51 protein-coding genes are annotated in these 57,671 nt (G+C 38.3%); 16 read left to right on the forward strand and 35 right to left on the reverse strand.

Features of this window, described 5'->3' with window-relative positions:
• Positions 1-72: 72 nt before the first annotated feature.
• Complete coding sequence (xerA, locus tag RM545_RS12565; protein ID WP_311495631.1) at positions 73-1,197, reverse strand: site-specific tyrosine recombinase/integron integrase; 1,125 nt, start codon at positions 1,195-1,197, stop codon at positions 73-75.
• A gap of 107 nt (positions 1,198-1,304) precedes the next feature.
• Here xerA and RM545_RS12570 point away from each other — a divergent pair, with 107 nt between their 5' ends.
• The gene (locus tag RM545_RS12570; RefSeq protein ID WP_311495632.1) at positions 1,305-1,697 is read left to right on the forward strand and encodes a hypothetical protein; all 393 of its coding nucleotides are present in this window, start codon (positions 1,305-1,307) and stop codon (positions 1,695-1,697) included.
• 443 nt (positions 1,698-2,140) lie between these two features.
• On the opposite strand, the gene RM545_RS12575 is transcribed toward RM545_RS12570, so the two are convergent.
• The 7 genes from RM545_RS12575 to RM545_RS12605 all read right to left on the reverse strand — a co-directional run bounded on the left by RM545_RS12575 (position 2,141) and on the right by RM545_RS12605 (position 8,417).
• On the reverse strand, positions 2,141-3,364 hold the full coding sequence (locus RM545_RS12575; RefSeq protein WP_311495633.1) for a DUF418 domain-containing protein: 1,224 nt from the start codon (positions 3,362-3,364) through the stop codon (positions 2,141-2,143).
• Positions 3,365-3,641: 277 nt separating this feature from the next.
• Complete coding sequence (locus RM545_RS12580; RefSeq protein ID WP_311495634.1) at positions 3,642-4,259, reverse strand: hypothetical protein; 618 nt, start codon at positions 4,257-4,259, stop codon at positions 3,642-3,644.
• A 132-nt stretch (positions 4,260-4,391) separates the two neighbouring features.
• Positions 4,392-5,414, reverse strand: coding sequence for an alpha/beta hydrolase (locus RM545_RS12585; RefSeq protein ID WP_311495635.1), 1,023 nt, complete (start codon positions 5,412-5,414; stop codon positions 4,392-4,394).
• A 317-nt stretch (positions 5,415-5,731) separates the two neighbouring features.
• Entirely contained in the window at positions 5,732-6,124 is a 393-nt protein-coding gene (locus RM545_RS12590) for a VOC family protein (protein ID WP_311495636.1), read from the reverse strand.
• Between the two features lie 166 nt (positions 6,125-6,290).
• Complete coding sequence (locus RM545_RS12595; protein WP_311495637.1) at positions 6,291-6,647, reverse strand: helix-turn-helix domain-containing protein; 357 nt, start codon at positions 6,645-6,647, stop codon at positions 6,291-6,293.
• 1 nt (position 6,648) lies between these two features.
• Positions 6,649-6,942, reverse strand: a complete 294-nt coding sequence (locus RM545_RS12600) for a type II toxin-antitoxin system HigB family toxin (protein WP_311495698.1) — start codon at positions 6,940-6,942, stop codon at positions 6,649-6,651.
• A gap of 194 nt (positions 6,943-7,136) precedes the next feature.
• Entirely contained in the window at positions 7,137-8,417 is a 1,281-nt protein-coding gene (locus RM545_RS12605) for an alginate export family protein (RefSeq protein ID WP_311495638.1), read from the reverse strand.
• 170 nt (positions 8,418-8,587) lie between these two features.
• Here RM545_RS12605 and cobA point away from each other — a divergent pair, with 170 nt between their 5' ends.
• Complete coding sequence (gene cobA / locus RM545_RS12610; protein ID WP_311495639.1) at positions 8,588-9,388, forward strand: uroporphyrinogen-III C-methyltransferase; 801 nt, start codon at positions 8,588-8,590, stop codon at positions 9,386-9,388.
• Positions 9,389-9,540: 152 nt separating this feature from the next.
• Complete coding sequence (moaA, locus tag RM545_RS12615; RefSeq protein WP_311495640.1) at positions 9,541-10,548, forward strand: GTP 3',8-cyclase MoaA; 1,008 nt, start codon at positions 9,541-9,543, stop codon at positions 10,546-10,548.
• 143 nt (positions 10,549-10,691) lie between these two features.
• Here moaA and RM545_RS12620 read toward each other — a convergent pair whose 3' ends face one another.
• From RM545_RS12620 to nirB, 10 genes are all read right to left on the reverse strand, one after another.
• A complete protein-coding gene (locus tag RM545_RS12620) occupies positions 10,692-10,955 on the reverse strand; it encodes a type II toxin-antitoxin system RelE/ParE family toxin (protein WP_311495641.1) in 264 nt (87 codons plus the stop codon).
• A 32-nt stretch (positions 10,956-10,987) separates the two neighbouring features.
• Positions 10,988-11,233, reverse strand: coding sequence for a type II toxin-antitoxin system ParD family antitoxin (locus RM545_RS12625; RefSeq protein ID WP_311495699.1), 246 nt, complete (start codon positions 11,231-11,233; stop codon positions 10,988-10,990).
• Positions 11,234-11,465: 232 nt separating this feature from the next.
• Complete coding sequence (locus RM545_RS12630; protein ID WP_311495642.1) at positions 11,466-12,908, reverse strand: rubredoxin; 1,443 nt, start codon at positions 12,906-12,908, stop codon at positions 11,466-11,468.
• Positions 12,905-16,426: a molybdopterin-dependent oxidoreductase gene (locus RM545_RS12635; protein WP_311495643.1), complete on the reverse strand. Its 3,522-nt coding sequence runs from the start codon at positions 16,424-16,426 to the stop codon at positions 12,905-12,907. Before RM545_RS12635 ends, RM545_RS12630 begins: the two co-directional genes overlap by 4 nt.
• A gap of 103 nt (positions 16,427-16,529) precedes the next feature.
• Positions 16,530-17,951 carry an MFS transporter gene (locus RM545_RS12640; RefSeq protein ID WP_311495644.1) on the reverse strand — a complete coding sequence of 474 codons (1,422 nt, stop codon included), beginning with the start codon at positions 17,949-17,951 and terminating at the stop codon, positions 16,530-16,532.
• Positions 17,952-18,133: 182 nt separating this feature from the next.
• Positions 18,134-18,796: a response regulator transcription factor gene (locus tag RM545_RS12645; protein WP_311495645.1), complete on the reverse strand. Its 663-nt coding sequence runs from the start codon at positions 18,794-18,796 to the stop codon at positions 18,134-18,136.
• A gap of 51 nt (positions 18,797-18,847) precedes the next feature.
• Positions 18,848-20,665, reverse strand: coding sequence for a sensor histidine kinase (locus tag RM545_RS12650; protein WP_311495646.1), 1,818 nt, complete (start codon positions 20,663-20,665; stop codon positions 18,848-18,850).
• A gap of 9 nt (positions 20,666-20,674) precedes the next feature.
• Positions 20,675-21,265, reverse strand: a complete 591-nt coding sequence (locus RM545_RS12655; protein ID WP_311495647.1) for a DUF4202 domain-containing protein — start codon at positions 21,263-21,265, stop codon at positions 20,675-20,677.
• Positions 21,266-21,280: 15 nt separating this feature from the next.
• The gene (gene nirD, locus RM545_RS12660; protein WP_432264586.1) at positions 21,281-21,661 is read right to left on the reverse strand and encodes a nitrite reductase small subunit NirD; all 381 of its coding nucleotides are present in this window, start codon (positions 21,659-21,661) and stop codon (positions 21,281-21,283) included.
• Positions 21,662-21,679: 18 nt separating this feature from the next.
• Entirely contained in the window at positions 21,680-24,184 is a 2,505-nt protein-coding gene (nirB, locus tag RM545_RS12665; protein WP_311495648.1) for a nitrite reductase large subunit NirB, read from the reverse strand.
• A 282-nt stretch (positions 24,185-24,466) separates the two neighbouring features.
• Here nirB and RM545_RS12670 point away from each other — a divergent pair, with 282 nt between their 5' ends.
• Complete coding sequence (locus tag RM545_RS12670; protein WP_311495649.1) at positions 24,467-25,663, forward strand: GAF domain-containing sensor histidine kinase; 1,197 nt, start codon at positions 24,467-24,469, stop codon at positions 25,661-25,663.
• A 7-nt stretch (positions 25,664-25,670) separates the two neighbouring features.
• Here the strand turns inward: RM545_RS12670 and RM545_RS12675 are convergent, their stop codons facing one another.
• Positions 25,671-26,240, reverse strand: a complete 570-nt coding sequence (locus RM545_RS12675; protein WP_311495650.1) for a hypothetical protein — start codon at positions 26,238-26,240, stop codon at positions 25,671-25,673.
• Positions 26,241-26,417: 177 nt separating this feature from the next.
• Between RM545_RS12675 and RM545_RS12680 the strand changes: the two genes are divergently transcribed.
• Entirely contained in the window at positions 26,418-27,371 is a 954-nt protein-coding gene (locus RM545_RS12680; RefSeq protein WP_311495651.1) for an aldo/keto reductase, read from the forward strand.
• Positions 27,372-27,839: 468 nt separating this feature from the next.
• Here RM545_RS12680 and hisS read toward each other — a convergent pair whose 3' ends face one another.
• Entirely contained in the window at positions 27,840-29,216 is a 1,377-nt protein-coding gene (gene hisS / locus RM545_RS12685; protein WP_311495652.1) for a histidine--tRNA ligase, read from the reverse strand.
• Positions 29,217-29,388: 172 nt separating this feature from the next.
• On the opposite strand from hisS, the gene RM545_RS12690 reads away from it, so the two are divergent.
• A complete protein-coding gene (locus tag RM545_RS12690; RefSeq protein ID WP_311495653.1) occupies positions 29,389-30,630 on the forward strand; it encodes an ABC transporter permease in 1,242 nt (413 codons plus the stop codon).
• A 188-nt stretch (positions 30,631-30,818) separates the two neighbouring features.
• On the opposite strand, the gene RM545_RS12695 is transcribed toward RM545_RS12690, so the two are convergent.
• The 4 genes from RM545_RS12695 to rpsF form a co-directional block, all read right to left on the reverse strand.
• The gene (locus RM545_RS12695; protein ID WP_311495654.1) at positions 30,819-31,292 is read right to left on the reverse strand and encodes a DUF6495 family protein; all 474 of its coding nucleotides are present in this window, start codon (positions 31,290-31,292) and stop codon (positions 30,819-30,821) included.
• Between the two features lie 69 nt (positions 31,293-31,361).
• The gene (gene rplI / locus RM545_RS12700) at positions 31,362-31,811 is read right to left on the reverse strand and encodes a 50S ribosomal protein L9 (RefSeq protein WP_311495655.1); all 450 of its coding nucleotides are present in this window, start codon (positions 31,809-31,811) and stop codon (positions 31,362-31,364) included.
• A 12-nt stretch (positions 31,812-31,823) separates the two neighbouring features.
• The gene (rpsR, locus tag RM545_RS12705) at positions 31,824-32,123 is read right to left on the reverse strand and encodes a 30S ribosomal protein S18 (protein ID WP_311484368.1); all 300 of its coding nucleotides are present in this window, start codon (positions 32,121-32,123) and stop codon (positions 31,824-31,826) included.
• A 2-nt stretch (positions 32,124-32,125) separates the two neighbouring features.
• Complete coding sequence (gene rpsF / locus RM545_RS12710) at positions 32,126-32,464, reverse strand: 30S ribosomal protein S6 (protein ID WP_311484367.1); 339 nt, start codon at positions 32,462-32,464, stop codon at positions 32,126-32,128.
• Between the two features lie 172 nt (positions 32,465-32,636).
• Here rpsF and RM545_RS12715 point away from each other — a divergent pair, with 172 nt between their 5' ends.
• Positions 32,637-33,347, forward strand: coding sequence for a LytR/AlgR family response regulator transcription factor (locus RM545_RS12715; protein WP_311495656.1), 711 nt, complete (start codon positions 32,637-32,639; stop codon positions 33,345-33,347).
• A gap of 97 nt (positions 33,348-33,444) precedes the next feature.
• Here RM545_RS12715 and priA read toward each other — a convergent pair whose 3' ends face one another.
• The 5 genes from priA to nadC form a co-directional block, all read right to left on the reverse strand.
• Positions 33,445-35,898 carry a replication restart helicase PriA gene (gene priA / locus RM545_RS12720; protein ID WP_311495657.1) on the reverse strand — a complete coding sequence of 818 codons (2,454 nt, stop codon included), beginning with the start codon at positions 35,896-35,898 and terminating at the stop codon, positions 33,445-33,447.
• A gap of 93 nt (positions 35,899-35,991) precedes the next feature.
• Positions 35,992-36,426: a DUF2147 domain-containing protein gene (locus tag RM545_RS12725; protein ID WP_311495658.1), complete on the reverse strand. Its 435-nt coding sequence runs from the start codon at positions 36,424-36,426 to the stop codon at positions 35,992-35,994.
• Positions 36,427-36,448: 22 nt separating this feature from the next.
• Positions 36,449-37,009, reverse strand: coding sequence for a chalcone isomerase family protein (locus RM545_RS12730; RefSeq protein ID WP_311495659.1), 561 nt, complete (start codon positions 37,007-37,009; stop codon positions 36,449-36,451).
• Between the two features lie 29 nt (positions 37,010-37,038).
• Positions 37,039-37,959 (reverse strand): YihY/virulence factor BrkB family protein, encoded by a 921-nt coding sequence (locus RM545_RS12735; RefSeq protein WP_311495660.1) that lies wholly within the window; start codon positions 37,957-37,959, stop codon positions 37,039-37,041.
• A gap of 4 nt (positions 37,960-37,963) precedes the next feature.
• Positions 37,964-38,821 carry a carboxylating nicotinate-nucleotide diphosphorylase gene (gene nadC / locus RM545_RS12740; RefSeq protein WP_311495701.1) on the reverse strand — a complete coding sequence of 286 codons (858 nt, stop codon included), beginning with the start codon at positions 38,819-38,821 and terminating at the stop codon, positions 37,964-37,966.
• Between the two features lie 51 nt (positions 38,822-38,872).
• Here nadC and rlmH point away from each other — a divergent pair, with 51 nt between their 5' ends.
• The 4 genes from rlmH to RM545_RS12760 all read left to right on the forward strand — a co-directional run bounded on the left by rlmH (position 38,873) and on the right by RM545_RS12760 (position 42,604).
• Positions 38,873-39,346, forward strand: coding sequence for a 23S rRNA (pseudouridine(1915)-N(3))-methyltransferase RlmH (rlmH, locus tag RM545_RS12745; protein WP_311495661.1), 474 nt, complete (start codon positions 38,873-38,875; stop codon positions 39,344-39,346).
• Between the two features lie 3 nt (positions 39,347-39,349).
• Complete coding sequence (locus RM545_RS12750; protein WP_311495662.1) at positions 39,350-39,922, forward strand: non-canonical purine NTP diphosphatase; 573 nt, start codon at positions 39,350-39,352, stop codon at positions 39,920-39,922.
• A gap of 67 nt (positions 39,923-39,989) precedes the next feature.
• Positions 39,990-41,786 (forward strand): DEAD/DEAH box helicase, encoded by a 1,797-nt coding sequence (locus RM545_RS12755; protein ID WP_311495663.1) that lies wholly within the window; start codon positions 39,990-39,992, stop codon positions 41,784-41,786.
• 65 nt (positions 41,787-41,851) lie between these two features.
• Positions 41,852-42,604 (forward strand): carboxypeptidase-like regulatory domain-containing protein, encoded by a 753-nt coding sequence (locus tag RM545_RS12760; protein WP_311495664.1) that lies wholly within the window; start codon positions 41,852-41,854, stop codon positions 42,602-42,604.
• A gap of 2 nt (positions 42,605-42,606) precedes the next feature.
• On the opposite strand, the gene RM545_RS12765 is transcribed toward RM545_RS12760, so the two are convergent.
• Both RM545_RS12765 and RM545_RS12770 read right to left on the reverse strand, forming a co-directional pair.
• Positions 42,607-43,137: an SRPBCC family protein gene (locus tag RM545_RS12765; protein ID WP_311495665.1), complete on the reverse strand. Its 531-nt coding sequence runs from the start codon at positions 43,135-43,137 to the stop codon at positions 42,607-42,609.
• 37 nt (positions 43,138-43,174) lie between these two features.
• Positions 43,175-43,825 (reverse strand): TrmH family RNA methyltransferase, encoded by a 651-nt coding sequence (locus RM545_RS12770; RefSeq protein WP_311495666.1) that lies wholly within the window; start codon positions 43,823-43,825, stop codon positions 43,175-43,177.
• A 233-nt stretch (positions 43,826-44,058) separates the two neighbouring features.
• Here RM545_RS12770 and RM545_RS12775 point away from each other — a divergent pair, with 233 nt between their 5' ends.
• Together RM545_RS12775 and purB are read left to right on the forward strand one after the other, a co-directional pair.
• Positions 44,059-44,745 carry an SIR2 family NAD-dependent protein deacylase gene (locus RM545_RS12775; protein WP_311495667.1) on the forward strand — a complete coding sequence of 229 codons (687 nt, stop codon included), beginning with the start codon at positions 44,059-44,061 and terminating at the stop codon, positions 44,743-44,745.
• An 83-nt stretch (positions 44,746-44,828) separates the two neighbouring features.
• Complete coding sequence (purB, locus tag RM545_RS12780) at positions 44,829-46,166, forward strand: adenylosuccinate lyase (protein WP_311495668.1); 1,338 nt, start codon at positions 44,829-44,831, stop codon at positions 46,164-46,166.
• 57 nt (positions 46,167-46,223) lie between these two features.
• Here purB and RM545_RS12785 read toward each other — a convergent pair whose 3' ends face one another.
• The 4 genes from RM545_RS12785 to RM545_RS12800 are packed head-to-tail and all read right to left on the reverse strand — an operon-like array spanning position 46,224 to position 53,238.
• On the reverse strand, positions 46,224-46,781 hold the full coding sequence (locus RM545_RS12785; RefSeq protein ID WP_311495669.1) for a biliverdin-producing heme oxygenase: 558 nt from the start codon (positions 46,779-46,781) through the stop codon (positions 46,224-46,226).
• Positions 46,771-47,328, reverse strand: a complete 558-nt coding sequence (locus RM545_RS12790) for a response regulator (protein WP_311495670.1) — start codon at positions 47,326-47,328, stop codon at positions 46,771-46,773. Before RM545_RS12790 ends, RM545_RS12785 begins: the two co-directional genes overlap by 11 nt.
• Before the next feature lie 45 nt (positions 47,329-47,373).
• The gene (locus RM545_RS12795) at positions 47,374-49,596 is read right to left on the reverse strand and encodes an ATP-binding protein (protein WP_311495671.1); all 2,223 of its coding nucleotides are present in this window, start codon (positions 49,594-49,596) and stop codon (positions 47,374-47,376) included.
• A 3-nt stretch (positions 49,597-49,599) separates the two neighbouring features.
• Positions 49,600-53,238 carry a CheR family methyltransferase gene (locus RM545_RS12800; RefSeq protein WP_311495672.1) on the reverse strand — a complete coding sequence of 1,213 codons (3,639 nt, stop codon included), beginning with the start codon at positions 53,236-53,238 and terminating at the stop codon, positions 49,600-49,602.
• 767 nt (positions 53,239-54,005) lie between these two features.
• Between RM545_RS12800 and proC the strand changes: the two genes are divergently transcribed.
• The 3 genes from proC to RM545_RS12815 are packed head-to-tail and all read left to right on the forward strand — an operon-like array spanning position 54,006 to position 56,846.
• Complete coding sequence (gene proC, locus RM545_RS12805) at positions 54,006-54,815, forward strand: pyrroline-5-carboxylate reductase (protein WP_311495673.1); 810 nt, start codon at positions 54,006-54,008, stop codon at positions 54,813-54,815.
• 28 nt (positions 54,816-54,843) lie between these two features.
• Complete coding sequence (gene proB / locus RM545_RS12810) at positions 54,844-55,614, forward strand: glutamate 5-kinase (protein WP_311495674.1); 771 nt, start codon at positions 54,844-54,846, stop codon at positions 55,612-55,614.
• A 32-nt stretch (positions 55,615-55,646) separates the two neighbouring features.
• Positions 55,647-56,846, forward strand: coding sequence for a glutamate-5-semialdehyde dehydrogenase (locus RM545_RS12815; protein ID WP_311495675.1), 1,200 nt, complete (start codon positions 55,647-55,649; stop codon positions 56,844-56,846).
• Positions 56,847-57,671: the final 825 nt, after the last annotated feature.

A 57,671-nucleotide genomic window follows, 5' to 3' on the forward strand; every position in this document is an offset into this window, starting at 1 on the left:
TCAATAAATGCACTAGTGCATTTTATTCTTGTAGTAAAATGCACTGGTACCTTTATATCTACTTTGTCTTTACTAATCTAAAGGGTTTTTTATTGTAAAAAAAATATTTGTGGCCACATGGGTATAGATTTCTGTTGTCTTTGTGCTTTTATGTCCCAAAAGCACCTGGATATACCTTAAATCTGTGCCACTCTCCAGCAAATGCGTGGCGAAGGAGTGTCGTAACATATGCGGTGTTACCCGTTTTCTTATTCCCGCCCTCCTGGCTGCTTCCCTTACAATTTTTGCTATACTCTCAGCCGAATAATGGTCTCCGGTAGGGCTTTCAAATAGAAAATTCTTTGGCCTCCATTCTAAATAGTAAGTTCTTAGATCTTTAAGAAGTTTTTCAGAAAGAATAGTATATCTGTCCCTATTGCCTTTTCCAGATCTCACTTTAATAAGCATTCTTTTGCCATCAATATCATTCAATTTAAGACACAATACTTCATTCCTCCTAAGGCCGGCAGAGTATAGTAAACTTACAATACAACGGTGTTTGATATTCCGGGTCTTATTTATAATAGAAAGCACATCTTCTTTGACCAGTACTTCAGGCAACTTTTCTTCTCTCCTGGGCCTTTCTATGGCATAAAACCTATTAGGCATTCCCATGACCACTTCGTAATAAAACTTTATAGCGTTAATGGCCTGATTAATATAGGAATGGGATTTATTGTCTGCTATGAGCTTCTGCAAATAAAGTCTCACATCATTTTCATCAAGATCAGACAGCTCCCGCTCTCCAAAATAATTCATAAAAGCTTCAAAACAGGATACATAGGTTCTTACTGTATTGTTCGCATAACGTTTAAGTTCCAGTTTAGCGAGATAATTTTCGGGACAGGCTTTTAAACCTTCAGATATCTCCCTTTTCCTAAACCATTCTACATCAAAAGAATCGTTTTCTCTTCCAAAATCACTCTTTGGAAAAAAGTAGTTGGAATTAACCCAGGCTACACCTTTAAATTGTTTGTAGATAAGATCCAGGTTGCCAGTGGTGTTTTTAACGTAAACCATCCTAAAGTCTTCGCTCCACTGCACACCCGGCAGGTTTCCCGCCAACGCTTCTATAACTTTGTCTGCATAAAACTGTAATCCAATGCACTTCTGCCTATCGATAAGCAAATGTTTAAGGGTGATAAATTTCTTATCCATGGATCCAGGTCTTCATTAATACTTATAAAAGTAATAACCCCGTGTTCCATATCTGTAGATTAGACGTATATTATACGTCTAATAAAACGTCTATACATCTAAAAATCATGAAGCCTTATCAATTTTGCCTGTCCTGCAATAAAGAGCTCGAAGGAAGGAGTGACAAAAAATTTTGTGATGCCTATTGTAAAAGTGCGTTTCATTACAACAAATCGCGCGATGATACGGGAAGCTTTTATTTAAAAGTAGACCGGCAGTTAAAGCTTAACCGTAAGATCCTCAAAAAATTTAATAAAGCAGGTAAAGCTACTGTCATATCTCAGGTATTATTGAGCCAGGGCTTCAATCCAAATTTCTTTTCTCATTACTGGAAAAACAGCAGCGGCGATGTTTATCTTTTCGTTTATGAATATGGCTTCTTATCCCGTCTTGAAAATGGTAAAGAGAAGTATATTCTGGTTACCTGGCAACCTTATATGGAAAAATCTCTTCTCCTATAAATTAGAAGCTAAGCCTGCAACAACTTCCATAGAAATTAAATTTCGGGTAGTCCTTCGGTTGCTGAGTTCCATATTCTTTTCAGCCAATGCGGCTAATATATGTTAAAAAATAAAAAATTGAAAGGCAAAACTTACTTTTTATCTCTTACTTCCTTACCAATTTCCTGGATTCAGCAAGACTCCTTTTTACTATTCCAGTCTCAACTATTGCGTTTGTTTTTCTTAGATTATTTTACCGGAGAATCTTTAAGCTAAACAATCTTTTTTTCTGAACGGAAAAAATTAGCCATTGTAAGTATATGAGGTGTTGTGAAAATTCAATATAAGTAACTCTTATTCAGATTGTACTATAGCCGGTGCTCCAAAATAACAATTTTCGCAATATAAGTAAGGATTTTACTGCTGAAGGTTTTCAGCTTAAATATTTTTCATTCTGAAGATCCTCAACTGCCGGAATGCTTTTTTCTTATAGAAGAAAACCTGAAATAAGTAAGTCCTTTCCACAACCACTCCACCGGGCCCTGCTTAAAATATTTTAACCAATATTCACTGAATTTCAGCTGTAAAAAAAAGATAAACACTGCGAAAACCACATTTATGGCGGGCGATGTAGTATCGAACAATCCTAATCCAAACTGATAAAAAAGTAGCAAACCAAACACTGTTTGCATCAAATAATTTGTTAAAGCCATCCTGCCCATTGCTCCTAAGGGTTTTAGTAGCCCATAAAAATAGTTGCTCCTCAATAGGAGCGTAATTCCTGTGATATAAAATATCGTGAGACAGGCATTATAGATACTAAACAGAAAACTTGCCAGCCATTTTAATTCCGGTACAACCGTAATGCCCGGAATAGTGACCAGGTTAAAAATATACATCAGCAATCCCGTAAACAGCAGGAAAAGAACAGCTTTTTCCGAAGATTTATTCCAAGTCATAAATTTCGAAACGTTCTGTTCTATAGCAGAAAACAGTCTTGTACAGCCGGCATAAAAACCTAACATAAAATATCCAAAGGTCATTAGAAGCCTTCCGCTTTCCAGCTGATACTTAATTTTTGCAGGCCAGGAATTCCAATTGCTTTTAAGAACAGAGAAAAAATCTTCATTTTGAACGAGAGCATAATATCTCCCTGCCTCCTCTTCCATAGGTAAACTGACTTCAGCATCTGGATTTTCTGTATTAAAAGCGTCAAAAATATGTGTGGGAAGGTTAATAATGAGCAGCAAAGAAAAAATTAGAAGCAGCTTAGGCGAAAGATTTCGAAAAAATAATAGTACCATTCCCAGTACTGCATAGATCGCCAGAATATCACCGCGCCACAAGATATGATGAACAACCCCAATAAAAAACAGCAGAAATAAGCGCCAGCTGTAAATCGTAAAAAAACGGATATTTGAGTTATTTTTGCGAAAATGCAGGTAAAAACTCAGCCCAAACAAGAAGGAAAAAACGGAGAAAAATTTTCCGAATACCAGGGCACCAAAGATCCCCATAGCTATTCCATCTGGTGTACTATCGTATTTTGAATAAACCTCTGCCGGCAATGCAGCACCGGTATACCAGATGATCATATGGGCGTACAAGATGCCTGCCAATGCAAATCCTCTTAATACATCTATAGTCTCAATCCTCTTTTTAGAGGTTGTAAAAAAACTTTCACCCATAGGAAACTATCGCACATATCCAAAAATCAGGTTTATACAAATACCTGTCCATCTCACAAAAAAATATCTCATCCTGCTTAACTCTCGCTCATTTATTTTTAAATACATGCCAAAAACAACAATCATAAAGAGGCTGCGGAAAAGAAGTTACAAGTGTTATTAGTTTCCGCAGTTTAATGAACGCCCGAAAATAGCAATTTTCGGCTTAAAAAGCTTTGGATTTCCATCAAACCGAATGAGAAATTTTTATAATGAATGCTTTTTAAAAATAAATGAATCAATATTCTTTATGCCATCCAAAGCCATAGGTCATGGCAACTCCCAAGTAACTGTGTTCTGAAATATTTCCTGTTAATTTAAATCCGAAACTTCTTCCGAAACTTGTAGGCTTTGTTACGGGTATAATGGCATATATGCGGTATGGTTTTTTTTTCGCTTTAAACCACTTGACATTCAGCTCATATGCAAACCCATAATGATCAGCTACTACTTTAAGTGACTGATCATTTTCATCCCTGAATTTTGCCTCGAATTCATTTTTAGATATTCCGCCTGAAAAGCTTAATGATCGACCGTTTTTAACGTAGCGCCTACCATACAGCAGTGCAAGTTCAGTATTCTTAAATTTTGATTTGACTATTGGAATACCAATTAACCCAATGGCAACAGCTCCATACTGAAATTGTGGATTTTCAATATGTCTTATAGTAAAGAAATGTTTTTCATACTGAATATTCCCACTCCCACCATACGCAAAACCACCAAATTCGCCAAAACTTCCACCATAGCCTAAAATGATTTCACCAAATAAGACGGGGTTCGTTTTTTTAATAGTGTCTTGTGAATAACATGAACTGAATAATATAACTGAAATTAAAACTAACAATATTCTCATAGTCTATTCTTAAATGATACTCAGCTCAAAATTAAGTTTACGAAATCTTACCTCAATTGCTACAGGTGGGAAAAACCCTGTTTTCTAAATTTGAATTTCTGAACTTTCTAAACACCTATTCTCAATCTAATGCTAATCCTCCCAAACTTCAGGTTCAGGTTGTAAAAATACATCCAGTGTTTCCTGTAGAAAATTTACTATTGCTTTCAGGACAGCATCTGTGTTTCTTGATTTCAAATTGCTTCCCATGAAATGCGTCTTTGGAGTTTCCAGTTGAACGAGTTCTTTCTGATCCTCTGGAGTAGAAATCATGCTGTGAACAGCAGGAAAAACTTCGACTTCCACATGTTCATCTTCCTCGAGGAAGTTTTCATAGTAGTAAAGTGTCAACACCGGGCAGTGCACGTTTTTAAAAGTTTCCTTTTTCATGGTGGTTTCCAGCAAAACCTGTAAATCCACCAGGGCTTTTGAAGGATATATTGTATCAAAATATTGTGTAGCTGCCTTAGATTCCAGCTCAATTTCCCTGTGTTCCCCAAAAGATACCAGGTTTGCCAGTTCGTAACCCCAGCGTGTGCTTAGCAACAAAGTTCCATTAACATCATCCTCAATATTCGGGGAAATATTAATGAGAGCATGAACAGAATTTGGATATGTGGCGGCCAGTTTTAAGGCTAATGTCCCTCCCGTAGAAGTACTAATGATGATTATCTTTTTTCCAATTTTTTGACCTATTACCAGAGCCTCTTTAGCCGATGCCCAGGCAGCTTCCGGAGAAAATGTTTCTAAAGCCTCTTCAGGTTTTAATCCGTGGCCGGCCCAGCGGGATAAATAGATGTTTGCTCCCAAAGTATCAGCCACCTGAACATTTACGGGATAACCATCCCGGTAACTTCCGGCGAATCCGTGCAGATAAACGATACTATATTCGTTTACATCCGGACTTCCATTTGCCCATAATATTCTCGCCTGGTTGTCTTCCCGAACAGGCTTTTTGGCTTCTGTGGCAATTATCAGGCTGTCGAGTGTTCTTAAATCATCCGGAAGCTCAGGAAGTTCTTCAGAATATACAGGTGTCGGAATCTTAGGCCCGGTGAAGTAAGTAATAATGAGGCCAATCATTATTATGAGAAGAATCCAATATCTTTTTTTCATGTTTTAGAAAGCACGACTGATGAGCTCAAAAATAATAAAAATTAAATCCCGGTTCTTTTAGTTTCGTATAAAAAGTGGTTTAACGATTGAGGTTTCCAAGAGGTCAGAGCAGGTACTGGGGTTTGTCGGCTTAAACATTTTTTAAGAAAATCCGTTTTCTTTTTTTCTTATAAATTGCTGCAACAGTTAGTATATGAAAAGTAGCGATTTCGAAGCAGGAAACATGCGGTTAAGCAGAAAGTTTGACACGAGCCAAAAGCCTTGAATTTATTACTATTTCGCCTATTTGTTATACCATTGTTGGCGGTTCGTTATTTTTATTCGGCTAATTGAGTTCCAATCGACCACACGTTTCCTGCAAAGTCCCTAAAACTTCCTCTTCGGTCTGGGTCGCCTTCCCTTTCCTTTGGTTTTTCAAGAGGTTCACAGCCCAAATCAATCGCCTTTTGGAATACATTATCAACATTCGGAACATAGATATGAGTCAATAATTTATTCGGTGGAAACTTGTCCGATGAATTTCCAAACATTAGCACAGAATCGTCAATTTTAATTTCAGCGTGCATTATTGTTCCGTCTGGCATATCATATTCCCTCAATTTCTCCGCATCAAAGATTTTGACTAACAGGTCAATCAGCTTTTGTGCTCCGTCCACAACGAAATACGGTGAGACAGAATTGTATCCGTTCGGTTTAAATGTTTTTTTCATAACTCCATCAATTTTGATTTATATTCTCATTTTGTTTTTTAATGACCGCCAACCTTTTATATAAAAACTGTGCGCGGGCGGGCGTGATTTTCCGATTTAAAACCGGTTGAAGCATTATTTTTTATCTCAGTTCTTTGGTTGCCCTTTGTGCGTTCCGTAATGTTGCTCAATAATCCTGGATCAAAACCTCGGTTGGGATATGCAATTTGGCGTTCAGTTTTCTAATCATTTCCAAAGTCAGTTTGCGCTTTTTGTTCATTATTTCGCTGACACGGCTTTTAAAGCCAATCATCTCGACCAAATCTTTTTGCTTTAAGCCCATTTGCTCCATTCTAAAATTGATTGCCGAAATTGGGTCGGGCATTCCAATCGGGAAATTCTCATTTTCATAATTGTCAATAACGATTGCTAAAATTTCCAGTTCGTCGCCTTCATCAGTTCCTCTTTTTGCATCAAAAATAACTTCCAAACGCTCAAGTGCTTTTCGGTAATCCGCTTCGTTTCTAATTGGTTTTATTTTCATCTTAAATTTCGTTTGCGTTAATCTTATCATATTCAGGGTGCGTCCCAATAAACCTTATCCAGGCAAGTTGATATTCAAAATTAAATTTGACAATCAGCCGGTAATCATTTCCTTTGATGTTGAAAACAATCCGGTTATCTTTTAAAATACTTGCGCTTGGATATTCATTCTTAAGTTCGTTAATAGATGACCAATTGGATTTTTCGGTTTCACGATACCAGGTTTTTAGCTGAAGTTCGCAATCGCCGTGCTTTTCCCAAAAATCCCTTATTGTATCCCTCGAAAATATTTTCACGTTAAATAGTTTGTCGCTAATATACAATAAAGTTACCAAAATGATAACTTTTTTCCGCATTTAAGGGCAACATACAAATAAATGCAGTATCCCGCATATTCTACTAATCTAAAGTAAATGCATTAAATAAGCTATCCACGCAAATCTTTTTACTTAAGTCATACCTGCAATTTCAACCACAAACTATCTCCACCCTAATCTTCGGCATTAAACTGAAACTGAAAAATACGCGGATTAATGATTAACTGTGCCCATCCCCAGTTATTGGTGTTTTCATTAGTGGTTCCTCCCTTTATCAGGCTCATACTTTCTGAAGCGAACATATGGGAATATCCGAGATTAAGAACCACGTTTTTTACCACGGGTCGGGTAAAAACCACATCAATTTCAGTTCCCAGGTAGTTGTCTGCATCTCCTGCTAAATCAGCATTCGAGCTAAAATAGTGCGCTTTTAGAAGTAAAGAAGACGTTGCTCCTGTCTTAAAAACAGTTTTTGCATAAAAGTCGTTTAACCCGACATTATTGGCGTGGTTACCTACGTAGAAGTAATCCATAAATCCGTTGAATTTATGGTTGGTCCCATACAACGGAAAAAATGAATTATTATCTCCTGTACTTCCCTGGTCTGTACCGCTAAGAAATTCGGCTCCCAGTCCAAAAAGCGTGCTTCCGGGTTTGTAAATTCCTTCCAGTGAAACCTGGTAAGCGCTCAGGTCCTGAGACGGAGTCGCCTGCCCAAACTGATAATACGCACTTCCTGAGAATTTTAGCGAAGACAGCGGAAATTGGAAGTAGGATCCGGCAGTTTGCCTGTTATAAACGCCATCTGCAACATTGCCGTCTGGGCCGGTAAATTTCTGGAAGCCATTATTCAGAAATAAAAGGCTCACCGCACTATTGGTCCACGTTTTTTTCAGATGGGCATACTGCATTGTTTTATAAGTAAAAAAGCCGGAAATCATATAAGGCGAGCCAAACAGCCGCTGTTCTTCCTGCCCATAAGCAAATCCCATATCCATAGCGAAGCTTCCTTTATTATACTGAAGAAGTGCCGCATCGTGAAATCGTCCCTGCATTGCCCAGTCAAGTCCGCCAAAAATCCGCTGGTCATCATAAGAAATTACCTGCCGGCCGACTTTCGCAGCCCAGTTATCACTCAGCTGCATCCTTGCCCAAGCCTGGAACAGGGAAAAAGAATCGTTGCCATCGTTAATCAAAATCTGCCGCGTATCGCCCCAGGTACTCACATCCTGAACACTCACCATAACCTGCAGCCTGTCTGCTGCATATCCAAAGTTCAACCGGGAACGCTGCGTAACAAAAGCAGCAGGATCTGTATTATCGGGAAAAAGATTTCCAAATCCATGGCGGTATTCAAATCTTGGCCTGATGTCTGCATCCAACGTAAAAGTCTGTGAAAAAGCCGAAGCTGTAAAAATGAAAAAGATCAAAAAAGTGTAGTAGTGGTTTTTCATAATGAGAAGTATTGGTTGACTTCAAAAATAAGAATGAAATTTTAAATTTACGTATAAATACGTATTTTTATTTCTATACTACGTATTTTCATTGTATATTTGTAAAACGAAAATAACCCCGGCGGAAAGAAGAATGAAGCTCCGGGCGTTATAAATAATCAGTTGAAACCATGGAAACCTTAAAAGATATCAACCCCAAAGTTACTTTAGTTGGCGCCGGACCCGGCGATCCCGATTTGTTAACTCTAAAAGCGGTTAAGGCACTGCAAAATGCCGACGCTGTACTTTACGATGCTTTGGTAAACGAAGAAATTTTAAAGTACGCACCAAATGCCGTTAAACTTTTCGTCGGAAAAAGAAAAGGTTGCCACTCTTATATGCAGGACCAGATCAACGATTTACTGGTCGCTTATGCCTTGAGATACGGACATGTAGTGCGGCTAAAAGGCGGAGATCCGTTTGTATTTGGACGTGGCCGTGAGGAAATGAACCATCTTTCTGAAGCAGGAATACCTTCTGAAGTTGTTCCGGGGATATCTTCGGCGCTTTCGGTTCCTGCGAGCAACGGAATTCCGGTTACGCACAGGAAAGTTGCTCAGAGTTTTTGGGTTTTAACGGGAACTACTACAAATCACAATTTGTCTGAAGACGTAGAACTTTCAGCACAATCCAAAGCCACTGTTGTGATCCTGATGGGGATGAGCAAACTTTCAGAAATTGTTTCCATCTTTAAAAAGCACGGAAAAGCTGAAATTCCTGTTGCAATTATTCAGAATGGGACAAAAGAAAATGAACGTCGCGCCATAGGAAAAATTTCAACTATTGAAAAAAAGGTCGCCGAACAAAATCTTTCTTCACCTGCAATTATAGTGATTGGAGAGGTTGTGGAAGTGGGCAACAGTCAATTGTCTGCCCTTGTGGAGGATGATTTTATTTATCAAAATCTGGACATTGAACCTCTTTCTGCATAATTTTTTCTTCGGAAGAAAACTCTGTTTGTTGGATAACCTGATAAAGCTGAAATTTTAATATGTCAGGCCGGGCGCAGTAAGGACTCTTTCTTTTGACCCTCTGAAATAATCATCTTAAAATATAAATTCTGCGGAAGCAAAATCCATACTAAATGATTAAAACAACCAATGTGCTTAATGATTCTTTTGGTCGGAAGCACAATTATCTCCGGATTTCCCTGATAGAAAAATGCAATCTTAGATGTGACTATTGCATGCCAGCGGCCGGCATTCCTTTAAGTCCAAAAAAGGAACTGATGAATGCAGATGAAATCCTGAAGATGGCCAAAATCTTTGTTTCACAGGGTGTGGACAAAATCAGGCTTACCGGCGGAGAGCCTCTGGTGCGTAAAGATTTTGCCGATATTGTAAAGAAACTGGCTACGCTTCCTGTCCGGCTTTCCATCACCACAAACGCCATACTTGCAGATAGGTTTATTGAAACTTTTCATCAATACGGACTAACAGATATTAATGTGAGCCTTGACACGCTCGAAACTGATAAATTTAAGATGATCACGCGTCGCGATCAGTTTAAAAAGGCTTACCAAAACATCCAGTTATTGATAAACGAAGGTTTTAATGTAAAAATTAATGCTGTTTTAATGCAGGATTTCAATAAGGACGAAATTGTGGATTTTGTGATGCTCACCAGGAATTCCCCAATTACGGTCCGTTTTATTGAATTTATGCCTTTTGACGGTAATCGCTGGAACAAATCCAAGTTAGTCACCGAAAAGGAAATTTTGGAAGAGGTAACGGACTTTTTTGGTGACAAATACCTTCATAAATTGGAAGATGAGCAGCATTTCACTTCAAGAAACTACCAAATTGAAGGTTTTGAAGGCAAATTCGGAATTATTAGTTCTGTGACCAATCCTTTTTGTTCCGGGTGTAACAGGATTCGGCTTACCGCCAACGGAAAGATCAAAAATTGCCTGTTTTCAAATCACGAATTAGATCTTCTTACAGCTTTAAGAGAAGGACGGGACGTAAAAGAACTTATTCTGAAGTCTCTGGGTGAGAAAAAGAAGGTTCGTGCAGGAATGGATGATTTTGAGAAGCTAAACGACCCGGAAAAGCATAACAAAAACAGAAGCATGATCTCTATTGGAGGCTGAAAATTGCCATTTTTGAGCAGTGACTTTTTATTGGAATTTCCTTCAGCTGAATTCTGAAAAAGTGTCTTCAGTCTTCAGAAATACAGTTTTTAAATGAGATCGTGAAAATGCCAATTATCGACCATCAGCAGATTTCTATTTTCTTACTTCAGTTGCTTTTTAATGTCCATTCGTTGGTGCAAAATCCTAACGATTTCCACAACGTCATTTTCTACTTTTCTGTAAAAAATCAGGTGTGATTTTATTTTAGTTACACGATAGTTTTCTCGTGTCTGTTCTGCTGATTTTCCAGCAAGAAAATTATCAGCAATGAACTCTATTTCTTCTATTACCAATTGGAAATAACTATCCGCTTGTCCTTTTGACCACTTTTTTAAAAGTATAAGTCCAGATTTTATCGAGATCATCAATCGCCTGCTGACTTATGCGATACTTACTTTTAGGCATTTTGTTGGCGATGTAACTCTTTTAAGTGTTGCTGTGGGTCAAAGTTTTCAACAAATCCACTTTTCTCTCCAATTTCAAGTGCTTTTATGAGTTCTCTTTCTTTTTTCTCCTCATGTTCTAATAATCGCAAAGCAGAACGTATTACTTCACTTACTGAACTATATCTGCCAGATCTGACTTCCTCCTTTATAAAATCCTCAAAATAACTTCCGAGTGAAATTGACGTGTTTTTTCCCATGGCAATAAGTATTTGCTCAAAAATACCAAAACTTGGTAATGAAACCAAATCTTCCCGCAACTGAAGTATATCTATAAAGAATCAAGAACGCGAGTTTTTTTAACGGAAGCCTGGAAAATGTCAATTATCGATCTTTGGTAGATTCAGGATTAATTTTTTTAATTATTTGCTTTTCTTTTTAATACCTACAAGGTTTTAAAAACCTTGCAGGAAGACGAAAATCCGTCAAAACCTAATCTACCTGCTTTACAAATACCTTCATTTTAAAAGCAGCTTTAGGAGCTTCACAAACCGGACAGGTATAGTCATCTTCCAGCTCTTTAAACGCTGTTCCCTTTGGAATTCCCTGCGTCTCATCGCCATAAGCTTTGTCATAGACCGTAAAACACTCCTGACACTGAAAAACCTCAGCTTCTATCACATCTTTTCTCGGTCCTTTTGCTTTTTCCTCTTCCTTTTTGTTCCCCAGCTGCTCAAAATACATCTGGCTCAACTCCATGAGCAGGCTTGGCAATTCCACTTTATCCACATCCTGAACATGCGTTATATATTCGCGGGTATTGGGGTCAAAATCCCGTGCATAAAGTAAATTAAACGTATCCCGAATGTCAAAATCGGATAAATCCTGCGGAGTTTTGTTCTTTTCGATCACTATGGAAGTGAAATAATAAACCCTTCTTGTATAATTGGCAATCCCAAAGGTAAGCCCGTAAGTACTAATATCGTTCTGGTCAAAATTAGCCACGAGGTACTTTTTAAGTCTTAATGCTTCCTCATTGGCTACCGGCAAATGCCAGTTGAGTTCCAGCATAGAATGGCGCACATTTATTCCGAATTTTCCCAACAACTTCTCCCATTGTAGTTTTGTCTCTTCGGGAATTCCCTTTACAATAAAGGATTTCCAGGGTGTGATGCAAATTCTTCCAATTTTCGACTCGGCACAAAGGTCACACATCGCCTTCAGAAATTCCAGGTCGTATTTATTGTTTCTCCAGTATAAACCCAGCCAGTATTTTCCGGTTCCCGTGCGGTTCATCCCTTCATAATACGGAAAAGGATAGAACGGCACTTCCAGTGGCTTGTCTACTGTTCGGTTTTCTGTATCGACAGCATCGTTCACCAGGTCAAAAATCATTTCTATGGTTTCCGGCTCCTCCTGAAGGATATTCTCCACTGCCTGCCCGATTTTACCAATATCCCAGCTGTAAATTAATGCCGGATACATTTCAACTTTTTCCCATTCCGGTAACCTGATGTACAAATACCAGTAATCTTCATGTTCTGAAGCGATAAAATTTAAATGTCCTGTAAACAACGGAACCAGTCTTTGCCTTGGCTCTGTAATGTTAATTTTTAATAACGGATCAAATCTAATTTGTTCCAGAATGTACAGGTAACGATCGCCGGTGAGCCAAGGCGTAGTGGGAAAAATATTTGTTGAAACATATGATGAAACGATGTTCTCTATAGTGTCTGAATTCGGCTTTACAATGGATAAGCTATCAAATTTCTCCAGGTTTGTCTCGTCTGTCGCTTCCGGAAGTAAAATGTCCTGCCGGGAACCAAAAGAGATGGTTTTAAGTCCGGCACCTTCAGCAGTTTCTGCTATAGATTTTAATTCCGCAGGTGAAAGTACGCCGCCCTTTACAATTATTCTTAAAAGATTTTTTCTCATGCCAGTTCTTTTGATGTGTTCAGTATTTCACGGACTTCGGTTTTACAACTTCCGCAGCCAAGACCCGCCCCGGTTTGTTTACAAAGTTCTTCGAAGTTGGTACAGCCTTTACTTACAGCTTCCTCAAGATTACCGGCACCTACCTGGCTACAGGAACACACGAGCCTTCCTAAAACAGGCTTCTCTTTACCGGCACCACGCAGGAGTTTGTCCCGCTTATCTGATAATTCTATCTTGCTTTCTATAAGGTTCTTAAATTCGGCAAATTCGTCTTTATTTCCCATTAAAACAGCACCAATAAGAAGATCGTCCTTTACAATGCATTTCTTATAATAACGCTTCCTGACATCAGTAAAAATGATTTCTTCATAACTGTCGTCATTTTCAGGGATATTGATGTCGCCAATGCTGCAAACATCCAGATCATTGAATTTTAGGATATTCATTAAAACTGAACCTTTGTAGGTACTACTAATATCACCGGCCATGAAATTGGCTAGAATAGCCGCCTGCTCCTCTGCCGCAGATGTTATTCCGAATAATTTATTTTCAAATTCCGCAATCTCACCCAAAGCAAAAATGTCGGGATTGGAAGACTGCATATGTTGATTTACTTTCACACCGCGGCCACAAACGATACCGCTTTCCTTAGCGATTTCAATATTTGGCCGCGTACCAATTGCGTAAACGATGGAATGTGCAGTGATTATTTTACCACTTTTTAGAGTAACATTCAGCTCCCTGGTATCTTCATCATCAAAAACAGTACTTACTTCATTATCGAAATAAATCTGAATACCACGCTCGGTAACATCCTGTGCCAGCAGTTTGCTGGAAGTGAGATCCAGCTGCCGCTCCATTAATCTTGAAGAACGCTGAACAATAGTTATTTTAAGATTTTTGTGTTTTAAAGCCGCGGCAAGTTCCAGACCTAAAAGTCCGCCACCAACGATCACGACATGTTGCTGCTCCGGCGGAAGTTTTGTTGCTTCCATATAAGCCTTAAAGCTATCGGCATCTTCTTTACTCCGCATCGTAAACCTTCCGGGAAGTTGCAGTTGTGCGTCTTTTGGAGTAAACGCGCGGCTACCGGTGGCGAGGATCAGTTTGTCGAAAGTATGCGAAATTCCCTTATTATCGACCACCAACTTTTCTTTGGGATCAATTTTGACTATATAAGTTTCTGCGTGGAGGCTTATTCTTAGCTTTTGCAGTTCCTTCTCCTTAATTTTTAAAAGCTGCTCCCAGGTAAGTTCTTCAGTAATATACTCCGGAAGTAAAACGCGGTTATAAAAAGGATGTGCTTCTTTGGAAAAGACGTGCAATTCGTCTTCCCCGTTATGCTCCCTGTAATTCTGAATAAACCTGAAAGAGGCCGCCCCTGCTCCTATTACCAGTATTTTCTCCTTTGTTTTTCTAAATCTGGAAACGGAAACCGCAGTATATTTAAAATCTGGCTCTTTGGAAATAGGATCTACTTTTGTGTGGGTTAAATTGTTAGCACGATTAAGATCGTTCTTTAGCTTTTTACCCCAATGCATCGGAAGAAATACAACTCCTTCCCGTACATTTTCGCTAACCTTTGCACGGACTCTCACTGTCCCGTTCGGACTTTTAATTTCGGTAACATCACCATCTTTTATATGATTCAGATACGCATCAACGAGATTAATTTCCAGGATAGGATCTGGATAATGTGTTTTTAACCTCGCAACTTTTCCTGTACGGGTCATCGTATGCCATTGATCACGGATTCTTCCAGTGGTGAGAATCAGCGGATATTCTTCATTTGGCTTCGCAGAAGTATTCTCCACACTTTGCGGAACATTGAAAATTGCCTTTTCTGAAGGTGTGTAAAACTTTTTGTCTTCAAACAGTCTTGGAGTTCCCGGATGACGATACTCCGGCACGGGCCATTGAAAAGTGCCTTCGTTTTTGAGCCTGTCATAATTAAGGTAAGAGATATCGATCTTTGTACCTTTGGTCATCGCAGCATATTCTTTGTAAATCTCTTCGGTACTATTGTAATTGAATCCGCGGAAGCCCATTTTTTTTGCAAAATCACATAGAATTTCAACATCTGGCCTTGCTTCTCCGGGAGGATGAATTTCTTTGTTCAGATAAGAAATCCTTCTTTCTGAATTGGTCATTGTACCTTCTTTTTCCAGCCATCCAGCCGCCGGAAGCACCAGATCTGCATAAGAAACAGTATCAGATTTATGGGAAATATCCTGAACGACCACAAATTTGGCATTTTTGAGCGCCCGCTCTGCCTGCCTCGCGTTGGGCATACTCACCACTGGATTGGTACAGATAATCCAAACTGCCTTCAGCTTTCCTTCTTCCAGCGCATCAAACATTTCTGTAGCTGTATATCCCGGTTTAGCAGAAATTTCTTCCACGCCCCAGTATTGCGCCACTTCTTTCCTGTGTTCTTCGTTAGCGAGATCTTTATGCACCGCCAGCAGGTTCGCCATACCTCCCACTTCGCGTCCTCCCATTGCATTTGGCTGCCCGGTTAATGAAAAAGGACCTGAACCCGGCTTTCCTACATGGCCGGTCACCAAACTGAGGTTCAGCAAAGAAAAATTTTTATCAGAACCAACTGCACTTTGATTAAGGCCCATTGCCCACATACTTATAAAGCCTTTGGAACGGCCAATAATAGTGGCTGCTTTTTTAATGTCAGCAGCCGGAACTCCGCATAATTTCGCCGACTGATTTAAAGATAAGGACATCACCTTGTCCCTGTATTCCTTAAAACCCTCAGTGTGCTTAGTGACAAAGTTTTTGTCTACGTACCCTCTTTTTATCAATTGCCGACCTATTGCATGATATAGAATCACATCTGTACCCGGAATTAGCTGAAGGTGCAGGTCTGCAAAATTTGCGGAATCTGTCTTTCGTGGATCTGCAACGATAATTTTCACATCCGGATTTTCCTCTTTATGCTTTTCCAGTCTTCTGAAAAGGATAGGATGACACCAGGCGGGATTTGCTCCGGCTATAAGAAAACAATCTGCCAACTCAATATCTTCGTAACTTACGGGAACAGAATCTTCGCCGAAAGTTTTTTTATAGCCCACCACGGCAGAACTCATACATAACCGGGAATTTGTATCAATATTGTTTGTTCCCAGGAAGCCTTTGGTAAGTTTGTTGGCGATATAATATTCTTCAGTAAGGCACTGCCCGGAGACGTAAATCCCCACGCTGTCCGGCCCATGCTTTCGTATAATGGATTTAAAAACACCTGCAGCCCTTTCCATAGCATCGTCCCAGCTCACCCGTTCCCGGGGATGAGACCTGCTCCAGCGCATTTCGGGATATAAAATTCTGTCTGAAGTATCGTTAACTACATAGTCCAGATTCATTCCTTTTGAACAAAGCATACCCTTGTTCACAGGGTGATTTTTATCTCCCTCCACTTCTATGCGGTTTCGTGCGTCTTTTTTTACAACAACACCACATCCTACTCCGCAATATGAACATGTACTTTTTACTTCCTTTTCGAGCATGTGCCGAATATTTTTCAATTTAAGCTCTTCTAAAGACATTACTTTTTCAAATAATTGTTCCTTCAGAAAAGCTTTTACTATTTAAATTTTTCAGTGCTTAAAATTAAGCATTTGCAGGTGCAGTATTACCATAAGATTCCTGAAGTTCTTCCTGTGCAATCTTTTCATCTTTTACTGAAAAACGTATTCCGAGTGCCACAATTCCTGTGGTTACCACTATTAACCCAATTAACAGATAGCCTTCGGAAACCGCCTGGGATGCAGCCGCAGCCTGTGCAGATCGTATTGCTTCTTCGCCGAGTCCCTCAGTAGCTGCAATTGCTGCCCTTTCTGAAGCAGCTGATTTAAATTTTAACAACATCGCAGCAAGGAAAGCACCTACATTCCCTCCTGCTCCAACAATTCCCGAAATGGATCCAATTGCTTTTTTATTTATAAAAGGTACAACAGAAAACGTAGCACCCTCTGCCATTTGTACAGAAAGACTAAATAAAATTAGAAACCCGAAAGCAAGATAAATTGTTGAAATACTGGAAAAGGATGCCAGCATTACCCCCTGGACCACCATTATAAAAGACAAAAATACCACTCTTCCTTTTAATCCTCTCGATTTTCCAAACCTGTCCCCGAAAAAACCTCCGAGGGTACGTGCAAAAATGTTCATTAAAGCAAAGGAAAGGACGATGTTACCGGCGGTAATTCTTTCAAGCTGAAAGGTGTTTTGCAAATAATCATCCATTGTTCCATAAACCGTAAGTTCTATCCCAAAACAGGCTGCGTATACTACAAATAGAATCCAGACCCTGTAATCTTTTATAGCTGTAAGAAATCCTTCCTGGTCTTTTTTGATTTTTGGAACATCACCGGTTTCAGCAAGATCTTTGAAATTTCCTTCCGGGGTATCCTGGGTAAAGAAGTAATAAACCACACCCATGGTAAAACATAAAATTCCGGCAACAATAAGAGAATATCTCCATGCTTCTGTTTCAGCAGCACCAAAGCCAATAACAATAGCGGCTATAATTGGCATTCCCAGTCTGTTTGCTCCACCACCAAGATTTCCCCAGCCTGCAGAAGTTGCATTGGCCGTTCCCACAACGTTTGTGGAAAACATCAATGAAGTATGCACCTGTGTAATTACAAAAGACGCTCCTATAAATCCTGTTAATAACCGACAAAGAAGAAACTGAAAAGGTGTTTGAACAAATCCCGTAAGGATAACCGGAATTGCCCCCAGAACCAGAAGCCAGGTATAACAAAGCCTTGGACCATACTTGTCGCAAAGTTTACCTATTAATAAACGGGCAAACACAGTTCCCGTTACCGCAAGAACTACGGAATTCCACTTTTGTCCAGGAGTCATTCCCAAATCCCTCACCACGTCTGGCATAAAGGGAACCACCCCAAACCATGCAAAGAAACATAGAAAGAATGCCAGTGAAGTAATCCAAAAGGTACGAATTGGTACACTTTTGATGTTTCGTAAATCGAATTTTGTTGCTTTTGTTGAAGTTGAATTTTTCATGACGTAAGATTTATAAATGCTAAATTAAGTAATTATACTTATCTAATACTTATAAAAATACGTATTTCTTGAAAAAATATGTACTCAGTAATTTATTCCATATTTTTCTATAATTCTCTAAAACAAGGTTCTAAAAATTACCAAGAAAGTAAAATCTGCTTAGTCTGGACATCTTCTTTTTACTACACAAGATCATATTCCCTGGCTTTATTCGTAAGTTCAATTAGATTTTTTACATCTAACTTTTTCATCAGGTTAAAACGGTGTACCTCAGCAGTTCTCTTACTTATATTAAGCTCCTCTCCTATCTCCTTATTACTTTTTCCATCCATCACAAGGGTGAGTATCTGGGTTTCTCTTTTTGTAAGGTTAAAAGGATCTTCAACTGTTTTGTTAGACTTTTGAGTTGAAGCTGCTTTTCCATTTGAAAAATTATCAACCAGGATCGAAGAAATATCCCCGGAAAAATACTTACCTCCTTCGGCTACCCTGTGCAGGGCTTTTAAAAATTCATCTTTACTTGCTCCTTTTAACAGGTAACCATCTGCACCTACCTGTACAGATTGCAAGACATATTCTTCTGAATCGTGCATAGAAAGAACAAGAGTTTTTAGCGGTAAGTTTTCTTCTCTTATCTTCTTTACCACCTCTATACCTGTTAGACCTGGCATACGTATATCTACAACCAAAACATCGGGTTGAGATGATTTAACAGCCTCTAAAGCTTTAAGCCCATCAGAAGCTTCATCTACTATATCGATATCGGATTCGTCTTCAAGTAAGGCTTTTATTCCATCTCTTACCAGAACATGATCATCGGCGAGAACTATACGTATTTTGCTCATTTTTGATTTTTTTTTAAACGTCTAAATTAATGAATTTATAGTAAAGAGGAGTTATTTCGATAATGGAAGGTTCAAGGTGATTTTTGTGCCCTTACCTACTTCTGAAGTAACGAAAAGACGCCCCTGGATATACTTTATTCGCTCTTTCATAAACGTCATTCCCATACCACCGGAATCTGCTCTGTCAGATTTAGTTTCCTGTTTTTCAAAGCCTTTTCCATTGTCATCTATGGTTACACTTAAAATAGTATTGCTGTGGGAAACAGAAACGATAATATGCGTTGAATCTGCATACTTTATGGCATTATTAATTGCTTCCTGTGTAATCCTGTAAATATTTATTTCTGCCAGGGAATCCAGACGCTGATTAAAACCTGTTTTATCGTACAGAATAATATTCTTTCCCGTTAGTCTGGAAAGTTCCTGTGTAAGTTTGGTCAACGCAGGAACAATTCCGTAATCTGATAATTCCGGAGGCATAAGGTTAAAAGTAGCTGTTCGCACTCCTTTTATAATTTCCCCAGTCAACTGTTTTAAATTTTCAATCTTCTTAGCTGCCTTTTCTGTTTGTTTAACATCAATACTCTCAAGGTTAAAATTTAAGCCGGTAAGCATTTGCCCAATTCCGTCATGTATATCTTTGGCAATACGATTTTGCTCATTTTCCTGGTTTTCAATAATCTTACTGGAAACCAGTTTCTGCTGATTTATTTTTTCCTGAAATCTCTTTTGCCTTAAATCTTCAATCTCTATCTGTGCTTCCTTACGCGTGGTAATATCTGAAGCGATCACTAAAATTTCCCAATTATCGGCAGTAGCACTAAATGGTATCAGTGCCATTTCCAGCCAGACCGTTCTGCCGTCTTCTGTCGTTGCTTTTACCTCTCCCTGCCATTCTTTTCTGAAGTTTTCTTCCAGCAGGTGCTCTATATGCTTTCTCTCCTCTTCTTTAGCCGAAAGTAAATCTGAAAACTTATTGTATTCTCCGTATTTCCTTAATTTGAAAAGTCTCGAGAACTTTTCTCCCATTTCCAGAATATTCCCGTCTACATCTAACCTCGCAAAAAGTAAAGTCCTGTTCATTGCCTGGTTTAGAACCCGCAATTCCTTTACAGACTTTTCCTTGGCACGACTTAATTCATCGGCATCTTTTGCCATCTTTTTGGCATCCTTTTCCGCCTGAAGCAATTTGTAAATGGTTCCCCTCACCCCCTTTGCAGCTGGAAGAAATATAAAAAGTAGTTCACTTAAAAGTATAATGAGCGTAATGGCCATTAGGAGCCATTCCAGATTTTGCAGTCTCCGAACTTTTTCCCCGGCCTCTTCTTCAAACTGATTTACAATTTGATCCATCACATGAAGAAATCCGGCTTCATTTTTTGCAACTGTAGCGATTTCATCACGCATCTTTTCCACAGAAGTCTGCGGATTCTCTTCAAGTTGCCGTATAATAGCTTCAGAAGCATTAGTGATTTGCACAAAGTAAGGATCTACTTTCCTAAACATTGCTGTGATTTCCGCACTATTATTTCCCGGAAGTTCCAGACTGTCATTTCCCTCCCTCAATGCCCGATGGGAAAATTGCCATATCTCCAGAGTAGCCTCAATACTGTCTTTTATGTTTATTCTCCCGTCCTGCTTATCTGTAACTAAAAGCTTAAGGGTTTCTTTGGACAGTTTCTGACTCAACATCCTTTGCCGACCCGCAATATTCACGACCGTGGAATCATTTTCCTGGTCATTAAGATATCTATGAATAAGAATTTGGCTTACAATTACTGAAAAAGCAATTGCACTTAAGGCAAGAATATAAAGTCTGCTTAACTTTTTAAAAGTTTTTTGATCTAGGGAAAATCCTTCACCTGGCATGGAAGTAAATTAAGAAAGAGCCCTTGTTACCAGAGCTGCGGTTTCGTCAGGAAGTGCTAACTTTAAAGCTTCCTCATGACCTTTTGTAGACATTTTTGCCCAGGTCTTTTTAATAATATCGACCATCTTATCATCCTTACTGTCGTCTTTAAGTTTCGCTTCAAAATCAGCTAAATAATACTCAAGAAACACAAGACAGATAACGTCTTCCAGAGTCTGACTTTCTTCGTCTTTCTTGATCTTTTTCTTCTGAACCAAAAAAGAAACCCTGTCTATAAAATCCTGATTGTAACCTACTTCTTCAAGAATTTCCCCAGTAATTGAGGCGTGCTTTTTTTTAAGATCATTCCGCCAGTTTAGATATCCTATTCGTGTCATGGGATACTCGTCCCGCGGAGTTTGCCAGCGACAAATATGTTGAGCTCTTGCCGCAATCTGAAGCTCCTCTGAAGCTCCCGGTTCAAACTCCAGGAGTTGCTTTGTCATTCTTTCAGAATACAAAAGTTCTTTGGGATATGTTTTTCCCTCATAAACTTCTGTATGTGGGTCTTTGGAATTTTTTTTATCTATGCGCTCTATAGCCTCATCAAATTTGCTCATATGTTTCCCGGAATTTTAATCTGAGAATCCAATATAAACATTTTCCTCTTCAATTTTCACAGGATATACAGCAATTTTAAATTCATCACCATTTAGGTTAGATCCATCCTCCAGGGAAAATGTTTTTTTGTGCAATGGACAGGCAACTTTCGGGGTGCCTTTTGCATCTCCAATCATTCCGCGGGATAAAACCATCTCTAATTTGTGCGGACAAAGATTTTGACATGCATACCATTTGGATCTTCGGGAGAAATTGAAAACGGCAATTTGTTTCATACCATATTTTACACATCCACCGCCATCCTCAGGAAAGTCTGAAGTTTTTCCAGCATGAAACCAGTTTTTAACTTCTGCTTCATTTACGGTTTTATAGTTCTGAATTAAATTATCTATCATATCTTAAGATTTAATCGCCTACCAGGCTTTTGGCATTTTTTGATCACGCATAGGTACAAACTCCAGGTTGTCATCGGAATCCTCTGAATTCACGAAGTGTTTAAACCTTTTCATCATTTCGGGATTTTCAATAGCTTCCTTCCACTCACAGGCATAGTTATCTACCAGTTCCTGCATTTCCTTTTCGAGCTCTTCAGCTATACCAAGAGAGTCTTCAATAACCACTTCTTTAAGATAATCTATTCCGCCGTCAAGTTTTTCCAGCCAGGGAGCGGTTCTCATAAGTGGCGGCGCAGTACGAATGTAGTACATAAGGAATCGGTCCAGATATTTTATACAGGTTTCATCATCCAGTTGCTCTGCTAAAAGGATAGCGTGTTTTGGAGTTGCACCGCCATTACCGCAGACGTATAAATTCCAACCGCTTTCTACTGCAATAATTCCGAAATCTTTTCCCCGGGCTTCTGCACATTCTCTAATGCACCCGGAAACGCCTCCTTTTAGTTTGTGTGGAGATCGTAATCCTTTGTATCGTTCTTCTATTCTTATGGCGTAACTCACGCTTTCGTGCATTCCATATCTGCACCAGCTGGATCCAACACAACTTTTTACAGTTCTAAGGGATTTACCATATGCATGTCCGCTTTCAAATCCTGCGTCTATTAATTCTTTCCAGATGTGCGGTAGTTGATGCAGCTCTGCTCCAAAAAGATCAATGCGTTGTCCTCCTGTAATCTTAGAATATAAATCATATTTTTTTGCAACAGCACCCAAAACCATCAGTTTTTCGGGAGTAATTTCTCCTCCGGGAACCCGTGGCACTACAGAGTACGTTCCATTTCGCTGAATGTTGGCCAGAAACCTGTCATTAGAATCCTGAATGGTCACCTGCCTGTTGGCCGTTTCCATATAAATGCTCGCAAAAATAGAAGAAAGAGCAGGTTTACAAATTTCACAACCGTCCCCTTTTCCGAAGAGATTGAGTGCCTCATTATAATCCTTGATTTTATTGATCTTGATAAGGTCGTAAAGCTCCTGCCTGCTAAACTGAAAATGTTCGCAAAGGACTTCCTTTACCTCTTTTCCCATTGCTTTTAGAGAGCCGTTTACCAGGTCCACCACCATGGGCTTACAACCGCCGCAACCTGTGGTAGCTTTGCTTGACTTAATCACATCGGCCAGATCGCTACACTCACCACTTTCTATAGACTTACAAATAGCACCTTTGGTAACACTTTCACAAGAGCAAATTTGTGCAGAATCGGGAAAATCCATAGCACTGCCGACAGCACCACTACCATCTTTGGATGGGATAATTAAATCTTCAGGATTTTTTGGGAGTTTCATGCCGTTTATAAAAATCTGAAACAGATTATTATAATCTGAAGAGTCACCTATAAGAATCCCTCCAAGTAATTTATCGCCTTCTTTACTTATATTAATTCGCTTGTAAATACCAGAACGTTTATTTTCATAAACAATCGTAGCGACATCATCATTATCTATAAAAGGATCTCCAAAACTGGCAACCTCTGTTCCTATAAGTTTCAATTGCGTAGACATATCGATAACATCTACCATCAATTTGTCGCCTCCGGTAATCTGCTCAACAGCTACCTGGGCCATATCATAACCGGGAGCCACGAGGCCGTAGACTCCTGCATTATACAGCGCAACTTCCCCTATAGCATAAATGTTTTCTTCTGAAGTTCTCATTCTGTTATCGACCCAGATTCCTCCTTTATTTCCGGTCTTAATTCCGGCTTTTACAGCAAGTTCATCACGAGGTCGAATTCCTGCAGAAATAATCAGCATATCTGTTGGAAGGGAAGTACCATCAGAAAAATCCATCCGTTCCACTCCGTCCTCTCCAACAATTTCTATAGTAGCTTTTTCCAGATGTACACCTATACCCATGCTCTGGATTTTTGCCTTTAGCATTTCACTTGCAGATTTATCCAGTTGCCGTGGCATAAGCCGGGGAGCAAATTCTATGACATCCGTTTTTAAGCCAAGTTCCTTAGCTGCATTTGCAGCTTCCAGTCCTAACAGTCCACCACCGAGTACGGCTGCTTTATTTTTTCCCTGCTCCTTAATTTTTGAAGCATAGGCCTTCATAGCATCCAGGTCTTCTATAGTTCTATAAACAAAAACACCAGGCTTATCTGAGCCCTCCACGGGAGGAACAAAAGGATAAGATCCCGTTGCCAGAACAAGATAGTCGTAATCAAATACATGATTTTTATACGTAACTACCTGCTTCTGCCCGGGATTAATTTCACTAATCAATTCTGATGTACGTAACTCTATATTATTTTCACTGTACCAGCTCAAAGGAGCTAATAGAAGATCATCTGGTGACTCATTAGAAAAATATTCACTTAGGTGAACCCTATCATATGCTGAACGTGGTTCTTCCCCAAAGACCGTTACCTCGAATTCCTCCCGCTTATGACTGGCCATTAATTTTTCACAAAATTTATATCCAACCATACCATTTCCAACAACTATAATTTTTTTCATATCTAAGTATTTACAAAACAAATATAGATAAAAATACTTAGTACCTATACTTAGTTTGTGAAATTATCAGTTAAATCCTATAATCGTAATTTATGGTGCGATAATAAATAGAAAAGACATTCAGGCATATGGAAAATTGTAAATCTTTAATTTTAACTAAAAATATTCAGTGCTAGAAAATAATAATACTGTATGTACTCATTCATTGTAGCAACAGTACCTTATGCATATAATTTTTATTTATTATTTTAGCATCAACTATTCTAAATACTTACCATTTTTATGGGTTCTATAACTGAGAAGCCACATGAATTTCAGGCTGATATCGACGCGGTAAACCGCATTTCTATTGTTCCATCTATTCTTGACGTAATATGCCAGACAACCGGTATGGGGTTTGCCGTAATTGCCCGGGTAACCGAGGATCGATGGCTGGCCTGTAGCACTAAAGATGAACTTTCTTTCGGATTAAAGGCAGGTGACGAATTAAAAATTGAAACCACTTTTTGCCACGAGGTACGGCAGAGTTACAAACCGGTCGTCATAGACCACGTAGATGAAGACGACACCTTCTGTAATCATCCAACTCCATCACTATATGGCTTCCAGAGTTATATTTCAATTCCTATATATAAGAAGGACAAATCTTTTTTCGGAACCTTATGCGCCCTGGATCCTAAACCTGCTAAGGTAAATAACTCCAAGATTATAGAAATGTTTAAGCTGTTCGCAGATCTACTTTCTTTCCATCTAGATGCTGTGGAAAATCTTGAACAAAAAACTGCCGAACTCAAAGAAGAACGCGAAGTTGCTGAATTACGGGAAAAATTTATTGCAATTTTAGGACATGATCTTCGAAATCCGTTAGGGACAATCAGAATGTGTTCAGATCTTCTATTACATCTTTCCACAGATGAAAAAGCACTAAAGTACGCATCCACCATAAAATCTACCTCCTACCGCATGCAGGCCTTAATAGACAACATGCTGGATTTTGCACGTGGACATTTAGGAGATGGTATTAAATTAACAAAAGTAAAAGACTGCGATTCGCTCAAAAATACACTAGAGCAGGTACTGGTAGAAATTGCTGCCGTGGCACCAGATCAGGAAATAAAGTCCACCATAGATTTAAAAAAATCCTTTTTATGTGATGAAGACCGTATAGCACAGTTATTTTCAAATTTGCTGGGCAATGCTATAAAACATGGTGATGATAATCAGCCTGTAGAAGTAAAGGCATATAATGAAAATGGCTATTTTAAGCTTGCCGTAAGCAATGCAGGAGATAAAATCGCCCCGGAAGTAAAAAAGCATCTGTTTGATCCTTTCTACAGGCAAGACTCCAAATCCAGTAGTGGCGGTCTGGGCCTTGGACTTTACATTTCCTCAGAAATTGCCAAAGCTCATGGAGGAGAAATTCTTGTAGATTCTACAGAAGAGAAAACCACTTTTACATTTATTATGCCTTGTAATTAAAAACCGATTATTCCTCTGATTCTTCAGCAGGTATGGTGGCATCCCGGTTGACATAAGCCGAGACAGAGCGTATAATATTATTGGCTATTGAGTTTATCTGTTCCTGTGCCTCTTTATTAAAAGAACGGGTTTTTCCATCGTTGTCGAAAAATGACCATTCATTAGGGTCTCCTTCAAGAGCAAAAGTAGGCGCATCTGGACTACTTACTTCCACAAGACCAATATCGTAACGAATCTCCTGATCTCTTAACCGGAAGCCAACATCCATCATCACATCCCATTGGTAGATTTCCCCATTATCTTCCAGGACAATTCCCTGAGGTACAAACATCCGGAACTCTAAATATTCATAAGGAACATCCCTCACAAGGGCTTCTTCATAATTATCTATGGTATATTTTGCCCATAGAAAAATAGATTCATGCAAATCTGAATCTGTTTTCCCGCTATATTCACGAATTACCGACTGCGTAAACCCTTCAGGAGTAATGGAGAATTTATCTCCGGTATTTGTGATTTGAGAAACTGAAATAAATGGGACTAATAATAAGGTTAAACCTGCTATTAAGTTTTTCATTTTTAACTGTTTTTGAATTCCTTTCAAGATAACAAAAACTCCGGCAGATCTATTTTAAAAAAATCTCAAGAAGTATCTCCGAAGTGCAAAATCAGGTTAAAAATTTGCTAATTATCGTGATCATACTTGCTTTACCTTAAAGAGTTGTTATTTTAAAATGCACAAAAAATTAGTCTCATGAAATACAAAATGCTCGGAAATACAGATCTTAGAACTGCTCCCATCGTCTTTGGCGGAAACGTGTTTGGTTGGACGCTGGATGAAAAAAAATCATTTAAGATGCTGGACGAACTTTTAGAAAAAGGGCTAACAACTATAGATACAGCAGATGTTTATTCCCGTTGGGCAGAAGGAAATGATGGAGGAGAATCTGAGCGTATTATAGGCAAATGGATGAAGGAGCGCGGTGTACGCGATAAGATAAACCTTGCCACCAAGGTTGGCTCAAGTATGCAGCAGGGAGGAGACAAAGACATCTCCCGCTCTCATATTTTAAAAGCTTCAGAAGATTCTCTAAAGCGCCTGCAGACCGATTATATTGACCTATACTACACACATTGGGATGATAATAAAACCCCGGTAGAAGAAACTCTGGAAACCTATCAGCAATTGATAAAAGAGGGAAAGGTGAGATACATAGGAGCTTCCAATCTCTCTCCGGAAAGACTTCAGGCTTCTTTAGATGCTGCTAAAAATGAGAACCTGCCCAAATATGAAGTTTTTCAACCGGAATACAGTCTGATGGAAAGAGGAAAATTTGAAGGAAAAATCAGAGATATTTGTAAAGAGAACAACTTATCAGTTTTAAGCTATTTCTCACTGGCAAGTGGATTTCTCACGGGGAAATATCAGAATAAAGAAGACATTAAAGGCAAAGAAAGGGAAATGTTTCTTAAAGACTATTTCGATGAGAGAGGCAAAATTGTTCTGAAAGTAATTCATGAAATTTCTAATGAGCACATGGTTTCTGAAGCTGCCATAGCACTGGCCTGGCTTATAGAAAGACCCGGCATAACTGCTCCTATTGCCAGCGCTACAAAGAAATCCCACTTAAAAGCTTTTTTCGAGGCTATGGATATAAATTTATCTGAAGAGCAAATGCAACGGCTGAATAATGCAAGTGCATATTAAGGTTTCAAGTTTGGAGTTTGGAGTTCGGAGTTCGGAGTTCGGAGTTCGGAGTTCGGAGTTTAAAAAAAATAAAAACTTTATATTGCTCCCCTCCTTAAAAAAGGGGGTGGCCGTAGGACAATTGATTCTCTCATTAGCAATCCTGTAGCCCGATAATTAACATTTTGGAGGATCCCATTTCAGCAACAAGCTTTATGCTCCCCTACTTAAAAAAGGGGGTGGCCGTAGGCCGAGTGCTTCTCTCATTAGCATTCCTGTAGGCCGATAATTGACATTTTTGAGGACACCCTTGCAGCAACAAGCTTTATGCTCCCCTACTTAAAAAAGGGGGTGGCCGTAAGCCGAGTGCTTCTCTCATTAGCATTCCTGTAGGCCGATAATTAACATTTTGGAGGATCCCATTGCAGCAACAAGCTTTATGCTCCCCTCCTTTTTTAAGGAGGGGTGGCCGTAGGCCGGGGTGGTAAATTATTGCGCAGCAAGTATTACCTTCAATTCTTCCGCGTTTACTGTTCGCTGTTCCCCGGATTTCATATTCTTGAGGGTAAATTTTTCCTGAGCCATTTCTTCTTCTCCTGCCAATACCACAAACGGGATATTCCGTTTATTGGCATGGTTCATTTGTTTCTTCATTTTAGCCGAATCGGGAAAAAGTTCTGCAGTCACGTCTTCTTCACGGAGTTTTCGCACAGCTTTAAGGGCATATAGAGCTTCTTTTTCACCAAAATTGATGAAAAGTACTCTCGTGTTTTCAGTAACGGTTGGAGGAAAGAGATCCAGCTCTTCCAGAACAAGAAAAATCCTGTCCAAGCCGAAGGAAATTCCAACGCCGCTCATATTTTTTAGTCCGAATATTCCGGTAAGGTCGTCATAACGGCCGCCGCCGCCAATAGATCCCATTTTCACTTCCTGTGGCGCACCAACTTCAAAAATTGCCCCGGTGTAATAATTAAGGCCACGTGCCAGCGTGACATCAAGGTCGATAATTGCCGTTTTAAGGGGCATGCTTAAAATTGCCTTCTGAATAAATTCCAGCTCTTCAATTCCCGCTTTTCCAATTTCTGAAGTAGCCAGAATCTGCCTTAAAACCTCGATTTTTTCTGAAAAATCACCTTTTAAACTAAAAATTGGCTGAATTTTCTCCAGGGCAGCCTCAGAAATCCCTTTTTCGAGCATTTCTTTCTTTACACCTTCCTCCCCCACCTTGTCGAGCTTGTCCAAAGCAACTGTAAAATCTATTAATTTGTCTTTTTCACCAATAACTTCAGCAAAACCAGACAAAATTTTACGATTGTTGATTTTTATGGTTACTCCTTGCAGGTTAAGTGCGGCAAAAACAGCATCGTAAAGCTGTACAAATTCTACTTCCTGCCATAAACTGTCACTCCCAACCACATCTGCATCGCACTGAAAGAATTCTCTAAACCTTCCTTTTTGCGGCCTGTCTGCTCTCCAAACCGGCTGAATCTGATACCTTTTAAAAGGAAATTCTATCTCATTTTGATGTTGTACCACATAACGCGCAAAAGGAACGGTAAGGTCGTAACGCAGGGCTTTTTCACTGATTGAAGAGGTTATTTGAAGACTGTTCTTTTCCGAATAAGCCTTTTCGTCTGCCTTCCGAAGAAAATCTCCGGAATTCAGAATTTTAAAAATGAGCCTGTCCCCTTCTTCGCCATACTTTCCCATAAGCGTATCAGAATTTTCAAAACTCGGGGTTTCTATAGGCTGAAATCCAAATTTTTTGAACTGATCCTGAATTTTTTCTATAATATAATTCCGCTTTGCCACCTCTGCCGGTGAAAAATCTCTTGTGCCTTTTGGAATAGAAGGTTTTTGTGCCATAAAAAATAATGACGGCTCATGCCGCTGTTTTAATTTGGTTATCTTAGACTGATGCATCAGCCTAACAGGAGTGCAAATATCTTAATTTTTGTACGAACCTGAACAAATTTTAAATTTTAAGTAACATTACCCAATTTTCATAGTCTAACCTTTAAGTTCGAAATAATTTTACATGTTTTCACTATTAAAAGAAAATATACGCATCGCCATAACCTCTATTAGGAGTCAAGCCCTGAGAACCATCCTGACGGTACTTATTATTGCTATTGGAATTACTGCCTTGGTAGGAATTTTAAGTGCTGTTGCAGCTTTAGAGAACACCATAGGGAACAATTTCGCATCTATGGGGGCTAATACCTTTAATATTCAGCGTTACGATCTTACTTTTCAGAGAAGCGGCGGTGGTGAAAGGCAAAAGGTGAATCCTGTGATTACTTACCAGGAAGTAAAAAAGTTCGAAGAAAATTTTGCCTATCCTTTTTCCCAGACCGCAGTTTCTTTTACCGGAACCAATGCTGCGGAAATAAAACATGCCAATGAAAAAACAGATCCTGAAGTGGCTGTGATAGGTGCAAACGAAAATTTTCTCGACAACTCCGGACTTAAAGTTGAAGAAGGGCGGGATTTCAACGTATTTGATCTTCAGAACAATAATAATGTTGCCATATTGGGTGCCGACTTTAAAGAAGGTTTGTTTAATGGCCAAAATCCGGTAGATAAAATTATCAGTGTTCGGGGAGCAAAATTCCGGGTCATAGGCATTTTAGAATCCAAAGGTTCTACTTTCGGGAATAATCAGGATTTACGGGTAATTATTCCAATACAGCAGGCACGCTCACTTTTTACACAGCCACATATTAACTATAATGTGAGTGTAAAAGTTAATAATAAGGAATATCTGGAAGGTGCGCAGAGTGAAGCAATTATCACCTTCAGAAATATAAGAAAACTGAATCCTGTGGAGGATAATAATTTCGGAATCCAGCGCAGTGATGACCTTATAAACCGAATTCTTTCTATTACAGAATATCTGAATTATGCGGCCTGGGGAATATCTATAATCACGATCTTCGGATCTTCAATTGCACTTATGAACATTATGTTGGTTTCTGTTACCGAAAGAACCCGCGAAATTGGGGTAAGGAAAGCTCTTGGAGCTAAAAAAGGCACAATTGCAGGTCAGTTTTTTATCGAAACTCTTTTAATTGGTCAGCTGGGTGGAATTCTTGGAATTTTACTCGGAATTCTAATTGGCTACGGAGTGGCAACATTTGCAGAATTTGACTTTACGACTCCGTGGGTAGCGATCATCTGGGCAACAGCAATTACTATTGTAGTGGCGATCCTTGCCGGAAGTTTCCCTGCTATAAAAGCTGCAAAACAGGATCCTATTGAATCGTTGAGATATGAGTAGCGGGAGTAGGCTGTAGTTTGGAGTTCGGAGTTTGGAGTTTGTAGTTTGGAGTTTGTAGTTTGTAGTTTGTAGTTTGTAGTTTGTAGTTTGTAGTTTGTAGTTTGTAGGAAAATATGAAAGCAATTTAGAAGCCAAAAATTTCAGCTCTTTACTTTTAAACTTTTAACCTTAAACTTTCAAACTTTTTTTTACTCCTGCACCACCTCTTCAAAATACCGGTACAAATCACCTTTAGTAATATTTGCTCCCTGCCGAATAAGGGCGAAAATATCTTTATTCCGGTCGTCGCTCATAGCTTTTGTTGAAGTATAAATAGTTACAGAATCGTCCATGAGGTTACTGCGCAACCAATTGTAACCGGTCTTGGAAGTTATATCTATTTCCTGACTGTCGACTTTAACCGCAATGAGGTTAATTGTAGCGGCAGTAATATGAAACATGAACATCTGGTTGGGAGAAAAATGTTCAAGATATTCTACTTTATTTAAAACTCCTTCCCAGATAAGATCACTAAAAAGATCAAGTTCTTTTTCGGCTACTTCAGGTTTATTTACTGTTATATCTTTCCACTCTTCCGCAGTAATAGATTGCGTAGCCAGGAAATTAATAAACTCCTGGTGCATTTCTTCAAATTGCTCTTTTGTAAGTCTGTTATACTTCATAATAACATTTTCTGAAAAAAGAAAAGCCTACCCAAAAATGAGCAGGCTTAAAATTATAAGTAAGATGAATTAAGATTCACCTACCACATCGAAGGTAAAGTTTGAAATAACTTCACGGTGAAAACGCAACGTTGCTTCGTACTGTCCCAAACGCTTGATGTTTCCACCTGCAATGTTAATGTATTTTCTATCAATGCTTACTCCTTCTTTAGAAAGAGCCTCAGCTAAATCTGCATCTGTAATAGAACCAAACAATTTGTCTCCAGCTCCTGATTTTGCAGTAAGCTTTATCTCGATATTGTTAAGTTTTTCAGCCTGAGCTTTAGCTTCATCTATATTCTTCTGTTCCTTGTAAGCTCTTTGCTTAAGAGTCTCAGCCAATACCTTTCTGGTTGACGGAGTTGCAAGTTCAGCATAACCCTGAGGAATTAAAAAATTTCTGCCGTAACCGTTTTTTACGTTTACAACGTCATCTTTAAAACCTAATTTATCTACGTCTTTCTTAAGTATCAATTCCATAATTGCCTCTTTTTATTTTAATAAATCACCAACATATGGCATTAACGCTAAGTGACGGGCGCGCTTTACCGCAACAGCCACTTTTCTCTGGTATTTTAGAGAAGTACCTGTCAATCGACGAGGTAATAATTTTCCCTGATCGTTTACCAAGCCCATAAGAAAATCAGGATCTTTATAGTCGATATATTTAATACCAGACCTTTTAAACCTACAATATTTCTTTGCTTTGGTAGTCTCTATATTAAGAGGAGTAAGATATCTTATCTCTCCGTCTTTTTTTCCTTTCGCTTGTTGTTCAATAGATGTAGCCATACTTACGCTTTTTCCTGGATTCGTGATCTTCTTTTGTCTGCCCAAGCTGCAGCATGCTTATCCAACCTTACAGTTAAATAACGCATCATACGCTCGTCTCTTCTAAATGCCAACTCCAACGGCTCAATAGCCTCTCCCGGAGCTTCAAAATCAAACAGGTGGTAAAAACCACTTTTTTTGTGTTGGATTGCATAAGCTAATTTTTTTAGCCCCCAATCTTCTTTGGCTATCATCTTGGCACCTTTAGAAACAAGAAATTCTTCATATTTCTTAACTGTTTCCTTTATCTGATCATCAGATAAAACGGGATTCAAGATGAAAACAGTTTCATAACGATTCATAAATATTTGTTTTAATTAAATTGGCTGCAAAAATAGAACTAATATTTATATTTACAAAACCTTATTAAAAAGGATAAAAACTCATTTTTTAACGATGAAAATTAACTTTGTCTTTGTATTTGACGAATTTAATGATTAATATTGTTAATACCTAACCTATCCTAATTACAGCGTGGAAGAAATACTACTCAAATGTGCAGTCGTAGATGATTCGAGTTTGCAGCGTTTATCCATTGTCAAACTCATTAAGGATCATCCTCACCTAAAGCTGGTGGCCGAATATAATAATGCCATCGAGACTAAGAATGGACTGCTGGATAACGAAACCGACCTTATTTTTTTGGATATTGAAATGCCAATCCTTTCGGGATTCGAACTTCTGGACGACCTCCCTAACAAACCACAAATCATCTTTGTTACAGGAAAAACAAAGTATGCCTTTAAAGCCTTTGATTATGATGCGGTGGACTATATACACAAACCGGTTAATAAGGAGCGCTTTAATAACGCGGTAAGTAAAGCTATTAATCTTTTTAAGCTTAAACACCAGAACGTAACACCGGAAGATGAAGATTTTATCTTTGTAAAAAGTAATCTCAAAAACCGGAAAGTTTACCTTAACAGTCTTAAGTATATACAGGCTCTGGGAGATTATGTGAAATTTATAACTGAAAAAGATAATTTCGTTGTTCTGGCCACCATGAAGTCTTTTGAGAAGCAGTTACCCAGCGATCGTTTTTTGCGTATCCATAAGTCCTATATTGTTAACCTTGAAAAAATAGAAAGGTACAATAGCAAAAATATTGAAATTGATAAGCAGAAATTACCTCTTAGCAGGCACAAGAAAAATAACCTTGTAGAGGCTCTAAGTGCTATTCAATAAAATAAATAACAGGACCTCCCTACAGGTTCTGATTTTTATTTACCTCAACATATCTCCTCTCCTTTACCAATAAATCCATAACGGCTTCAGATAGTTTTTAAACGGGATCAACATTAATTACCACTTTTACACTTTTAAAAGCCCCAATAGCTTTAAAACTGTTCATAATTTTATGCACAACCGTTTTTGTCTTCCCCAAAGACTGCTGCTGCGGAATTTTAAGTAAAATATTTTTATAATACTCATTTCGAATTCTGGCTACCGGAGGAAATTCAGGTCCCAACACATATGGATCGAAGACATTACTCAATGATTTAGCCAGCCAGTCGCCGGCATCATTTGTCCTGGAATAATCCCGGCTTTTTAGTGTAAATCTTATAAGCCTGAAAAACGGCGGATATTGATAATTATAGCGCTCTTCCAATTGATCTTTATACATCCCGGAATAATTATTGGCCGAAACCTGCTGAATTATCTGGTGATATGGATTATAGCTCTGAATTAGTACTTTTCCTCTTTTCTTTGTTCTTCCCGCTCTTCCTGCTACCTGCAGCATAAGCTGAAAGCTGCGTTCATGCGCACGGAAGTCGGGGAAATTTAACAAGTTATCTGCATTCATAATTCCTACAAGGCTTACGTGCCTGAAGTCCAAACCTTTCGTAAGCATTTGTGTTCCCACCAGAATATCGATTTCCTGTTGTTCAAAAGAGTTGATAATTTTTTCATATCCGTATTTCCCACGAGTAGTATCCTGGTCCATTCTGCCAATTGCATGATTAGGAAAAAGAGATTTTAATTCTGTTTCTATTTGCTCAGTTCCAAATCCCTTTGTCGAAATATCATTGCTATCACAAGCCATACATTTTTGTTGCATCGCAATATGATAACCGCAATAATGACATCTAAGCTGGTTATTGTGACTATGGTAAGTAAGGCTAACATCGCAATTTGGGCATTGCGGGGAATGTCCACAGGTATTACACTCCAGGATGGGAGAGAATCCGCGCCTGTTTTGGAAAAGAATCACCTGCTCTTCTTCTTTTAATGCAACTCTTATTTCCTCCAGCAGCCGGTCAGAAAAATGACCTGTCATTAATTTCTTTTTGTGTTTCGTCTTTATATCTACAATTTCAATTTCCGGAAGAAGCACATCACCATAGCGACGGTTAAGTTCTACAAGACCATATTTATGATGCTGTGCATTAAAATAAGATTCTAAAGAAGGAGTTGCAGATCCCAAAATTATATTAGCCTTAAAGAAATTTGCCAAAACTACGGCCACGTCACGGGCATGATACCTTGGAGCAGGATCAAACTGCTTAAATGTTCCTTCATGTTCTTCGTCCACCACAACAAGCCCTAAATCTGAAAAAGGAAGAAAAATTGCAGATCGTGCCCCTATTACTATTTGACCCTTTTTATCATTCGCCAGAACATGCCGGTATACTTCAACACGTTCATTCATGGAGTATTTACTATGGAAAACGAGTACCTGTTCTCCAAAATAGCTCTGCAGCCTTTGGATAAGCTGAGTGGTAAGGGCAATTTCCGGCAGCAGATACAAAGCCTGCTTTCCTTCTTTTAATGTTTCCTGAATTAACCGAATATAAATTTCCGTTTTTCCTGAAGAGGTAATGCCATGAAGAAGGCAAACCTCATCTTTCTGAAAATTCTCCTTTATATCACGAAATGCTTTCTCCTGGTATTCATTGAACACAAGATCTGAATTTGGTGCATCTCCGGAATAAGTGTTCCTATCGGTTTCCAAAAAGTATTCTTCTAGAAATCCTTTATCCAGTAAACTCTTAAGAATAGCTGCTGAAGAATTGCTTTTCTGAAGTAAATGTTTCGCCTTAACAGGTTTTACACTCTGCGCCTTTAAACTGAAGAAATTCAGAACAATCTCCCTTTGTTTTGGAGCCCTCTCCAGCTCATCCAGTAATTTGTGCATTGCTGCCTCTCCGGAATGAGCTTCAGCCATTCGCACAAATCTTACCTTTTTTGGCTTGTACTGCTCATATACTTCCTGATTCAGTGCTACTATTCCTTTTTCCACAAGCCTGTTTATCACCGGCAGCGCATTTTTTCTATCCAGTAGCTGGGTGATTTCCTGTACTTTCAATGAAGACTGCCTGTGCAGTGCTTCTATTATAAGATATTCTTCATCATCCAGCTCTAAGTCGTCAGAATCGAGATTAGTTATTAATTTTACTATACTTTCGCTTTCCAGCAAAAAAGCTCCCGGTACTGCAGCACGCAAAACGTCTCCTTCTGCACACATATAATAAGCAGAGATCCATTTCCAGAGTTTGAGCTGATGTTCTGTAATTATAGCTTGCTTGTCGAGAATCTGATGTATAGGTTTGGCCTCGTAAACTCCTGGAGGGTTTTGATGAATATCGGCTACTATTCCTGTGTAGACCTTAGATTTACCAAAAGGAACAGTAACTCTCATCCCCCTCATAAGGTATTCAGCTTCATATTTATCAACTAAATACGTAAAGCGTTTATCCAGTGGGAGTGGTAATATGACATCTATAAAAAACGGCATAGATATTATTTTTTTCTTGTTTGATCTCCTGATCGTAAAATTAAAAAACCATTCCTGTCAAAGAAATGGTCTTTTAAAATTCGTTTCACAGCTCTATTCCAGTCTATCCCAAACTTTTGTTTTATAGAAGAAGGCTATGTACCCCCGAACATATAATTTGTCAGGATTCTCGGGATCGAGCCAGATTTTGCATCTATATTCTTTTCCGGATTTGGGATCTATGACTACCCCATCTTCGTAACCATCATCTGCTCGTTCCAGGCCACGCATTATTACCAAACCTTCCAGAGGACGGTTATGCAACGCACCTTCACATGCAGTACATTTTCTATCCCTGTCCTCCTCTTTCATTATTCTTTCAATCCTTCCAAAAACCTCATCATCCTGTTCGTAAACTTCAATAACAGAATTTACTTTGCCGTCTTCGTTCCGGTTCTCCCATTTACCAAAAACCGTCTGAGCCTGAAGTGAGGTAAACCAATATAGTCCCAGAACAAAAAAAACTGATAAATAAAACTTGGTTGTCATTTCACTGATGTAATTAAATTTATTATTTCCCCAGCATAGATTCTTTTAGATCATCATCTGCCGGTTGATCTGCCAACCAAATTCCGAACAGAGCTTTTTTAAAATCCATTCCCTCTATTACCCCTTTTTTTTGTCCATTTTTAACTAACACAACACCTTTGCCAGGGGTATGAATAATATCAAAAACATCATCTTTTTTTATTTCTTCCTTTAAAAATCCAATTACTTTTTCTATTTCAGATGCAATGGGATCTGTATTTCCATTGGTTGATTTTTCAAACCCTTCTTCAATTGCATTAATCATTTTCTCACTGCTCACCATTTTAGATACGATGTGCAATTTAATAGCCATAGGTTCGTTTGCCGCCATGATTTTACTGGCATCAGAAGATTTTGACTTCAGGTACAAGCCGGCAGCATAAAGATCTATCCAGAATTTTTCTCTTATCCCTGCTCCATTGAGAATAAGGTTTTGATCTTCAACAGTTAGTGTGTTAGGCAAAGTAGCATCTCCAACAGTCGTTTGGGCGAATGCCAGATTTATACTGCATAAAACAAGCGTAAGAGTTATAAATTTTTTCATGATTTAGGTTTTATTAATTCGAAAGTTATTCAATTTTTCCTTTTCATTTTTATTAATGATGCATTTAATTCGAATCCTAATAACAATACGTTAGAATTCAACCAGATATATACCATTAATATTAAAAGCGCCCCAATTGAACCATAAAGCTCATTATATGATGAGAAATTTTCTATGTACAACCCAAATAAATAGGTGGTAATCATGATAAGGACTGTAGTAAAGATAGCTCCTATAGAAAAAAATCTTGCCTGGCGAGCCTCTTTAGTTCCAAAGTAATAAAGGGTTGCCACGGCTACGTATATTAAGAGTACAAAAGCTGTATACTTTACAAAACCTGCTCCTTCTCCATTACGTTCCACAAGACCCAGGTCATAAAGATCATCAACAGCATAAGTAAGGTAAACAGTGAGTATGATGGTTATAAACAACAACAATGCCATGATAAAAGATACCCCTATCGCGACGAGATACTGTCTTACTATAGATCTATTTCTTTCTGTATGATATGAGAATTCAAATCCTGTGAAAATCGCATTTATTCCGTTGGTCATCAAAAAAATCGAAAGAATAAAGGAAAGCGATAACAAACCCCCTCTCTGATTATCGGCAATATCATACAGGATTTTATCGAAATACTCTACTGTATTTGGAGGCAGTAAATCGAGCATAAATGTGAGAAACTGCAATTGAAAATCGTCAATAAAATTGATATATGGAACGAGGTTTAAAATAAAAAGAAGAAAAGGAAAAAGGGCCATAAAAAAACTAAAAGCAATCGCACTTGCCCGGGTAGAAAAGGTTCCTTTAACTATTCCTCCGGAATAGAGAATCCATAAATCATAAAGCGTTAAACCTTCGGAACCCGGAATTTTTACATTCCTGGTTTTACTCTCCCCCCAATTGGAAAGGTCTTCCAGTTTAGATTTAAACGCTTTTTTTAAAGCCATCTTTTTAAATAGCTTTTAAGCTAAGGTCCATATTATGAACTGAATGTGTCAAAGATCCACTAGAGATATAATCCACACCACAATCAGCATATTTAGCTGCGGTTTCCAGAGTAATTCCACCACTGGATTCTGTGAGACACTTGCCGTCAATCAGTCCAATTGCTTTTCTGGTATCCTCATAATTAAAATTATCAATTAAAATTCTGTAAACCCCTTCAGACCTCAAAATTTCTTTTATCTCATCCAAATTCCGGGCTTCTACAATAATCTTGAGGTCCAGATTCTTTTCTTTTAGGTATTTTTTAGTTTTATCAATTGCTTTTGTGATTCCCCCAGCAAAATCGATATGATTATCTTTAAGCATGATCATATCATAAAGCGCAAAACGATGATTCTCGCCACCTCCAATTTTTACTGCCCATTTTTCCAGTGCCCTAATCCCTGGTGTCGTTTTTCGGGTATCCAGAATTTGGGTGTTGCTTCCTCTAAGTCTATCAGCAAATTCTGCAGTTTTCGATGCAATAGCGCTCATGCGCTGCATACCATTTAGGACCAGACGCTCTGCCTTTAAAATAGACCGGGAACTACCTTCAACATAAAAAACTATATCGCGCCTTTTTACTCTTTCTCCATCCTTAATCTGCACATCCATAATAAGATCTGGATCCACGGCTTTAAATACCCGGCGGGCAAAATCTACACCAGCGATGACACCCTCATCCTTTACCAGTAATTTTGCTTTTCCTTTTGCACTCTCAGGAATACATGCAAGGGAACTGTGATCGCCATCTCCCACATCTTCCCGAACTGCATTGGAAATTATTAGTTCAATTTCTTTTTCAAATTGTGCGGCTGAGATCATTTTCAATACTTATTTTTGTAAATGTAGCAAAGTCTGCGCTAAATCTACAGAATGACTATAAAATTACTTTGCATAGGAAAGACCGATAACAAGCAGCTTCAGCAGTTAATTGAAGTTTACTTTAAGCGCCTTCAGTTTTATAACAAATTTGAAATGGAGATTATACCAGATCTTAAAAAAGTCAAGAATCTGGATGAGAATCAGCAGAAAGTAAAGGAAGGAGAACAAATTCTTTCCAAAGTTCAAAACTCCGATTTTCTCGTACTATTGGACGAAAACGGAAAACAATTTTCTTCAGAAGCTTTTTCAGAATATATTCAAAAGCGCCTGAACAGTGGCTTAAAACAGCTCATTTTTGTAATAGGCGGCCCTTACGGTTTTTCTGAAGCAGTTTACCAAAGAGCAAATTCGAAAATATCATTATCTAAAATGACGTTTTCACACCAAATGGTACGGCTCTTTTTTACCGAACAGGTCTATCGGGCTTTTACTATTCTTAGAAATGAACCTTATCACCACAAATAATATATGAAACTAGTTTTTGCCACTCATAACCGGAATAAATTAAAAGAAATAAACGCATTACTCCCTGACAGTATCACGCTTCTTTCCCTTGATGATATCGATTGCTTAGAAGATATTCCTGAAACTGCCGATACCATAGAAGGTAATGCTTTGTTAAAGGCACAATATGTAAAAAAGAATTACGGCTACGATTGTTTTGCAGATGACACGGGCTTAGAAGTGGAAGCTCTTTCGGGAGAACCGGGCGTATATTCTGCCCGTTATGCCGGCGAAGAAAAAGACGATGAAGCAAATATTCAGAAATTACTAGCTAACTTAAAGGACAAGCAAAACAGAAGAGCGCAATTTAAAACTGTTATTGCTCTTAGCCTGAATAATAACGAAGAACTCTTTACCGGAATCTGCGCAGGAAGTATATTAAAGGAGCAACGAGGTACCAATGGCTTTGGTTATGATCCTGTTTTTAAGCCTGAAGGCGAGGAACTTAGCTTTGCTGAAATGGAAATGAACAAAAAAGCCGCAATAAGTCATCGTGGCAAAGCATTTGGCAAGTTAATTTCTTTTTTAAAGGAATAAGCAAAAAGATATAATGCTCAAAGCTGCAAACTATTACGTACCTTTGCAACTTATTTTAAAAAGATACATGAATAAATTCGAACAATTAGGTTTAAATTCCTCTATTTTAAAAGCTGTTGAAGATATGGGCTTTGAAAGCCCAAGTGAAGTACAAGAAAAAGCTATACCAATTTTACTGCAGGACGATACTGACATGGTCGCCCTGGCTCAAACAGGAACGGGAAAAACAGCGGCCTTTGGTTTTCCGCTAATTCAAAAGATCAATGCAGATGCAAGGCATACACAGGCACTAATACTTTCGCCTACACGTGAACTATGCCTACAGATCACAAATGAGATTAAAAATTATTCCAAATACGAGAAGTCTATAAATGCTGTCGCTATCTATGGTGGTGCCAGTATTACAGACCAGGCACGACAGATCGAACGTGGAGCACAGATTATTGTAGCTACACCAGGAAGAATGCAGGATATGATCAACAGAAAACTTGTTGACATTTCCAGGATAGAATATTGCGTTCTTGACGAGGCCGATGAAATGCTCAATATGGGCTTTTTTGAAGATATTACTGCAATTTTATCCCATACCCCAAAAGAAAAAAATACCTGGCTATTTTCGGCGACAATGCCTAAAGAAGTCGCTACGATAGCCAAAAAGTTTATGCGTTCCCCTGTAGAAATTACGGTTGGAACAAAAAATATGGGAGCTACTAACGTTTCTCATGAATATTATCTGGTAAATTCCCGCGATAGATATGCTGCTTTAAAGCGTCTTGCCGATGCCAATCCAGATATATTTTCAGTTATTTTTTGCCGTACCAAGAGAGATACCCAAAAAGTAGCTGAAAGATTAATTGAAGATGGATATAGTGCTGCCGCTCTACATGGCGATTTGAGCCAGAACCAGAGAGACCTGGTAATGAAAAGTTTTAGAAGCAGACAAATCCAGATGCTTGTAGCTACAGATGTTGCCGCGAGGGGAATTGATGTTGATGATATCACACACGTAATTAATTATCAGTTACCAGACGAAATTGAAACTTACACGCACAGGAGTGGTAGAACCGGTAGAGCCGGAAAGAGCGGTGTTTCTATGGTTATTATTTCCAAAAGCGAACTTAGAAAGATAAAAAGTATTGAACGGATCATTGGCCAGTCTTTTGAGCAAAAAGATATTCCTGACGGGATGGAAATTTGCCGCGTTCAGCTATTCCATCTTGCGAATGATATAAAAGACACAAAAATAAACCACGAAATTGATCCTTATTTACCAAGCATTACAGAGGTTCTTCAGGATTTCTCTAAAGAAGAATTAATTAAAAAGGTTTTTTCTGTTGAGTTTACAAGATTCTTTAACTACTATAAAAATGCTCCCGATCTTAGCTCTAAGAACTCAGGAGGAGTAGCTTCTTCAGATACTAACTCCACACGTTATTTTATTAATGTAGGTTCTAAAGACGATTTTGATTGGATGAGTCTTAAGGATTTCCTTAAAGCTACTTTAGATCTTGGAAGAGATGATGTTTACAAGGTAGATGTTAAAGAGAGTTTTTCATTCTTCAACACCGATGCTGCACATACAGATAAGGTACTGGAGACATTCAATGAATTTAAACACGACGGCAGACATGTAAATGTTGAAGTAACTAAAGATTCCGGCAAAGGAAACCGCGGAGGTGGCGGTGGTGGAAAAAGGAATTTTTCAGACAAAAAGAAGCGGTCTTTTAAATCCAATTCAGATGGAGGATCTCGCAGAAGATCTGGTGGAGATGATGATTCTAAAGGAAGAAGCAGAGGAAAGAAAGCAGGTAGCCGAAACAAGAATATTGAAAGTTCTATAAAAAGAAGACGTTCTAAGAAATAATTTCAGATAAAAAGAAATCTGGCATTATTTTTTATAGGTATTTCATATTTTAGGCCCCAATCGTGATGAAAAAGAACTTTCTAGTCTTAATTCTATTATTCTTAGGCTACTGTGGTTTTGCACAGGATATGGTTAGTGGTGTGGTTATGAATGCTGCCGACGACAGGCCTATAGAAAGGGTTCATATCGTAAACCTTAATCAGGTAAAAGGAACTATAACCAACGAGGAAGGTGAGTTTGAACTGCAGGCTACTGTTAATGATACTTTATACTTTTCCTATCTGGGATTTAGATCAATAAAAGTGAGAGTCACGAATGACTGGCTTAAGTTTGGCAATGTAAAAGTAAAAATGACCGAACTGGGAATAGCTTTGGAAGAAGTAGTTCTTAGTCCGGTTACGCTTACCGGGTACTTAGAGATTGATGCCAAAAACATTCCTATTTACGAGAATTACAGGTACAGTATTTCTGGTCTAAATACAGGATACGAAGGGGGAGATAATTCTCCCAATGCTGTCACCCGGGTTCTCGGGTCCATTTTTAATCCTGCTGATGTGCTTCATAATATATTCGGGAAACGTCCCAAGCAGATGCGGAAACTAAGACAGATGAAGGAAGAAGATGAAATAAGAAAGCTTCTTCAGAATAAATACGACCGTGAAACCCTTACCGCAATTCTTCAGGTAGAAAAATCAGAAATAAATGAAATCCTGCTAAGATGCAACTATTCAAAAGATTTTATGAAAACAGCCAATGACCTGCAAATACTTGATGCAATAAGTGGGTGTTACGAAGAGTTTAAAGTTCTCCAAAGGTAGATTTAATGTCTCTCAAGAATCTCCTTAAGATTCTTTAAACCTTCCTCAATATTTTTTGAAAGTAGCCGGTCCACACCGTAAAATAGGCTGATTATTGTTAATGGAAAGGGTATATACCCTCTTACTCCCCAAACCATTTTAGTTTTTTCCGGCTCTAATTCTTTTACACCAATATACGTGAGTGCATTAAGCTTAAAAGGCTTTATAAAAAGTATTTTTGTCTCTATCACCTTGCCCTGACGTACTTTTACAATTCTTTGAATCCCCTCACCAACTTTGCTGTTACCTTTCCAATAGAAGGAAGCTTCAGGCTTACCATCTATTCCCTTATATTTCAGACAAGCTTCAGTATCTCTATTAAACCAAGGCATCCATTGAGGCTGCTTACGCAATTGACGTACGACACCGAAGACTTCTTCCCGGGACCTGTTGATAACAATCGTTCGACTTAAATCATATTCCTTTTTTGCCCATGCGTGCAGGAAGGCAAAAAAAGTTATGATGGCAATTATTATATAAAAAAATAAGGTCATCGAAAACTTTAATAAGTTTGAAAAGTTACTAATAAATTTATGATCTCAGGAAATCTTCTTTTAATTTGTCTGAATTCTTCAGGCTTTTTTCAGCCCATGCCAAATGTAAATCAAATTTCTCCTCCTCAGTTAGCTGCCAACTGTAAGAACTTGTTTTTAATCGGGAAATGACGGATTGTAAAATAACGGCCGCAGAAACGGAAATATTTAAACTTTCTGTAAATCCGTACATCGGTATCTTCACTGTGGCATCTGCACTTCTAATAAATTCACTTGATAACCCATTTTTCTCTGTACCAAAGAACAGAGCGGCAGGTGACGAAATATCAAAATCCTGAAGTAAATCTGCATCTTCATGAGGACTGGTCGCAACAATTCTGTATCCCTTTTTCCGCAACTGAGCGATGCAGCTATCTGTTGAGTTATACCTATTCACATCTACCCATTTCTGTGCACCCATAGCAATTTCCTTATCGATTCTTCTCGGGTTCCTTTCTTCAATAACATGAATATTTTGTACTCCAAAAACATCACAACTTCTTAAAACAGCACTGGTATTATGAAGTTGAGAAACATCCTGGGTGGCAACCGTAAAGTAATTGGTTCTCTCTGAAAGCACTTTAGCAAATAGCATTCTTCTTCTTGGAGTAAGGAAGTTTAACAGGTGATTTAGTAGTTCTTGAGCCATGGGACATAAAATTAAAAAATACATTTAAATAATTGCTCTCCGGGTAATAATAATTCTTTACGTTAAAACTGGCATTTTTTATAGTCTTTGATCGGGGGAGCAGGATTGTGAATGAAACCTGCAAAATCTAGTCCTGTCTTTAAGCCAAGAGTACTAAACCTACTGGTGGGAAAAAATATTTGACTATCTTTTGCTATTTAATAATGATCAACCAAATTTAGAATAATTATCCAATGAAAAATATTGTTGTTCTAACCGGTGCAGGAATTAGCGCAGAAAGCGGAATTAAAACCTTTCGTGATGCTGACGGACTTTGGGAAGGGCATGATGTCATGGAAGTAGCCTCTCCTGCCGGATGGCACAATAACATGGAACTGGTACTGGATTTCTACAACAAACGCAGAAAACAACTCCTGCAAGTAGAGCCCAATGCTGCCCATTATGCTCTGGCTGAACTTCAGGACGTCTTTAATGTGAAAATAATCACACAAAATATTGATGATTTGCACGAACGTGCAGGAAGTAAGAACGTAACCCACTTGCATGGTGAATTACTGAAGGTAAGAAGTACTTTTGATGAAGATCTTGTAATGGACTGGAAAAAAGATCTCTCTGTAGGAGACTTTTGTGAACATCATCACCAGCTAAGACCGCACGTTGTCTGGTTTGGGGAAGCTGTACCCATGTTTCTAAAAGCTTCTCAAATCTGTTCTGAAGCACATATCCTGTTGATAATCGGGACTTCTATGCAAGTCTATCCCGCTGCAGGTCTCATTGATTTTGCTCCGGAAGATATACCAGTCTATTTTATAGATCCTAAGCCTAACATATCAAGTTCTGAAAACCTAAATATAATTCCTGAAAAAGCTTCAGTTGGTGTCCCACGCTTAGTAGATGAACTCACTAAAAAGAAAAGATGAAAACCTGAAAAAATAGCATAAGATGAACTAAAAAAAATTAGAGGAAGCCTTATCTTTACTCCTTTAATTTTTAAACTACTATAATGACAGCGCTTACTGCAATTTCCCCTATAGACGGTAGATATCACTCGAAAACCCAGGAACTTTCTGCTTATTTTAGCGAAGAAGCCCTCATAAAATATAGGGTAAAAGTTGAAGTTGAATATTTCATAGCTTTATGTGAGCTACCACTTCCGCAATTAAAAGCTGTAGAAACTTCTGTATTTCCCAAATTGAGATCTATATATAAATCCTTTACTACTGAAGATGCCCTCGCCATTAAGGATATAGAAAAAGTTACTAATCACGACGTAAAGGCCGTAGAATATTTTTTAAAAGAAGAGTTTAATAAACTGGGGCTTGAAGATTCTAAAGAATTTATACACTTTGGCCTCACTTCTCAGGACATAAATAATACGGCAATTCCGCTAAGTATAAAAGATGCTATTGCTGTCGTTTATATACCCTGTGTCAATGAAGTTCAACAGAAGCTAACTCAATTGGCTCAAGATTGGTCTGCCATTCCACTGTTAGCCCGTACACATGGACAACCCGCCTCCCCTACCCGTTTGGGTAAGGAAATTGAAGTATACATTACCAGATTGGAAGCACAACTGGATATGTTAAATTCTGTTCCACATGCCGCAAAATTTGGTGGTGCTACAGGAAATTATAATGCACATCAAGTGGCGTATCCAGAAATTGACTGGAAAGAATTTGGATCTGATTTTGTCAAAAATAAGCTGGGACTTCACCATTCTTTCCCAACTACTCAAATAGAGCACTACGACCATATGGCGGCGCTATTTGATGCTTTAAAACGCATAAACACAATTCTTCTGGATTTGGATCGCGATATCTGGACTTATGTCTCCATGGACTATTTTAAACAGAAAATCAAGAAAGGGGAAATTGGATCTTCAGCAATGCCGCATAAAGTAAATCCAATTGATTTTGAAAACAGCGAAGGAAACCTGGGAATAGCCAATGCAATATTTGAACACTTGTCTTCAAAGTTACCTGTGAGCAGATTGCAGCGCGACTTGACAGACAGTACGGTCCTAAGGAACGTCGGTGTGCCCATTGGCCACACCTTAATAGCTTTCAAGTCCACGTTAAAAGGACTGAATAAGTTACTGCTAAACGAAGAAAAATTAAATGCTGATCTCGAAAATAACTGGGCTGTAGTTGCAGAAGCGCTCCAGACCATCTTAAGGAGGGAAGGCTTTAAAAATCCTTATGAAGCATTAAAAGGACTCACACGCACCAACGAAAGAATAAACAAAAAGAGTATAGCCGATTTTATTGAAACGTTGGATGTTTCTGAAGATATCAAGAAAGAAATGCGCGTAATAACACCACAAAACTATACAGGAATATAAAAAACTGGAGAATGAGACACAGAAAAATATTTTCTGTGTCTCATTTGCAATAGTTCTTTATGAGTTCAGAAACTGCTGCCTAAAAACCTGACCGAAAAATTCAAAAGTTTCTTTTGCTTTGTTTATAGCCGAGGTCTTTTCTTCTTCAGTAAAAGTTTTGGATTCAATAAGTTTCTTAAATTTATTCCAGGATTTTAAACTATCACGTTTTCCATTGAAAAAATGGTGGTTTTCTATAGACGACAATTTTTTGCAGTGTTTTAAGTTCCGGGAGATGAGCATTCCTCCCATAGCCGAACCTTCGACAACATAAGCCGCTCCAAATGCTTCCGCTTCAGAATTACAAAAAAAATCGCTTCCGGAAAATAAGGGAATTTCAGCAGGAACGTTTAGCTGATCCAGGTCTTTTTCCAGTTCCTTATATTTACTTGGTTCGTAATTCACAAGTTGCGCAGAAATTTCCTTTTCTGAAATAGCATAGGCAACATAATTCTGAAAAAGCAGATTTTTATATTGCGTTATAGAAATACTGTGGTCCATTATTTTACCGGCAGCATTTTCCTCTTCTATTTCCCTGTGTAATTCAGCAGTAGAATCTCGTAACTCACTTAGCATCTCGTTCTAATTTAATTTGGTCAATATTCTTTCTTATTTTTGCTAAGTAGTCTCGTTGTTCTTCACTATCGGCTTCAAAATGGTCCAGGTAACGATATATTTGATTTACGGCAATTTTATTCTGCCTTATTTTTTCCCTTAATTCCACCTTCTCGATCATATTAAAGACTACCTGTTTAAGCAGCGGCTTTAATTTTTCGCCAATAACCCGCATGTTTTTTTTGAGAACAAAACCCGAAGCTCCCGTAAGTATGGTATTCGCAGCCAGCTCGTCATCATCAATGGTTCCCGTTACAAAAATGAACGGCATATCTGCATCAAAATCCTTAACCAGCCTAAGCACATCCAATCCGGTACAGGCAGGCAGATTATAATCTGATAGAATCACATCTGGTGCAAAATTTTGAAGAAGCACACTCACCTCCTCAAGGTTGTCTGTAACTTTAATTTCGGGGTTCTCCACAATTTTGCCAATGTGATAACTAATAAGGTCAGCATCAGTCTTTAAATCTTCAACCAGTAATATTCGTAAAGCTGTTTTTATCATTGTCAGAAATTCCGCTAAAATTAATTAAAAAAATGCCAGGAGCCGTTATTCCTCTGTTATAGTGAAGAAAAAAGTAGTACCCCCTCCTGGTTTGCTTTCCACCCAAATTCTTCCTTTATGCTTCTCGACCACTCTTTTTGCAATGGCAAGACCCACTCCAGAACCTGTATATTTATCTCCGGCAAGCCGGGAAAAGACTTCAAAGACTTTATCAGCTTGTGAGGGATCAAAACCAATGCCATTGTCCTTAACAAAATATACCGTTTCTAAATCTCCCGCCATTGAATCGATTTCTATAAGCGGCTTTTCCTTTTCTGAAGAATATTTTAAAGCATTATCGATTAAGTTATTTATTAATTGCGAAATCATCCTTTTGTCTGCATCGATAATTGGCAAATTTCGACCCACACTTATTTCTGCATGAGGAAACCGATTTTCCGATTTTTTTTCAAGTTTAATTTCCTCCACCATCTCCTTTAATGAAAATTTTCGCTTCGCCATCTGCATCTGCCCCACTTTGGAATACGAAAGGATGTCTTCTATTAGCACATCCATTCTTTCCACAGACTTCAGGATTGTATCTAAAGCATTTTTACCAAAGTCATCTAATTTTAATGCGTAATCTTCTGAAAGAATACTTGCAAAACCTTCTATTCCCCGCAAAGGTCCTCGCAAATCATGGGAAACACTATAACTAAAGGTTTTAAGCTCCTGATTTGCTTCAGAAAGATTTTTATTGAGCTCTTCAATGGTTTCCTTTTGTTTTTTTACGAGAACATGGGTAATGCTGTCCTGTAAGGCTATTGCTGCCTCTATATCATATTTTTCCCATTTCCCGGCCACTCCTGATACTTTCTCTGTCCACCGCTCAAAAGATTTTCTGGGACTTAAGTATTCTATTCCATCTTTAAAGACACCTTTTTTTTCAGGATTACCGCCCCAATTTACTGTACTGGAAGTCTGAGGTCTAAACCACAATAAAAATTCTTCCCTTTCCTCTCCAATTCGCACGCTTAATAAACCCGAAGCTCGTTCTACAAATTCTTTAGCAGGCGCGTAATGTCTCGACAGGTTTTTAGTTTGAAAAAGTCTTTCTTTCTTACCACTCAAAAAATCAAAAATGAGAGAAAAGATCTCATGTTCGCCGGGAGTTTTACCTACAAGACATAATTTTCCGTTAGAGTAAATAGCACCACCTTCACAATCAACAATATCTGTGAAGCGGGAAGTATTAGCTGTTATTGCTTCTATAAAATCAGAATTTGCAGTCATATATGAAACCAATTCTTTTCTAATTTCTTCAGATTTTGTAATGTTCCTTAGAAAAGTATTAGAGGTTTTGAGTGCCAGTTTATTAGAAAATACCTGGGTAAGGAATTTACAGGATTGTCGTTGATGATAATTGACAAATTTTGGGCTATAATGATGGCAAGCCAAAAGCCCCCAAAGCTTACCATTTAAAATGATTGCAGCAGTAAGGGAAGCGCCTACTTTCATGTTTTTTAGGTACTCGATATGAATAGGAGATACCCCACGCAACTCAGATTTGGAAATATCCAGTGGTTTATTAGTAAGTGGTGAGATCGCCGGCTGAATTTCAGAAGCTTTATAATTAACATCAGCAATAATCCGCACGCCCTGCTTAAGAAATATTTCCCGAGCCGGTTTTGGAATATCTGTAGCCGGGTAATGTAGTCCCAGCCAGCTTTCCAGTTCCTGCTCACGGACCTCTGCCACTACTTCTCCATTCCAGTCTTCATCGAATTGATACATCATTACACGATCATAGCCGAATAAATACTTAACAAGCGAAACAGCTTGCTCACACATCTCTTCTATAGAATTGGTCTTATCAATTTCATTAAGAATTTTGGTGAGCTGATCCTGAAATAAAACCGGATCTATAGAATCGCCGTATGGTTCGATATCCAGCACAAGATGATCTCCGGAAAGATGCGGAATCATAAAAAACCGGTGACCATATAAAGATATTTCCTCTGGAAGGAGCACATTTTCTTCCGAGATATTTTTCTTCAACTTCTCCACTATTTCTGAAGGCAATACTACAGAAAGTGGTTGTGAAAGAATATTATGAAGCTCAACATTCAGGATATCCTGAACGTTGGCGCTGCATTGAATAACTTTAAAATTTATTTTGTTACATATCAATATCACACCATGTGCCTGGGACTTAGGAATGCTATGAATAGGTTCGCGATCACAATTGGTAAGGTTCACTTTCCCTGAGACATCTGTGCCTACAGCCATAAATTATTTTCTTTTAATTTTGAAGTAGAATGTACTTCCTACTCCAGGTTGTGAATCGAGCCAAAGTGTACCTTCATGTAACAGAACTATTTTTTCTACATGAGCCAGTCCTACTCCCGTACCTTCGTATATTTCCTCAGTAGGGACTCGATTAAAAATGGTAAAAATTCCTTTCTGGTCTTCTTCAGAAATACCAATACCGTTATCCATTACAGAAAAGACCCAGAATTCTCCCTCCTGGTATGCGGAAATTCTTATTTCGGGATCACGATCCTTTGCTTTATATTTTAAAGCATTACTTAATAAATTCTGAAAAAGCAGCCGTAATTCCACCTCATAAGCTTTTATTTTAGGTAAAGAACCCACATGAACTTTCGCTCGTGTATCGCGTATTCTCTTTCCTAAATCATACTTTACAACCTCAACTACTTCCTTGGTATTTACCAGCGTCTTCTTGGTATTTCTACCTATCCTGGAGTGATCTAACAGTGCCTTAATCTGGTTAGCCAACCTATTCGAAGCTTCATCAATATAAGAAAGATATTCCCTGCCCTTATCATCAAGTTTTGAAGCATAGATTTTTCCTAAGATATCACTACCAAATTTGATTGTGGAAAGAGGTTCCTGCAAATCGTGGGAACAAATAGAAACAAATTGTTCCAGATCCCTGTTTGCTCTTACCAGATCTGCCTTTTGTTCTTTAAGCTCTTCCTGGGCGCGTTTTAAATCAGAAATATCTACACACGTGAATCTGTGGGTAATGCCATTACCATCTCCGTCTACTTCTAAAGTAGCATTCATAATGACAGGAATAACATTGCCGGATTTAGTAACCATTTCCTGCTCAATATTTTTTAACTCTCCTTCCCTTCTAAAAATTTTATTTAATCTTAATGCCTCCACCTGATACTCATTATCATAAAACTCAAAGAATTGTTTCCCGATTACTTCAGATTTAGAGGAATAACCCATTCTCTCTATTGCTTCTGTGTTACATTGTACAACCTCAGCGGTATTTGGATCTATACTGAAATGCATTACAGGATCCTCTTCATAAAATGCCTTAAATCTTTTCTCACTCGCAATTAATTTTCCGCGGGATTTTTCCAGCATTTCAATATCTATAAAAGTAATAACAACCCCGCTGATTCTTCCTTCAGTATTGCGGTATGGTGAAATTCTTCTTAAATAAGGTTTCCCTTCTTTTGAAAGGATTTGCTTCTCCAGCGTTTTCCCGCTTTTAAGTACCCTCTTGCAACGTTCAATAAGATTTGCTTTACCAATACTACCGACAAAATGCTCTATAGGTCTGCCTACATCGGAATTAAGAAAGCTGAAATGTTCTTTAATTGAAGGCGTGAATTTTCTTATTCTTAACTCGTCGTCGAGAAATATAGTGCCTATCTGGGTGCTCTCCAGAAGGTTATTCATGTCTGCATTTAACGCTGCCAAATCATCCATTTTCTGAACGTTTTCCGCATTTACAGTATTTATCTCTTCATTAACACTCTGTAACTCTTCATTTGTACTTTGCAACTCCTCGTTAGAGGCCAGCAACTCTTCATTAGCTGACTGTAATTCTTCATTGCTCCTTTCGATTTCCTCTAAAGAATGCTGCAGGTCATCTTTTGTTTTTTTCAGCTCATCTTCCAGCTCCGCAATTTGTCTTTCTGTTCTATTGCTAACGGTTACCTTTTCTACCTCCTTTATTTTTGAATGATCAACATCCTTTTCAATAAAAGTAAGTACAAAATTTACCTCATCATCCAATTGTTCCTGTACAAAAGGTTTTACGATTAAATCAAGGGATTTTGTTTCCTCATGGTGTTTATATATAGCATCGCGATAAATTGCTTTAGCATTCGATTCTCTTGCCTCTCTAATTGTAGAAAGAAGGATATGTTTAAGATCTGTACCAATCATATCCAAAAGGTTAATAGAAAAACCACTGACCGGAAGATTGGCATACTTTCTAAATTCTCCTATTCCCTGGAGAATATTGTATTCAGAATCTATAAAAACACTTGCTCCACCAAACTGTTCCAGAATGGCTTGATTAAGCTCGTTTATGTATTTATTTTTCGCACTGTTACCTGACGAAGTACTGTGTCTTCGATTTTTCTTAAGTTTTGCTTTATTGTATGCTTTGGCTGTCGAGGAGCGAAGGGTTTCGACCTGAATCCTGGTACGCGGTTTAATATTACGATAAACCTTCCATTTACGGCTGACGTCTTCAAAGTACTCACGATGGCTCTCTATACTCTCACTTGTGCCCAAAACCAGATAACCATCTTCTTTCAGTCCGTAGTGTAAAACATTTAAGGCTTTTTCCTGAATAGATGGCTGAAAATAAATAAGAAGATTTCGGCACAACACAAGATCCATTCTGCTGAAAGGCGGATTTTTTATCACATTGTGTTTTGAGAAAATTACCATCCTACGAATTCTCTCCACAACCTGATACCCCTGCGTCCTGCTTACCAGGTACTTCTGCACCAGATTAGGTGCTATATCTGCAATAATACTTTCGGGATAAACACCTCTACTCCCTATTTCGAGATGCTTCTCTGCAATATCTGTAGCAAAAATTTTTATTTCAACATTTTTATTCTGCCTTTCAAGTTCCTCACTTAAAAGCATCCCCAGAGTATATGCTTCCTCTCCTGTACTACAAGCTACATCCCATATTTTTAGAACATCCCCGTCTTTCTTTTTGCTCAAAATACCTGGAATAATTTCGTCTTCCATTATTTCCCATACCTTGGCATCTCTAAAGAATTTTGTAACGCCAATAAGGAATTCTCTGTATAAGAAATCTACCTCCTCGGGATTAGATTTTAATATGTCATAGTACTCTTCCAAAGAACTGCACCTGCAAACATTAATACGTCTCGCTATTCTTCTGGCCAGAGTAGAATATTTATATTCACTAAAATCCAGCTGTGTTTCCTTATTAATAAGGTCTAGAACCTTAGAAAGCGTATTTCCGTTATACTCAAAATCGTCATCAGTAAAATTGACTGTTGGAGCATTAACAAAATTAGCTAATTCTGCCCCCATAGATTTAACCGGCAGAACGTAATCTACTAAACCTGTGTTAATAGCACTCTGCGGCATTCCGTTGAATTTAGCTTCATCGGGATTCTGAACCATCACCATTCCGTTCTTCTCCTTAATTGCTCTAATTCCTCTAGTGCCGTCACTACCCGTGCCACTTAAAATCACGGCAATCGCAGTCTCTTTTTTAAACTCGGCTAGGGAACTTAAGAAAATATCAATTGGTAAGTTTAACTTCTGGTCCTTGGGTTTTTCCAGGAGGTGAAGCTTTTCATCTTCAATTACAAGATTATTTACCGGCGGAATCAAATAAATTCTTCCCGGCAGAATATCCATTCTATCACTTATTTGTTCAATGGGAAGACTAGCTGTTTTTGATAAAATCTCACCCATCATGCTCTTGTAATCCGGTGAAAGGTGCTGAATAACTACATAAGTATTATTATCTTTTTCAGAAAGATTGCTGAAAAAATCCTGTAAAGCTTCCAATCCTCCTGCACTTGCTCCCACGGCAATTATTCGGGAAGTTTCAACAGGTGGGTGGATTGGAGAAATCTGAGTCAGAAAATTGTCATTTTTAGTCATCGTATTGTAGTAGTCCTTTTAAAGAGAGAAAAAGTCAAAAATAATCGTTAACACCCAATATTTTCAAGTGTTTTCACACAATTATGAACTTATATCGAATAAATTTTACGCCGATCGTATAGAAAATACTCAAAGTTTAACAATTTAAATCTTAAATATTCCCAATACAAACTCTTGTACTGTTAAATTATGTTAACAACGCACCTTGTTGAATTCTGTTAATAGAAAATGCACAAACGATAAGTTCCTGTAACTGCGGAATATCATCCTGAATGTTTCTAATTTTACCACATCACGATCATTTTTGAAAACACATTATGCTCACAAGACCTCCGAATATTTTAAAGATACAGGCAGAACAGCATGTAATTCTGCCATTATTGCAGACCTCTGCCAAAGAGTGATTTTTCAGGACAACTACTTTTCTTTTAAAATAAATTCGAAAAAATGGTCTTATGGATTGGCTTTAATTAACTGAAGATATTTCGCTATTTAAAAATCTATTTATTTAATTAGATTCCGTTAAACTACCGCTATAAGAAGCTTGAGGTCAAATTCCGACTTCTTCTTGACATAATAAAACAAACCCAATTTTGTGTATTTTTAGCAAAGTACCTTTTGGAATATAAGCTATTTATCTTAACTTATCTCCTGTTCCAAACTGAGGATTCCCCATCTTTATAGAAGGATTGCATGATGTTTGAACCATAACGGGCAGAATTATTTTTTGAAATAAAGTTGAAAATTAATTAACCAAATAAACAAAAATGAAAGTACTAGTTATCGGAGCAGGAAATATGGGCCTTACTTATGCGGAAGGCATGGCAAAATCGGCCATGTTAAATCGCAAAAATCTGATGATTTTTGATAAATCAGCAGAGATTTTAACATCCCTAAGCAGTATTGACCATTTTGATGTTTATGATAAAATTGAAGATTGTCTTCCTGAAGCAGACGTAGTTTTCCTGGCTGTAAAACCTTATCACTGTGATGGTCTCTTTGAGGAAATTAAATCTTATGTAAATAATCAGCAAATCTTTGTGTCCCTAATGGCGGGTATTACTATTAAGAAAATTCAGGATGGCCTGAATGTAAAAAAAGTAGTGAGATCTATGCCTAACCTACCGGCACAGGTAGGGAAAGGAGTTACCTCTTATACAGAAGCAAAAGAAGTTTCCAGAGTAGAGCTTCTAATGATAAGGAATCTTCTGGATACTACGGGAGAATCCATACGGGTGAAAAACGAAAACTTTATAGATGCCTCCACAGGTATTTCAGGTAGTGGTCCCGCATACGTGTTCTACTTTATGCAATCTATGCTGGAAGCAGCATTAAAAATGGGCTTTTCACAGCACGATTCCAAAATACTTGTAAGTCAGACTTTTGAAGGTGCTGTAGAGCTTTTCAATCAGTCAGATCTTTCTCCCAATACGTGGATGGAGAGAGTAGCTTCAAAAGGTGGTACCACAAGAGCTGCGCTAGATTCTATGGAAGACAACAACGTAAAAGAGCTTATAAAAGATGCCGCTTACGCAGCTTTTGACAGAGCGGTAGAACTTGGAAAAGAAGAAGCGTAATTTAAAAATTATCTGTAAAATCGATAAAATGGATAAGAAAAGAATAGTTGTAAAGGTCGGAACAAATGTAATGACCAATAAAGATAACAGAATAGTTGGCCCGGTACTAAAAAACCTGGTAAGGCAAATAGCCACATTATATGAGCAGGACATTCATGTAGTCCTTGTTTCTTCAGGATCTGCGATTGCAGGTAAGGAAATCCTGGGAGAAATAAATATTACCGACCCGTCCAAAAGAAGACAGGTATTTTCTTCAGTAGGACAACCGCGTATGATGCGGCATTATTACAGTATTTTTCATGACTACGGAATGCGCTGCGCGCAGGTGCTGGCTACAAAACGGGATTTTAGCCCGGGTATCCACAGGGAAAATATGATTAACTGTTATGAATCTTTATTATCTGAAGGAATAATTCCTATTGCGAATGAAGATGATGCGGTTTCAGTAACCATGTCTATGTTTTCAGACAATGATGAACTGGCAAGTTTGGTAGCAGAATTAATTGGTGCCGACTCGCTTATCATTCTTAGTGATACAGATGGGCTTTACACCGGCCATCCAGATGATGAATATTCAGAAAAACTTAATAAAGTTCAGGTTGACCAAAACGTTGAAAAATACGTTCAGGAATCTGGAAAAGGTGAAGGCGAAGGCCGTGGCGGTATGGAGTCCAAAATCAAGATTGCGAAAAGTACTGCTTCCAAAAATATAACTACTTATATCGCAAACGGGAAGAATGAAAACGTGATTTTGGATATAATGGCCGGTAAGCCAGTAGGAACGAAGTTTACCGCATAAATTATTTAGTTGAACTTAAAAAAATTATAGCAATGATATTGATAGACACAAAAACCAAAAATAACGTTTTAAAATCCATGATAAATATCCTGGATAAGAGACGTAAAGAAATAGTTGCTGCCAATCAAAAGGACCTGATAAACTTTGGTGAAACCGAGGGTGCAATGTACGACAGGCTTATCGTAAACGATAAGAAAGTAGACGGCATGATACAATCCGTCAAAGAGGTGATGGAACAGGACGATCCAGTTGGACAGACGATTGAACATAGAAAGCTTGACAGCGGATTGGCGATTACCAATAAAACCGCACCTTTCGGGAACATCATGATTATTTATGAATCAAGACCAGATGTGACGATAGAAGCAGCTGTACTTGCTTTTAAAGCAAATAATAAGATTTACCTGAAAGGTGGTAAAGAGGCCATCCATAGTAACAAAATTCTAGAGGAATGCTGGCACCAGGCACTTCTGAAAAACGATCTCGATACAAGCTGGATCCAGTTGCTTCACTTAAACCGGGAGGAAACTCAAGAATTTCTTAAAAATCCGCCGGAAAAATTAGATCTTATCGTCCCTCGTGGTGGCGAGAGATTAATTGCTTTTGTTAAGGAACACGCAACAGGCGCTGTTCTTGTGAGCGGTCGTGGAAATAACTTCCTGTATGTTTCTGAAAATGCAGATTTCGAAATTGCCAAGAAAGTGATGTTGAACGCTAAAATCGATAAGATTTCTGGTTGTAACGCACTTGATAAAGTATTGGTAAGTCTTAATCTTCCTGATTATGAGAATAAGCTGCGTGAACTTCAGCAAATGTTCAGGGAAAACGGCGTGAAGATCCTTGTAGATGAAGAAATCCACAAAGTACTTAACGATGAAGACAAGATTCCTTCAGAAGATGTTTGGTATGAAGAATTCCTGGCAATGAAGGTTGTGATTGGCAGCGCTTCCCAGCTAGATGCCGCTATAGAAACAATCAACAAATACTCCGGTGGACATTCTGCTTCCATCATCACTACAGACGAAGTTGAAGCACTTAAATTTATGGAACAGGTAGACAGCGCAGCCGTTTATCATAATGCTTCCACAAGATTTACCGATGGTGGTGCTATGGGTGTTGGTGCCGAGCTGGCAATTAGTACAGATAAACTACATCACAGGGGACCACTTGGGCTTAAACAATTGGTAACCAATAAATATTATGTGCTGGGAGAAGGCCATATTAGAGCTTAATCCAAATTACATACATTTTTAAAGGAGGTTGTCTTTACAGGCAGCCTCTTTTTTATGCTGAATTTGTTCATTTTAGGTACATGCCCGAAATTGGCAATTTTCAACTTATTATTTTTAGACCTCACAGGTTTTTAAAACCTGTGAGGTCTTGCCGTGGCTTAAAATCGGCAATTTTCAACCTGCTGAAATAATTCTTGTCAAAAATGCCCGAATGTTTTTTCTGAAATTTTTTATAAAATAAAGGCTGGGGCTTAAAATGGAAAGTATTGACCTAATAATAAGACCTGACAGGTTTCAAAAACCTGTCAGGTCTGTCCTACACCCGAAAAGGCAATTAAGAACATCAATTCTTACTGTCAAAAATCAAAAAATTAATTTCTTTATTAGTGGATTAGTGGTAACATTTTTATCAAAAGAAGAATTTAAATTTTGGCAATTTTCGACCTGCCATTTTGAAACTGAAGTGATTCTGCTGATATCTATAAGGTTTTAAAAGCCTTGTAGGTATTTCTTTTGGCTATATAATCTAAAAAAACTCTATTTTTTTGATCTACTGAAGTAATCTTGACAAGAATGCATGAATATATTCTGCAAATTAATTAGTAGCCCCTCTGATTAAAGAAGTGTAGCTGAAAATGGTAATTTTCCACTTATTATTATTAGACCCCACAGGTTTTGAAAACCTGTGAGGTCTTGCCGTGGCTTAAAATCGGCAATTTTCAACCTGCTAGTTTTTAAGCTGAAGTGATTCTGCTGAAATCTAAAAGAAGGAAGCCGAAAAATGGCAATTATCGACCTCCTCATTTTCAGCAAAGGCTTTTTTAC

This window comes from Autumnicola lenta (assembly GCF_031846515.1).
In the GTDB taxonomy this organism is placed as follows: Bacteria; Bacteroidota; Bacteroidia; order Flavobacteriales; family Flavobacteriaceae; genus Autumnicola; species Autumnicola lenta.

What these genes read in the sequence shown, in the direction of transcription:
- nirB (WP_311495648.1), bottom strand. Translation starts at nt 24,184, where the DNA reads ATGAAAAAAATTATAGTTGTTGGAAATGGTATGGTTGGATATAAATTT.
- xerA (WP_311495631.1), bottom strand. Translation starts at nt 1,197, where the DNA reads ATGGATAAGAAATTTATCACCCTTAAACATTTGCTTATCGATAGGCAG.
- RM545_RS12670 (WP_311495649.1), top strand. Translation starts at nt 24,467, where the DNA reads ATGGGTTCTATAACTGAGAAGCCACATGAATTTCAGGCTGATATCGAC.
- RM545_RS12725 (WP_311495658.1), bottom strand. Translation starts at nt 36,426, where the DNA reads ATGACAACCAAGTTTTATTTATCAGTTTTTTTTGTTCTGGGACTATAT.
- moaA (WP_311495640.1), top strand. Translation starts at nt 9,541, where the DNA reads ATGATTAAAACAACCAATGTGCTTAATGATTCTTTTGGTCGGAAGCAC.
- priA (WP_311495657.1), bottom strand. Translation starts at nt 35,898, where the DNA reads ATGCCGTTTTTTATAGATGTCATATTACCACTCCCACTGGATAAACGC.
- RM545_RS12775 (WP_311495667.1), top strand. Translation starts at nt 44,059, where the DNA reads ATGAAAAATATTGTTGTTCTAACCGGTGCAGGAATTAGCGCAGAAAGC.
- RM545_RS12590 (WP_311495636.1), bottom strand. Translation starts at nt 6,124, where the DNA reads ATGAAAAAAACATTTAAACCGAACGGATACAATTCTGTCTCACCGTAT.
- RM545_RS12630 (WP_311495642.1), bottom strand. Translation starts at nt 12,908, where the DNA reads ATGAGAAAAAATCTTTTAAGAATAATTGTAAAGGGCGGCGTACTTTCA.
- RM545_RS12755 (WP_311495663.1), top strand. Translation starts at nt 39,990, where the DNA reads ATGAATAAATTCGAACAATTAGGTTTAAATTCCTCTATTTTAAAAGCT.
- RM545_RS12800 (WP_311495672.1), bottom strand. Translation starts at nt 53,238, where the DNA reads ATGACTAAAAATGACAATTTTCTGACTCAGATTTCTCCAATCCACCCA.
- RM545_RS12675 (WP_311495650.1), bottom strand. Translation starts at nt 26,240, where the DNA reads ATGAAAAACTTAATAGCAGGTTTAACCTTATTATTAGTCCCATTTATT.
- RM545_RS12735 (WP_311495660.1), bottom strand. Translation starts at nt 37,959, where the DNA reads ATGGCTTTAAAAAAAGCGTTTAAATCTAAACTGGAAGACCTTTCCAAT.
- hisS (WP_311495652.1), bottom strand. Translation starts at nt 29,216, where the DNA reads ATGGCACAAAAACCTTCTATTCCAAAAGGCACAAGAGATTTTTCACCG.
- RM545_RS12580 (WP_311495634.1), bottom strand. Translation starts at nt 4,259, where the DNA reads ATGAGAATATTGTTAGTTTTAATTTCAGTTATATTATTCAGTTCATGT.
- RM545_RS12570 (WP_311495632.1), top strand. Translation starts at nt 1,305, where the DNA reads ATGAAGCCTTATCAATTTTGCCTGTCCTGCAATAAAGAGCTCGAAGGA.
- RM545_RS12795 (WP_311495671.1), bottom strand. Translation starts at nt 49,596, where the DNA reads ATGGCTGTAGGCACAGATGTCTCAGGGAAAGTGAACCTTACCAATTGT.
- RM545_RS12655 (WP_311495647.1), bottom strand. Translation starts at nt 21,265, where the DNA reads ATGAGCAAATTTGATGAGGCTATAGAGCGCATAGATAAAAAAAATTCC.
- purB (WP_311495668.1), top strand. Translation starts at nt 44,829, where the DNA reads ATGACAGCGCTTACTGCAATTTCCCCTATAGACGGTAGATATCACTCG.
- cobA (WP_311495639.1), top strand. Translation starts at nt 8,588, where the DNA reads ATGGAAACCTTAAAAGATATCAACCCCAAAGTTACTTTAGTTGGCGCC.
- RM545_RS12695 (WP_311495654.1), bottom strand. Translation starts at nt 31,292, where the DNA reads ATGAAGTATAACAGACTTACAAAAGAGCAATTTGAAGAAATGCACCAG.
- RM545_RS12625 (WP_311495699.1), bottom strand. Translation starts at nt 11,233, where the DNA reads ATGGGAAAAAACACGTCAATTTCACTCGGAAGTTATTTTGAGGATTTT.
- RM545_RS12760 (WP_311495664.1), top strand. Translation starts at nt 41,852, where the DNA reads ATGAAAAAGAACTTTCTAGTCTTAATTCTATTATTCTTAGGCTACTGT.
- rplI (WP_311495655.1), bottom strand. Translation starts at nt 31,811, where the DNA reads ATGGAATTGATACTTAAGAAAGACGTAGATAAATTAGGTTTTAAAGAT.
- rlmH (WP_311495661.1), top strand. Translation starts at nt 38,873, where the DNA reads ATGACTATAAAATTACTTTGCATAGGAAAGACCGATAACAAGCAGCTT.
- RM545_RS12620 (WP_311495641.1), bottom strand. Translation starts at nt 10,955, where the DNA reads ATGATCTCGATAAAATCTGGACTTATACTTTTAAAAAAGTGGTCAAAA.
- RM545_RS12765 (WP_311495665.1), bottom strand. Translation starts at nt 43,137, where the DNA reads ATGACCTTATTTTTTTATATAATAATTGCCATCATAACTTTTTTTGCC.
- RM545_RS12815 (WP_311495675.1), top strand. Translation starts at nt 55,647, where the DNA reads ATGATATTGATAGACACAAAAACCAAAAATAACGTTTTAAAATCCATG.
- nadC (WP_311495701.1), bottom strand. Translation starts at nt 38,821, where the DNA reads ATGATCTCAGCCGCACAATTTGAAAAAGAAATTGAACTAATAATTTCC.
- RM545_RS12640 (WP_311495644.1), bottom strand. Translation starts at nt 17,951, where the DNA reads ATGAAAAATTCAACTTCAACAAAAGCAACAAAATTCGATTTACGAAAC.
- RM545_RS12750 (WP_311495662.1), top strand. Translation starts at nt 39,350, where the DNA reads ATGAAACTAGTTTTTGCCACTCATAACCGGAATAAATTAAAAGAAATA.
- RM545_RS12585 (WP_311495635.1), bottom strand. Translation starts at nt 5,414, where the DNA reads ATGAAAAAAAGATATTGGATTCTTCTCATAATAATGATTGGCCTCATT.
- RM545_RS12790 (WP_311495670.1), bottom strand. Translation starts at nt 47,328, where the DNA reads ATGATAAAAACAGCTTTACGAATATTACTGGTTGAAGATTTAAAGACT.
- RM545_RS12785 (WP_311495669.1), bottom strand. Translation starts at nt 46,781, where the DNA reads ATGCTAAGTGAGTTACGAGATTCTACTGCTGAATTACACAGGGAAATA.
- rpsF (WP_311484367.1), bottom strand. Translation starts at nt 32,464, where the DNA reads ATGAATCGTTATGAAACTGTTTTCATCTTGAATCCCGTTTTATCTGAT.
- RM545_RS12680 (WP_311495651.1), top strand. Translation starts at nt 26,418, where the DNA reads ATGAAATACAAAATGCTCGGAAATACAGATCTTAGAACTGCTCCCATC.
- RM545_RS12635 (WP_311495643.1), bottom strand. Translation starts at nt 16,426, where the DNA reads ATGCTCGAAAAGGAAGTAAAAAGTACATGTTCATATTGCGGAGTAGGA.
- rpsR (WP_311484368.1), bottom strand. Translation starts at nt 32,123, where the DNA reads ATGGCTACATCTATTGAACAACAAGCGAAAGGAAAAAAAGACGGAGAG.
- nirD (WP_432264586.1), bottom strand. Translation starts at nt 21,661, where the DNA reads ATGATAGATAATTTAATTCAGAACTATAAAACCGTAAATGAAGCAGAA.
- RM545_RS12650 (WP_311495646.1), bottom strand. Translation starts at nt 20,665, where the DNA reads ATGCCAGGTGAAGGATTTTCCCTAGATCAAAAAACTTTTAAAAAGTTA.
- RM545_RS12690 (WP_311495653.1), top strand. Translation starts at nt 29,389, where the DNA reads ATGTTTTCACTATTAAAAGAAAATATACGCATCGCCATAACCTCTATT.
- RM545_RS12645 (WP_311495645.1), bottom strand. Translation starts at nt 18,796, where the DNA reads ATGAGCAAAATACGTATAGTTCTCGCCGATGATCATGTTCTGGTAAGA.
- proC (WP_311495673.1), top strand. Translation starts at nt 54,006, where the DNA reads ATGAAAGTACTAGTTATCGGAGCAGGAAATATGGGCCTTACTTATGCG.
- RM545_RS12730 (WP_311495659.1), bottom strand. Translation starts at nt 37,009, where the DNA reads ATGAAAAAATTTATAACTCTTACGCTTGTTTTATGCAGTATAAATCTG.
- RM545_RS12575 (WP_311495633.1), bottom strand. Translation starts at nt 3,364, where the DNA reads ATGGGTGAAAGTTTTTTTACAACCTCTAAAAAGAGGATTGAGACTATA.
- RM545_RS12770 (WP_311495666.1), bottom strand. Translation starts at nt 43,825, where the DNA reads ATGGCTCAAGAACTACTAAATCACCTGTTAAACTTCCTTACTCCAAGA.
- RM545_RS12595 (WP_311495637.1), bottom strand. Translation starts at nt 6,647, where the DNA reads ATGAAAATAAAACCAATTAGAAACGAAGCGGATTACCGAAAAGCACTT.
- RM545_RS12605 (WP_311495638.1), bottom strand. Translation starts at nt 8,417, where the DNA reads ATGAAAAACCACTACTACACTTTTTTGATCTTTTTCATTTTTACAGCT.
- proB (WP_311495674.1), top strand. Translation starts at nt 54,844, where the DNA reads ATGGATAAGAAAAGAATAGTTGTAAAGGTCGGAACAAATGTAATGACC.